This window comes from Yersinia sp. Marseille-Q3913, assembly GCF_963892745.1.
GTDB lineage: Bacteria > Pseudomonadota > Gammaproteobacteria > Enterobacterales > Enterobacteriaceae > Yersinia > Yersinia bercovieri.
Map to the genome: position 1 here is coordinate 115,343 of NZ_CAWQAF010000088.1, position 56,341 is coordinate 171,683.

Sequence of the window (56,341 nt, forward strand, 5' to 3'; positions counted from 1 at the left end):
CAACGCTATGTAGAACGGGTCACCCTGTTAAATAAGGCCCCATGATTTTGACTATTGATAACGTGCTGGAGTTGCTATCTGTTGCACCTCCAGCACAGGGCATTACTCTGCCGCGACTCTTTCCGGCTGGCGGCGAATAAATATCATCACCAAGCCCAGCCAAATCAAGCCACTGATTAAATTGAATAAATTGAAGATGCCGCTGTTGCCCCACAGGTAAGCCAATTTGGCAAACTCAATGCCGAAGGTGAAGACCATCATACTGATCATCCCCATGGCCGCAGAGACCGTCCCTTTGCTGATATCACTGGCAAACAGTGTCAGCCGCACCAAACCAGCATTCGCCAGACCAATACCAAAGGCATACAGGCTCAACCCTGCGGTCATCCACAGATAAGCATGGGATGAGTAGAGTGTGGAACCGGCGGCAATCAGTAGCCCAACTATCATTGGGCCAGCGCCGTAGCGGATCAGCCGTGGAATGCTGGTTTTGCCGCTCAATCTCGCCAGTGTCAGGTTACCCACAATCAGCGCGCCAAAAATCGGCACCTGTAGCACACCATATCCGACTGTGGATAGCCGCTCACCGCTGATCAAAATAACCGGTGATTGCGCAATCCACGCCAGCAATGGCAGGCTGGCAAAGCCCAATGCCAGCGCCCCACACAGGAAACGGCGGTTGGCGAGCACTTGCTTATAGTCGCTCCACATCGCCGCGACTGACAATTTCTCGCCTTTTCGCGATGCGGTTTCCGGCATGGCACGCCACAAGCCAACAAATGAAATGGCGCCGAGTGCCGCGAACAGCACAAACATCCACTGCCATGGCGCGACGTGAATCAGCGCAGCACCAGCCAATGGGCCAAGCAGCGGGGCAATCAAGGCCACATTCGCCATCAGCGCAGTGATTTTGATACACACCGCCTCCTCGAATGACTCTTGGATCGTGGCGTAACCGACCGCACCAATAAAGCACAAACCGATCCCTTGCAGGAAGCGCATGGCGATAAACTGCTCAATAGTATTGACCAGCAAAATGGCAAGGCAGGTGACCACAAAGAACGCCACGCCGACCAACATCACCGGGCGACGCCCACGGCGGTCTGACAGCGGCCCCAGCAGCCATTGCAGGAACATCCCCCCCGCCAGATAGGCGGTCATGGAGGTCGGAACCCACTCAACACTGGCATTAAAATCGGCGACTACCGCCAGCATTCCGGGCTGAATCATATCGTTGGCGATATAAGCGGCAAATTCGAATAATACCAGGCACAGCGGAAATAAAAGCGCCCGTCGACCTAAACGCGTCGCGGGTGAAAATGAAGTTTGCATAGATTAAGCTATTAATAGTAAACATAAAAAAAGGGAAGCACTCAGGCAGAATGCCAGTCAGAGCGCGTCAGGTCGGCTATTTTGCCGTCAATATAACGTTATGGCAACAATTACCATCTCCTGTGTATATCCCCAAACTTACGTTATTATTCGTGAAGTAACTGTTTTCTGGCTTATATTAAGGCGATCGAGAGTATGCATGACCAATAAGATTGGCTGGATTGATAATCTGCGGGCCGTGGCCTGCATTATGGTGGTTATGATCCACGCCACCACCTATTACGTGACCAGTGGTGCGCAGGTGGGGGAAGTGAACTGGGATATTGCCAATCTGCTGAATTCAGCCTCCCGCGCCTGTGTGCCTTTGTTCTTTATGATCTCCGGTTACCTGTTTTTTGGTGAAAAAAGCGCCAAACAGAAACATTTTACCCGCATTGGGCTGTGCCTGCTGTTCTACAGCATAATTGCACTGATCTACATTTCGACCCTCACCCCCATTGATGGCTGGGCTTCGCTGAAGAATATCCTGCAAAAACCGGTGTTTTATCATCTGTGGTTTTTCTACGCTATTATCGTGGTTTACCTGTTTTCACCGCTGATAAACGTCAAACCGGTGTCGGGCCGCTATCTAGGGGTGATCATCCTGCTGCTCGCGGTGCTCGCCAACCCACAGGCCAGTAAATTGTCCATTGGCGGCTTCCATTTACTGCCCATCAACCTCTATATCTATGGCGATACTTTCTACTATTTGCTGTACGCGCTGCTGGGGCGGGCGATTGGGATGTTGGAAACTCAGGGGCGAATCATCAGTTGGAGCGCGGCTGCGCTGTTTATCCTGAGCGTGATATTTATTGTTATCTCAACGGAAAAGCAGACGCGAATTAATGGCAGTTTTGCCGATACTTTCTATATGTACTGTGGCCCGTTGGTCTTTGTGGCGGCGGTATCGATGCTGGTGTGGTTTAAAAACTGCCTCAATCAGCAAATTGGCTGGCTGAGCTGGCTGGCGGGTCATTCATTGGCGATTTATGGTTTTCACGCGCTGATTATCCATTTTATCCGCACCCATCATTACGATTTCACCGCTTATCCGGTGCTGGATATTTTCTATGTCTTTGCGCTGGCCCTCGCATTAAGCACTTTGCTGTCGATGGGGTTGCAGCGCATCGATCGGCGACGTTTGGTTAGCTAACCGCAGGTAATCCGCGCTGTTGCGCGCGCCGTAGCTGGCGACCGGAGGAGAATCCGGCGGCCAGCGCGGCTTGCTCCAGATTAAATCCCTCTTGCAAGCGCACTTCGGCGACCGCTACCCGCAGCTGCTCGTGGAATTCGCGCACGCTGACGCCGACATGTTCGCGGAACAAGCGGGTTAAATGGCGACTGCTCACGTGGGCTTTCTGCGCCACCTGTAGCAGCGACCACTCGGCTTGTGGCTCCGCCGACATCACATCTTGCGCGCGGTGAACGGCGGGGTGGAGATGATTGCGGTAACGTAACCAGGGCGAAAGTTGTGGGTCATCCCCTGAGCGGCGGAAATAAACCACCATCTCCCGCGCCACTTCCAGCGCAATTTGCGGGCTGCAATAGCGGCTGATCAGATGCAAAGAGAGATCAATCCCCGCCGTGATCCCGGCGCTGGTATACACCCCGCGATCTTCAACAAAAATGCGGTTTTCTTTGGTTTGTGCCGCCGGAGCCTGTTGGCGCAACCGCTCCAGCACATTGTGATGGGTGGTGCACTGATAACCGTCCAGTAACCCCGCTTGTGCCGCCAGCAATGCACCGGAGCAGACGCAGACCAAGATGATTTTTTGCTGCGCGATGGCTGTTTTCTGCTGCTGTAACCACTGGCGCGCCACTGCCGCCGTTTCGGTCGCAAAGTAGTGGCGTGAATCGCTGACACCCGGCACCACCAGTAAACTGCCTTCCGGTAAGTGCGCGGGCAGCGGCTGCAACTGGCCCAGCAGCATTTCGGTGGAGGAGATCACGGCCGGCAGCGGGCTGATATAGCAAAGATTAAATGACCCCGCCAGCCGTAAAGTTTCAGCAGGGCCAGTTAAATCCAGCGACAGCACGCCGGGCAGCAAGAGAAAATAGACATTTCGTTGCATGGTTAATCCACAGTTACCGTCAAATAACGGTTCATATAAGCCGGAATATCCGGAGTATGCTGTAGCAAAGTAGCAACAAAAGCGTCGCGCTCAAAGGCCATTACCTGCAAATCCCACACACAGAATGATTCATCCCGCGCCGCGCGCCAAATTCCCTGTTCCTGCACCCACACTTTCACGCGTAATTCGTTTTCGTTATCCCACCATCCGGCAATCAGGTAATTCAGTGTTTTTCCCTGATGCTCAATCACAAAACCGACACCAGGGCGATTGACGGTCTCTGCATCGCGCGGTAACCACTGCCCAACAAGTTGATAAGCGGGGGTGTAATCCGGTGTCGCACCCTGCGCCTGCGAGTAGCGGATCACATAGCGCTTTAACCGCCATTGATTAAGGATTTTGATGCCTGCTGGCGTGATGGCTCGTGGCAAATAGGGCTGCGGTTGCCAGCTTATCGTTTTGTCGGCGGCGGCGACAGGTTGTGAATCCAGCGCATCCAGTGTCTCTGCGACGGTACGGATAGCGGCAAATCGATCCGCTAACACGGTTTCAGTGCGCAGTTTCAATTCGGTGCTGCTCAACAGCACACCATTTGGCTGGGTCATCGGGAAGGTCAGTGTGGCCTCGGTGACAAAGGTGACCTGATAGCCCAGATCCGACGCCACGCGGGCCGTGGTCTCACAACACTGCTCGGTGCGCATACCCGCAATAATCAGGTGGCCGATATCTCTCTCTTTGAGCCATTGATCCAGCCCTGAATCGGTCAGCGCGTTATGTACTCGTTTTTGCACGGAAACATCGGCCTGATGGGAGACCAGCGACATTGGTTTAACATAGCCGGAAGCCAACGAGAATGGCCCCTCAGGCGAAACATGGAACACATCCACTAGTGCGACGTCACGTTGTTTACAACCGCTAATAAGTTGGTTCAGCGCGACTGAGAAAGCCGGCACATCTTGCTGCTGCCAAAAAGATTTATGCTCGAATGATTGCTGAACATCGATGATCAATAGTGCGCTGTTAGTCATTTTCGGCCCTCCGCCGTATGGGTATGAATTCATCATGCGCGGGTTTCAAGCCGGGTGGAATGCCAAATCAGGCCATCATAGGGGATAAAAGGGACCAGTTTTTAGTCGCTCCCTTTTATTGGGCTTCCTGTGCACTTTCGCTTTTATCTATTCAGCTAGCGGTAGTAATTGCTGATACAGTTTTTTAAAGATTATCCGACGTGCGGCGTAATCTTGATGGCGCTGCGCATCTGGCAAATGGGTCTGCTCCAGTGGCAGCGCGGGTAATAAATCAGCCAGCGGCCTCTGCGGATTTAGCGCGATTTGAGCCAACCGCGCCGCACCTAGCGCCGGGCCAACATCGCCGCCAGTGCGATACTCCAGTGTTTGGCCGCTGATATCCGCCAGCATCTGCCGCCAATAGGCGCTGCGTGCGCCACCGCCAATCAAGGTGACCGATTTTGGCTGTAACCCGCTGGCATGTAGAGCATTCATACCGTCGGCTAAAGCAAACCCTACCCCCTCCAACACGGCGCGGGCTAAATCGGCTCGGCGATGCTCGTGGGTAAAGCCCCAGAATGCCCCTTTGGCATTAGGATTATTATGGGGTGTGCGTTCGCCAGAGAGGTAGGGCAGGAACCATACGGGGGTCGTGGCGGCCGGCGAGTTTGCCACCTCATCGATCAGGGCGGGAACAGTGTCGGCACCGGTCAAATGGCAGGCCCAATCCAGACAGGAAGCGGCACTGAGCATCACTGACATCAAGTGCCAGGTGTTGGGGAGCGCATGACAAAAACTGTGAACTGCGCTGGCCGGATTGCTGAGAAAGCCGTCGCTAACCGCGAAGTAGACACCGGAGGTGCCCAGCGACAACATCGCCTGACCGGTCTGGTACAGGCCAACCCCTATCGCACCGGCGGCATTATCGCCCCCACCCGCGACCACGGGGATGGTGTTGATACCCCAGCGCTGTGCTATCTCCGCGCTGACATGGCCGGTTATCTGGCTACCTTCAAACAGTGCGGGCATCTGCTGGCGGGTCAAGTCACAGGCGGCCAGCATCTCATCGCTCCAGTCGCGTTTAGCCACATCCAGCCACATTGTTCCGGCGGCATCGGACATATCACTGGCGAAATCACCACTGATCAGAAAACGCAGATAATCTTTGGGTAGCAGCACCTTATCGATGCGGCTGAAAACCTCCGGCTCATATTCCGCCAGCCATTTCAGCTTAGGTGCGGTAAAGCCCGGCATCATCAGATTGCCGGTAATTTGGCGCGATGCAGGTACCGCCTGTTCCAGTGCCAGGCACTGAGCAAAACTGCGACCATCATTCCATAAAATGGCGGGGCGCAGCACCTGGTGCTGCTTATCCAGCAAGGTCGCGCCGTGCATTTGGCCCGTTAGTCCGAGGGCTTTTACCTGCTGTAAATCATGAGCTGCGGCCAGCGCTTGCATGGCCTGATCGGTTGCCTGCCACCAATCGGCTGGGTTTTGTTCTGACCATAAGGGGTGGCGGCGCGAGACAGATAATGCAGCACCTTGGCTGGCAATGACTTGCCCGTTTTCGGCCAGGAGAATGACTTTAACGCCGGAGGTGCCAAGATCGATACCAAGGTACATATAATCTCCTTCATTATTAGGCTATTTTATCGTGCGGAGCCTGACGGGGCGACTGCACCAATGGGCACTCCGACGGCTCACGCCACTTGTATTTTAAATAAATAGGGACCCATCCGGTACATTTCCCCGTCTATCAACCGCTGTTATTAGCCCAATGTTATTAGCCCAATGTTATTAACCAAAGATATAGCGGTTAACCTGGTTCTCCAGCAGCTCCTGATGGCCACTTTGGTGATGTGGGTTCAGATTGTGTTGACCTGCATAGCGCGCCAGATCTTCCAGCGACATTTTGCCTTTCAGGATCTGTTGGCCCAGTTCGGTATTCCAACCGGCATAGCGTTTAGCAACCCACTGATCCAACTGGCCCGCTTCAATCATTTTGGCGGCAATTTTCAGTGCCAATGCCATGGTGTCCATCGCCCCAATGTGACCATAAAACAGATCATATTTATCGGTGCTTTGGCGGCGCACTTTGGCATCAAAATTCAGGCCGCCAGTGGTAAAACCGCCCGCTTTAAGGATCTCAAACATCACCAATGCATTCTCCTCCACACTGTTCGGGAACTGATCGGTATCCCAACCCAGTTGCGGATCGCCACGGTTAGCATCCACGGAGCCAAAAATACCCAATGCAATGGCACTGGCAATTTCGTGATGGAAAGAGTGCCCAGCCAGTGTGGCGTGGTTGGCTTCAATGTTCACTTTTATCTCTTTTTCCAGCCCGAACTGCTTGAGGAAACCATAAACCGTCGCGACATCATAATCATACTGATGCTTGGTCGGCTCCTGCGGTTTTGGCTCAATGAGCAAGGTGCCCTGGAAGCCGATTTTATGTTTATGCTCCACCACCATCTGCATAAAGCGGCCAATTTGTTCGCGTTCCTGTCGTAAATCAGTATTTAGCAGTGTTTCGTAGCCTTCGCGCCCGCCCCATAACACATAGTTTTCGCCGCCCAGTTTTTGTGTCGCATTCATGGCAGTAAAGACTTGGGTTGCTGCCCAACTGAAAACTTCGGGGTCAGGATTGGTGGCCGCACCTGCACCATAACGCGGGTGGGTGAAGCAGTTCGCGGTGCCCCATAATAGTTTTACGCCGCTACTCTCTTGTTTCTCGGCCAAGATATCGGTCATGACCGCAAAATTATTCAGGTACTCTTTTAGCGACGCGCCCTCAGGGGAGACATCCACATCATGGAAGCAGTAGTAAGGCACATTCAGCTTATGGAAGAACTCAAAAGCGACATCGGCTTTGCGTTTTGCCAGTGCGAGGGCATCGCCAGAGTGCTGCCACGGGCGCTCAAAGGCATTGGCTCCGAACATATCGGCGCCGCCCCAGCAGAAGGTGTGCCAGTAGCAGGCGGCAAACCGCAGGTGATCGGCCATTCGCTTACCAAGGATAATTTCATCCGGATTGTAGTGATGAAACGCCAGCGGGTTAGCGCTTTGGCTGCCTTCGTAACGCACTTGTTCTAATTCATCAAAATAAGATTGCATGCAATACTCCTTGGAAGCTGGCCCGCATTATTGGGCGGGTGAGCTTTTATCTTCGGAGTTGTTTGCTATTCTCTCAATTACGTTATTTCACACTCAAATTCAGAGAATTATTAATTGTGCTGTAGATCTCATAAATAACCGATTAATTATAAAAAATCGCTAATATTTATCGTGCGGATAACATCTCGCTGTGGAATTATGCATTTTGCAGAGAAGAAAACATGATCGTTATCATAAAATTAACATTAAACCAAAAAACATAATTGGCGGACGAAAATCTGTAATTGCTGATGTGCAAATAAGCGTCAACAATCCCTATTGCAGTTGATGTTTACCGTTTCTCTTACCCTGCTTGCACAATAAGAAAGGTACCGAAAGATGAAATTTAAGAACATTTTACTCTCCGCATGTGCCGCACTGGTGATGTTTAGTCAGCCAGGATTCAGTAAAGAAATTAAAATTGGTATGGCGATAGACGATCTTCGTCTTGAGCGCTGGCAGAAAGATCGCGATATTTTTGTTAACAAGGCTGAATCTCTCGGCGCTAAAGTATTTGTTCAATCAGCAAACGGCAATGAAGAAACACAAATGTCGCAGATTGAGAATATGATTAACCGTGGTGTTGATGTGCTGGTTATTATTCCCTATAACGGCCAGGTATTAAGTAACGTGATCGCCGAAGCTAAACGGGAAGGAATAAAAGTATTGGCGTATGACCGCATGATAAATAATGCGGATATCGACTTTTATATCTCATTTGATAATGAAAAAGTGGGTGAATTACAAGCTAAAAGCCTGGTTGAGCGGGTGCCACAAGGTAACTACTTCTTGATGGGCGGCTCGCCGGTGGATAACAACGCCAAGTTGTTCCGTCAGGGGCAGATGACCGTGCTTAATCCACTGATAAAAGAGGGTAAAATCAAGATTGTTGGCGACCAGTGGGTTGATGCCTGGTTACCTGAAAATGCCTTGAAAATCATGGAAAACGCGCTGACGGCCAACAATAACAAGATTGATGCGGTGGTGGCGTCGAATGATGCCACCGCAGGCGGCGCTATTCAGGCATTAGCTGCGCAAGGTTTGGCGGGTAAAGTGGCTATTTCCGGGCAGGATGCTGATTTGGCAGCCATAAAACGTATTGTTGCAGGTACGCAAACCATGACGGTATATAAGCCAATCAGTAAATTAGCTAATGACGCCGCAGAAATTGCCGTGAGCTTGGGGAAAGGTGAACAACCCAAAGCAAATAGCCAATTAAATAATGGCATAAAAGATGTGCCCGCTTATTTATTAACGCCGATTCAAGTCGATAAAAATAATATTGATAGCACAATTATCGCCGATGGATTCCACAAAAAATCAGATATTTACTGATTAAGCTTATTTTGCGATGTTATTACTAATTTTAATGAGTGGTTAATTTTTCCAACTTATTAAAATTGCTGCTATTTCATATATAGCATAAACAATTAAAGTTGCAACTTTGTTAGCTGCAACTTTAATTAAAAAGGTATAGGAGGGAGCAATGGCCTACCTGCTAGAGATGAAAGAGATCACCAAGCAGTTTGGCGTCGTTAAGGCAGTCGATAATATCAGCCTGACACTGGAGGCTGGGCAAGTATTATCATTATGCGGCGAAAATGGCTCGGGAAAATCCACACTAATGAAAGTGTTATGTGGTATTTACCCCACAGGTTCCTATCAAGGGGAAATAATTTTTGCAGGTGAAACGCTTCAGGCCAAAAATATTCGTGAAACAGAGCAAAAGGGCGTGGCAATAATTCATCAGGAATTGGCATTGGTGAAACAAATGTCTGTGCTGGAGAACATGTTTCTCGGCTCAGAATGGGGCCGCTTCGGCATCATGGATTACGACGCCATGTATTTACGCTGTCAACGGATGCTGGCGCAGGTCAAGCTCGCGGTCGATCCCCATACACTGGTCGGTGAACTGGGCCTTGGGCAGCAACAATTGGTCGAAATCGCAAAAGCGCTGAATAAACAAGTGCGGCTGCTGGTGTTTGATGAGCCAACGGCTTCACTGACGGAGAGCGAAACGGCCATTTTGCTGGATATTATTCGTGACCTGCGAAATCACGGCATCGCCTGCATCTATATATCGCACAAATTGAATGAAGTGAAAGCCATCTCGGATCATATCTGTGTGATCCGCGATGGTCGTCATATTGGCACTCGCCCTGCGGCGACGATGAGTGAAGATGACATTATTGCCATGATGGTGGGCCGCGAACTGAAAGAGCTCTACCCTCACGAAGCGCACCATATCGGTGAGGAAATTTTGCGGGTAGAAAATCTCTGCGCCTGGCATCCGGTAAACCACCATATTCGTCGGGTAGATGGCGTCTCTTTCTCATTGAAACGGGGCGAGATTTTAGGGGTGGCCGGATTGGTCGGTTCGGGCCGCACAGAAACGGTGCAATGCCTGTTTGGTGTCTATCCGGGCCGCTGGCAGGGCGAGATTTTTATTGATGGCAAAGCCGTCACCATCAGCAATTGCCAGCAAGCCATGAAGCTGGGTATCGCGATGGTGCCGGAAGACCGCAAAAAAGATGGCATTGTGCCGGTGATGGGGGTTGGGGCCAATATTACCCTAGCGGCGCTGGATGATTTTACCGGTGCTTTTAGCGTGCTGGATGATGCTAAAGAGCAATCGACGATTGTGCACTCTCTGGCGCGATTGAAGGTGAAAACCTCCTCTTCAGAGTTGGCAATCGCCCGCCTCAGTGGCGGCAATCAGCAAAAAGCCATATTGGCTAAATGCCTGTTACTGAACCCACAGATTTTGATCCTCGACGAACCGACGCGCGGCATAGACATTGGCGCAAAATATGAAATTTATAAACTTATCAATCAATTGGTCCAACAGGGGATTGCGGTCATTGTGATTTCCTCTGAACTGCCGGAGGTCTTGGGATTAAGTGATCGGGTGCTGGTCATGCATCAGGGGCGCATCAAAGCCGATCTCATTAACCAGAACCTGACTCAAGAAAAGGTCATGGAAGCCGCACTCAGGAGTGAAACCCATGTCGCAAGCTAATCAATCAGAAGTCAATGCGCCGGAAAATGGCGCTAAAAAGCCGCTATTTCGGCTAAAATCAGTTAATTTGCAAGTTTTCGTCATGTTGGCGGCTATCGCCATTATTATGCTGTTTTTCACATTCACCACCGAAGGGGCCTATCTCAGCGCCAGAAATATCTCGAACCTGCTGCGCCAGACGGCTATCACCGGTATCCTCGCCGTCGGCATGGTATTTGTCATTATCTCAGCGGAAATTGACTTATCCGTCGGCTCAATGATGGGGTTGCTAGGCGGAATTGCGGCGATTTTTGACGTGTGGCTTGGCTGGCCGCTGCCCCTGACCATTGTGGTCACGCTGGGTTTAGGGCTGGTACTTGGGGCATGGAATGGTTGGTGGGTGGCATATCGCAAAGTGCCCTCATTTATTGTCACCCTAGCGGGAATGTTGGCTTTTCGCGGCATTTTGATTGGCATCACCAACGGCACGACGGTGTCGCCCACCAGTAACGCCATGTCGCAGATTGGTCAAAGTTATCTGCCCAATGGTCTTGGGTTCGGTATCGGCGCGATTGGGCTGATGCTGTTTGTCGCCTGGCAGTGGCATCGCCGCAGTCACCGAATCCGGCTCGGTTTGCCTGTCGCCGCGCCACAAGGGGATGTCACCCGCCAATCAATTACCGCCATTATTGTTCTTGGTGCAATATATTTACTGAATGATTATCGCGGTGTTCCTACTCCGGTATTGATTCTGACGGCGTTGATGTTGGCAGGGATATTTATGGCTACCCGCACGGCATTTGGCCGCCGGATCTATGCCATTGGCGGCAATATTGATGCCGCTCGTTTATCAGGGGTGAATGTCGAGCGCACTAAACTGGCAGTATTTGCGATCAATGGGTTGATGGTCGCTATCGCCGGTTTGATTCTCAGCTCACGTCTGGGGGCCGGTTCACCTTCGGCGGGTAATATTGCTGAACTGGATGCCATTGCCGCCTGTGTGATTGGTGGCACTAGTCTTGCCGGTGGGATCGGCAGTGTGGCCGGTGCGGTGATGGGCGCATTTATCATGGCTTCTCTCGACAATGGGATGAGTATGCTAGATGTCCCGACATTCTGGCAGTACATTGTCAAAGGCGCGATTTTGCTGCTGGCCGTGTGGATGGATTCCGCCACTAAACGCCGGGTTTAACCCTATCCCGCAGCAGAGAGTTCAGTGCCATACTGCATTGATCTCTCTGCGAATTCCGTTTTAATACCCCATCCATTTCAGGAGCCACTCCCATGTTTGAGAAACGCTACCGGATAACCTTGCTGTTTAACGCTAATAAAGTGTATGACCGGCAAGTAGTGGAAGGCGTCGGCGAGTATTTACAGGCTTCGCAGTGCGACTGGGATATTTTTATTGAAGAGGATTTTCGCTGCCGTATTGATAACATCCGTGATTGGCTGGGTGATGGCGTTATAGCTGATTTTGATGATCGGCAGATAGAGCAACTGCTGGTGAATGTCGATGTCCCTATCATCGGGGTCGGCGGCTCTTATCATCAACCGGAAGAGTATCCGCCGGTCGATTATATTGCGACCGATAACCGGGCCTTGGTCGAAGCCGCTTTTATGCATCTGAAAGAGAAGGGTTTAAACCGTTTCGCTTTCTACGGGCTACCGGCCAGCAGTGATAAGCGCTGGGCGCAGGAGCGGGAATATGCATTCCGCCAATTAGTGGCAGCGGAGCAATATCAAGGGGTGGTGTATCAAGGTATGGCCACCGCGCCGGCGAACTGGCAATACACCCAAAATAGGCTGGCGGATTGGGTACAAACCTTGCCGCACCAGACGGGGATTATCGCCGTGACGGATGCGCGAGCGCGCCATTTATTGCAAGTGTGCGAGCATCTGGATATTGCCGTACCAGAAAAACTGAGTGTTATTGGCATTGATAATGAAGAGTTAACCCGCTATTTATCGCGAGTGGCACTTTCATCTGTTGCGCAAGGGACGCGGCAAATGGGCTATCGGGCGGCTAAGTTGTTACATCAACGCCTTAACCAACGCCAGAAACAGCAAGAGGCCCCACCGTTGCAGCGCATTCTGGTTCCCCCAGTGAAAGTCATTGCCCGTCGTTCAACAGATTTTCGTTCGCTACGTGATCCGGCTGTCATTCAGGCAATGCACTACATTCGCCATCACGCCTGCAAGGGGATTAAGGTGGAGCAGGTGCTGGATGCGGTAGGGATGTCGCGTTCGAACTTGGAAAAGCGCTTTAAAGACGATATCGGGCAGACGATCCATGGCGTTATTCATGAAGAAAAACTCGATAGAGCGCGCAATTTACTGGCCGCTACCTCGCTGCCTATCAATGAAATATCACAAATGTGCGGTTACCCGTCGCTGCAATATTTCTATTCGGTATTCAAAAAAGGCTATTCCATCACCCCGAAAGAGCATCGCGATAAATATGGCGAAGTGAGCTATTAGCTCTTTCGAGCCGCGGTAAAGAAATAGCCACTGAGTGATCCCGTTAATACAGCAGAATCTGTCACCGCGATTCGGCTCTCTCAGATTTCATCCCAGCAGAAAAACGGTCTAGGGTGTCAGCTATCCGATCAAAGGAGTCGTTAAGGATGGGGAGTAGATTCTCACCTTCCGTTGTTAGCACTAATCCGCGTGAAATACGAATAAAGAGGCGACAGTTGAGGCGTTGTTCCAGCGCTTTGACCTGCTGGCTTATTGCTGCATGGGTAACATTTAATTCGATAGCAGCCTTAGTAAAACTTAACTGTCTGGCCGCAGCTTCGAAGGCACGAAGTGCATTTAACGGAATATAGCTGCGTACCATAGGCTTATCTGTTAGATTTTCTATTATTAAATGCCAAATATAATCGATTGTTATCGATAGTCAATCCTTGCAGAATTTGTGCCGCAGAAGGAGCCACACTGCGTGTCATTTACCAGTCTATGGAAGATCCCCAATGATGAAAAAGTCTATAATCACTACTTTGGTCTTAGCCGCTATCACAACCTCCCCACTTTGTACCTCAGCACAAACAATACTGACGGAACAACAGGTTGCAGCTATCGTTAATAACACCCTTACGCCATTGCTCAAAGAACAGGATATTCCCGGTATGGCCGTCGCTGTATTTTATGACGGCAAGCCGCAATTTTTTAACTATGGCGTCGCGGATATAAAAACAGGCCGCCGAGTAACAGAAAATACCCTGTTTGAGCTCGGTTCGGTGAGTAAGACCTTTACCGGAGTTGCCGGGGAGTATGCGGTGCAAACCGGAATGGTGAACCTTAATGATCCTGTGACGGAATACGCTTCTGAGCTAACAGGAAATCAGTGGAAAGAAGTGAAAATGTTGCATTTGGCGACTTACACTGCGGGCGGGCTTCCTCTTCAACTCCCCGATTCGGTGACCGACCAGCAATCATTATGGCAATATTATCAACAATGGCAGCCACAATGGACTCCAGGGGTAATGCGCAATTACTCCAATGCCAGCATTGGCTTATTTGGTGCGCTGGCGGTGAAAAAAAGTCAGTTAACATTTGAAAACTACATGATGAAAAATGTGTTCCAGCCATTAAAACTGAAACATACTTTTATCACTGTCCCTGAGTCGATGCAGTCAAACTATGCATGGGGATATAAGGATGGTCAGCCAGTACGTGTCACATTAGGCATGTTGGGTGAAGAAGCCTATGGCGTGAAATCCACCTCGCAAGATATGGTGAGATTTATGCAGGCCAATATGAGCCCAGACAGCTTGCCTGCTGAAAACGATAAGTTAAAGAGAGCGCTCATCGCGGCCCAGTCTCGCTATTTCCAAGTGGGAGAGATGTTCCAAGGGTTGGGGTGGGAAATGTATAACTGGCCTATCAATCCACAGGGAGTCATTGCCGACAGTGGCAATGATATTGCGTTGAAACCGCGTAAAGCTGAGGAATTGCAGCCACCACACCCTGCGATACGGGCATCTTGGGTGCATAAGACCGGTGCTACCAATGGTTTTGGGGCTTATATTGTCTTCATCCCAGAGGAGAATATTGGCATAGTGATGTTGGCTAACAAGAATTACCCTAATCCTGTCCGCGTACAAGCTGCCTATAATATTCTTCAGGCATTGCGTTGAGAGTCATATCGGCCTGACCCCTTTAGAGCTGGATATAAGTGCAGTCTGGTAACAGGCTGCACTTACCTGGCGACAGCACCACTGCTGACTGACTGCCGTTAATGCAATAGAACTACTTATTCACCATATCTATTGAATGGATAGTGCCATACAATAAACGCGCTATAATCACCGACTTAGATAATGCATATCTATGGAAGATCATCGTCCCCGGTGGGGCGGCTGGACTTCAAATCCAGATGGGGCCGCCAGCGGTCCTCGGCAGGTTCGACTCCTGTGATCTTCCGCCAAACAAAATAGTTTTCCAAACTCTCTGTGACTCAACATAATTTTTTATAATCGAATATTTAAAAAGGTAATGATCCATTTGGGTAGACTGCGTTCTACAGGTTTCTACCTATGTAGAGGCACAGTCGGGGGCATATATCCGAAGCAGATCATTAAAACATAATGAATGTTGATGATTATTTGGTGATATCGACGCTATGATGGCATTGAGATTGTCATGACTCTGCTTATGCTGGCATTGCGCCTCTCTTTCAATTTGTAATGAGATACTGATATGAGCAACATTACTATTTATCACAATCCAGACTGTGGTACATCCCGTAATACGTTAGAACTCATCCGCAATAGTGGAGTCGAACCAACAGTTATTTATTATCTCGAAACACCCCCGAGCCGCGATAAGCTGGTAAAGCTCATTGCTAATATGGGAATAAGTGTCAGGGCCTTATTGCGTAAGAATGTTGAGCCTTATGAACAGCTAAGGCTGGCAGAAAACCCGTTTACGGACGATCAGTTAATCGATTTTATGTTGCAATATCCTATTCTGATTAACCGCCCGATTGTTGTTACCCCACAGGGAACACGACTATGTCGCCCTTCAGAAATAGTGCTTGAAATATTGCCTGAACCACAAAAAGGTGTGTTTACCAAAGAAGATGGCGAAAGGGTTATTGATGCATTTGGCAAACAATATAAATAAGTGCTTAATAAATTGCCCTGAAAGCCAGGGCAATTTTGATACTAATCAAAAACGCCGTTAATGATTGCCGTTACGACGGCAGTGCTCAATGCGATAAGCACCAAATCATTACCCATCATCTTCCACTCATATCCTGGGTAATAAGGGAGCTGCCCCAGCATGGAAGCAGGAACACTTTTCTTTGCAATGCCTGGAGGAAGGGGTTTCCCGCGGGCCAAATTTTTCGCTATGCCTGGCGGCAATGATTGATAACCCGTCAGGCCGAAGTTAACTGCCAGATTGCGGGCTAAGTTATAGTTAATATCTGAGTCAACATGATCAGGTTTACCATAGTTTTTACGATGATCAGCTGACGGGGTATTTTTCTGGCTAGCGTTACCTTTTTGGCTATTCCCATGATTGCCGCTATTGCCATGGTTACCACCACTGTTGCCATTACCCGGATTTGCCAGTGCCGGTGTTGCAAACATGGAAAGAGAGATAATAGCTGCCAATACTGCGATTAAACCGCGACACTTAAACATGATGATTTCCTTTTACCAACTTATCTTTCACAATATTAGATTGAGTGTTAGCGACTAGCAATCTCACGGATTCTTATTTTTGAGCGCCCGGAAAGCACTCAAATTACCTTTGCGTTTTATGAATACATATTCACCTATGAACAAAACCTCCACTACCAGTTAAAACCAGCGGTCCGGCAAGGTAAGCGGGGAGATTGTGGCGATGAAAAATCATAAGAGTGCACCTCTAAATGTCAGGTTGTTATCCAACATTTGAGGTGCAACTTAATTTTTGGTATTAGAAATTTTTTGCGACGTGCTGAAATACGGTGAGAAGTTAATCGATATTTTGGATCTTAATAATTACAGTAAGTTAACTTTATGTAATTTATGGGTTTATTTTAATTATCTTATAATTTGGTACGCACTTTGGTACGCACCAAGATCAAGCATCCCTATAAATCAAGTTTAGTTTTTAAATTACTGATTACTTTAGACTCATAATCACCATAACTATCAAGATATTGTGTATCAACATGGAAAGAATTTTCTATGCGGTATGTAATTGGTTTACCTTGAGCATCTTTTCTTTTTCTATTGAAGCCGAAGAACTTCGCATACCTTTTTGGCGCGACACCTTCAAAGTTTTCAAACAAGACCTTATCAGGAGAGGGGGTTTGATCTGATTGACATATCGTATCATCATGTAGTTGTAAAGCGAGGCTCTTCTCGTATGGTTCTATATATACTACACGCCGCAACCCCGCTGCTACTATATGGCGAGCACAAACATGACAAGGATATGTAGTACAATATAATGTATTACCTGTTGTTCCCATATTCGTATTTCTAGCTAAAGAAACAATGGCATCCATTTCTGCATGCACAGCTCGCGAGTATTCTATTAAATACTTAGCTTTGGTTTCTTTCATTATCGCTTCAGCAACTTGATCGGGGTCTTGTAATTTAAATTTTTGTAATATGCTTTTTATTTCGTTCTTTAGAAGAGCTTTATGTTTGTCGTTATGACAGCCATTTTTATTAAAACATCTTCGATCTTTAACACTTTCAGAAGTATAAAGTCCGCCACCAAATTGTGGTACATCATTTCGCCCAGTAGCAATGATATTTCCAGAAACATCCATTATAGAGGCTCCTACTTGCCGAGATAGACATGCAGAGCCTAAAGACGCAGAGTAGGCAGAGTACATGCCGGACTCATCTTTAGATGGAGTGATGTTGCTGGCACTATGTATTAAATCTATAAACCGCTGAACTGATTTCTTCATGACTTCAGTATCAAGGTTTTTAATAAAGTAATCAGCTAGTTGTAATGTTTCTTCAACTTGTTGGCCATATTTATGTGATGATTTTCTATCTCTTTCGATAATTGTTTGAATATTATCTTCACGAATGCTTTCGTCTTTTAGGTTTTGAATGCGTTCTGCTACAGTTCGAAGTAATCCTACAAGGTAGAAGTTATTTTTATAAACTTGAGTGAATAGCTCAACTTCTGAAGGGTGTTTTATTTGATCAATTATATAAGCCGTCTTCTTCGTGTTTTTTGTTAGTTCAGGACTGTCTTTTCCGTACACTTCCTCACGAAGTTCTTGAATCCGAAGAATTGCCAATTCAGCACAAATGAAATTCTTATGCTGTTCTCTAAGGTTGTCACCTAAATCTTGAAGAGTTTTATAGCGGTCGAAATTGTTTAATGTAGAAGTGTTAACTTTGGAGAAAGTAGAAATTAAATCACTTATTCTAATATGTTCAACATGATAACCATTTTGTTGTAGGCAAACAATGGTTTGTTCTTTAAGTGTTTTAATTCCTGAGCCAATTGCTCCGCATAAACCTATAATAAGTTCTTGGGAACGTCGTCCCTTGATGTCATTAATACTGTCAGTGTTTTCTTTTTTTTCCCATACGACAGGAATGATGTTCTCGGCTGAATCTGCCATGTGTTTGCTCCAGATATAAATATAAAGTAAATTTTAATAATAATCTGGTGTAAAAATAATTATAGATATTTATCCAACTTAACTATTATGTCGGAATTTATTATTATTATATTCTTTATTACCAATTCAGTTTCGAAGAGGCTAATAAAACTTTTTCACGTGCTTTATTTTGTAATATTGACTTTCTGCGTTCAGTTAAACTTTCAACTTTATTTAAAGATGCATCATTATCCATGGAACTATTCTGCCCCACGTTTTTTTTCTGATTATCAACCATCTTTAATAAGTAAATCATTTTCTTTCCTTAACATTGCATAAAGCAAAGGCCGCACGATTATACTTAAAATCAATCTTTTATCAATGTACTCCTTTAATGTTTACGCCAAAAAAAAAGTTTTATCAAGGTTGTGCACTTAAATATTATTAACTCTCTATATTTAGTATTATGACTATGAATAGTTACCATATGTAGTGTTTTTAATGGTGACGCTGATTTTACAAAAACGTCTTTCTTAAAAAAGTCTCAAGTGGTTAGGCTATTGTTTGTCATACTGGTTTTACATACTAACGCTTTTCGTCATTACACCTCTGCGCGCAATGCTATCCCCGCCACGCCTGCGCGCTTTACAGGTCGCTTTTCATGCAGTTGCATGCAGACCATCAAACCGCGCCAACACTGGGGCTGCACAGGGTTTTAAGGGGGGTATTCTGCATGCAGATCCATGCACTCTAGGCATGCACCCCCCTTTTTAGTCTCGCCAGCCAGAAATAAAGCCTCAAACGGTGAGCGCCATCACTAAATTGCAGACAAAAAAAGCCCCGCACGAGGGCGGGGAAAGGTTGCCATGATTCTGTTATCCGTGTCTGAATGCGTCGCCATATCGTCCTAGGGTATGGCGTTTTACCGGTGGGGGGATCACTACCGGGGCAGGGATTTCCTGCGCCGGTGGCCGGGTAATAATTTTGTCGAGGCTTTCGACTGTCTTAAAGGTGCAGGAACAATCAAGGTTCTGGCACTGGTAATAAACTTCTTTGGTCTGTTCCGACAAATAGCGGCTGGAACGAGTATGAGAAGCGTGTCTGCATACCGGGCAACGCATCATGTTGACGGCTCCCCGGTTGGGTTCAGTTTTTCGCGTTTCTCTTTTACTTTATTGAATAATCGCGCACGTTTTATCGGACTATTGTTTAAGTCAGAGTCCACATAACCCGGTTGTGGTTGTTGCAGTGTGAGTTCGGCTAATATCGATTCTTTCTCCATATCAAACGAATAAAGCCCCGCTAATGAAAGAAGAGTCGCTGTCAGTGTACCCAGTGCCTTCGTCGATGATGAGTCAGTGTAGAGTTCGTTCGCAGTTACCATTATTTTCGCTGCCCGGATGAGTTCGGGTGATAGGGTTTTCATCGCAGCAGACATTTCCAGCCTCGCATATTCCATCAACGCTACTCTATGCGTGTCTTTATACGGTCTTGCAGAAGCACATAATTGCAGTGACGTGTAATCTTTATCCAACTCCAGCTCTTCAATCAGATGTCCGAATTCTTGTGCCAGCTCCCGCTGTGAAATCCGGCGGATATGTTCGGTTTGAAGCTCATCCGTCATTTCACCGCGCAGACTGCGAAACAATTTGCGCCAACTGCCGTCAGCCTGTTGGCTCTGGTTTTCGGCGTCGCGCTGCTTTTGCTGACTGCGGGCAATGGACGCAATAATGTCTTCGTAGGTTGCTTCATTCTTTAGGTGTTCGGCTTTCGCTGCTTTATAGCTGTTCAGTGCCGGGGTAATCGGGTGTTCTGCTGTCTGGCTCATGGTTGTGCTCCGTTCTCATCGGGATGTCGCCATTGTGCAAATCCACACACAACAGCTCAACCGATGCCCGTTGTCCCAGCGCTGACACAACAACACGCCGTTGTGCCATTCATCGATTACGACACAATAGCGACTCTGATTAACAGGAGAGAACCATGATTAATGTGACCGTTGGAGAGAAGTTTTTCACACTGGAACGCCATGAAGCACAATTCCTTTCGGACGCGCTACTGTCAGCCCTGAGCAACCCTACTGATAAGGCAATTGAGGGATTCAGTCAGCGGGCCGGAACCTTGCAGGTGACCGCTTCACCAGAAGAAGTGACGTTTACGGGAAATAAGCAGCATTTCACCCAACAGGTTCCCGCGATACGCACCCACACCTTGACGGACTGCTAACTGACCGGCCAGCCAGAAAGAAGCCCTGAACTGACCTGAATGAGAAACGGTGTATCCCTTTGGGGGTGTAACAGGTGTAACGGGTGTTACAGTATTGATATATCAGTATTTTTCTAAAATCATCAGGTGTAACACCCGGTGTAACGTGGTGTAACACTGTCGTTATCGTGCCGGTTTGTTACACCTGTTACACCGACAGAAGAAAAAGGTGTAACAGGCTTTTCTCAATGAAATCAGCGTTGTTACACCTGTTACCCTTGTTACACCTTAAAGATAAGACTCACGTAAAGGATTAGCCCACCACCTCGCTGTTAAAGACGTATATCCGTTTGGGATTCATCTCTGGCAGGCGGACGGTGGTTTGTGTCTTCCCGTCTTTCGATACCAGCAGATACCCCGCCGTGACACACAGTTGCGCGACTTTTTTGGCATCAAACCCCTTGCACACCTCTTTCCAGCCCGACGGCAACACATAGAACGTGGTGACGGCCTCACGGGTATTATTGCCCTTGTCCACCTTACGAAAGCCCACCATGTTCGAGGGCCGGTTACGCTCGTCATGCCAGTCGGCAAAACGGCTGTACTGATTGGCGGTGAAGAAACTGCGTATTTGCTCGAGGGCGGCGGCGTCTTCCTGATTGGCACTGTGACCGCGTTCCCCTATCCATGCCTGCAAACACACTCGGGTGGCCCGCAAGGCTTCCCCCTCCGGCCAGCCGGTCAGACCGCAACGGGTTGCCATCTCGCCCGCCATCGCAATCAGGGCAAAACGGTTAATGGCCCGGCCTACCTGATTCCCGGCCTCTACAGGCATCAGCTCACGGGTGTAAGTTTTCAGCAGGGCTTTCGCCTGTGTGGTCATGCCGTTCAGGTCTTCGGTCAGTGCCTTGAGCCATGCCCGGAACGGCGTACCGTAGAAACTGGCTGTTGCCCCCTCAAAATGTTCGGCCAGCTCTTTACCGCTACCAAAGCCGTGTAACGCTTCAAAGACGCCAAACTTGCCTGAGTCACTGGGGATTTGGATCATCCGCACTTCCATCCCGGCAAAGGTGCGCTCACCGGCGCGGGCGGCATGTTCGGTCAGTGACAATTCGCCGGTGGAGAAAAACAACATACGCCACTGTTTGCGGGCGCGCAGTTCGCCGTCAGTCCCGGCCCGGCCTTTGCCCTGTCCGTTTGCCAGCATATAGGCAATATTGCCTGCTTCACGGCCATCCACCTCGCGTATTTCATCGAGCATCATGGCGGCATCGTTGCGACGGCTGGCGGTGCCCTCCAGTGCGTTACCGGTTGAGCGCCATGTGTGCCAGTAATCCGGCCCGCCACACACGGAGGTGGCCGCTTTCATGGTGGTGGTCTTGCCGTCTGTGGATTCGCCTTTCAGGTGATAACCGCCGCCGTCCATCCCCACCAGACGCAACAGCGGAGCCGCAAACGCCAGACTGACCGCAAAGGCCACGCGGGAATTACCGATACAGTAGCGCCCGATATGCTCGCGCCACTCATCAAGGCTGCCCGCTACCCGAAAATCCCGTCCCTGTACGCTGGCCGTCTGCAATATCACCCCGTCGGCCCCCTCACCAATCACCTCGTCCTGCAACACATAGACCCCGCCATGCCAGCCGGTTTTGTTCACACAGGTGACTTTGCGCTCTGGTTTACACAGAGAAATGTATTCCATCAGCCGGGCGCGGGCCTCGCCGGTGGTGCTGATATACGACAGACCGTTGACCAGCAGCACCCGCCGCAGCTCTTCGCCGCTGCCGCTTAACATTTCCATCGGCATCGCCCATTTACGGCAAATCCCGTAAGTGTCCTCCCATTCCAGCAGGCGGCCAAAGTTCCCTCCGTCCGCGTCGCAGGTAATGGCCGACACCTTGAGCGGGTTACAGATTTTGATATTGCGGATTTCAGTATCGCCGTCTGATTTTTGTACCTGCTTATCGAACCACAAATATTCCTGCGTTAGCCGAAAGCCTTGTGGCAATTTGGCCTTGTCTTTCCCCAGTTGCACCAGTTCTTCCCGGAACGCTTCTCTGGCCCGTTCGGTGCCGTTATCCCGCAGATAGTCATTCCAGTCGGCTTTAAAACGGGTCGGGGGGAGCGTCACCCAACCGTCCACGGCTTTGGCTGCTTTCTCCGCCCACACTTTGCCGGTGTTGACCTTGCCATCATCAAAATCATTGTCTCCGGCCAGAATGATGCGCGCTTCTGGCCACTTCGCCCGGATAACCAACGCCACGTTCTGCAGGTTACTGGCCGCAATGCCTGCCATCACCACGCCGTCAGTGAGTTGTGCCACGGTCAGGGCGGTGGCATAGCCCTCGGTGATAATGACCTGTGGCGGGCTATCCAGCTCGGATTCAAGGGCAACAAATGCCCCTTTGAGCACCGTACCCGGCAACAGGCGCTTGTCTCCCAAGGGGGAAACCAGTTGCGCGCCGGTCACGGTGCCACTGATATCGGTCAGCGGCAGTACCAGTGAGCCGGGCGGGAAATCAATCCCACCGCTTTTCTTCAATTGCGTGGTCAGGCGGTGAGGATGTTCCAACAACCCTTTACCGGTCAGATAGTCACTTTCACCCCGCACACAGCCTGCCAGCAAGGCCGCAACAGTCTCGGCTACCGGTTGTATGGGTTTGGCTGCTTCTTTTCTGGCGGGCGGCTGTTGGCTTTGGGGTAATTGCAGCGCCTGTGCCACCTCATGGGCCGCTTTACCGGCCGTCAACCCGTTGACCAGTTTGACCAAATCTAGCCCGTCACCGGCCCCGCACTGGTTACAAATCCATGTCCCGCGCCCGTCCCGATCATCAAAACGAAAACGGTCTGAACCGCCACAGTGCGGACAAGCGCCGTGTTGACCATGGGCCGGAACGACAATACCCAGCAAGGGCAGGACAACCGGCCAGCGCGTATGGGCGGCGGCGGTAATATCCGATACAAAATTCTGTGCCATCGTGTCCCCCTCAGTGCAGTGTGACCGGCATATTGGCCGTTTTGATGTACGCCCGGCACAGCTCATCCATCATGGTTTCCCCCAACAGCGTCAGGCGCGGAGCCACATTCAGAATGTCCGGCAGCACCATGTCTTCCAGCATGCAGCAGGCAGCTTCCATCCCGCTCTCAGGGCCGTGGCGTGTCATAAAATAGACTTCCACGTTTTCGGCTATCACCATTTGCAGCTCATCAATATTCATGGTGAGTGCGACGCCGTAGGACACACAGGTATCCAGATAGGCTTGCGCCACGGCACGGCGATAAAGCGCGGTGCGCACTTCAAGGGGAATACAGGAGGTGTTATTCAGATTCATGATTGCACCCCGCTAGACAGTAATGCACAGCTTTGGGTGACGGCTATCAGGTCTTCATACAGATAATCGACCATTGCGGAGACTTCTTTCACTGGCAACATGCCGGGAAAGGCAGATGAATCAAAATGGTTCGCCAGTAGGGCGGCTAATAATGCGCTGGCATTTTTGGCGCGGGTTAATTTAAAGAAATCATCTTCCGGTATTCCGTAGGCCAGATGATTATTCAAAACCTGAGTTTCAGATAAAGGGCGGCCCTGAGCAGCGTTATGCTCATATTGTTGCATTGTCATAATAGAGTCCGTTTTAGAAAGTGAGAATTCGTTACCGTTATTTATGCCGGTTAGAGAAAGTGTGAATAATGTTCCTCGCTCTTTTCCGCCGGACGGCGTTCTGAATAAGGCTTTTTCGGGTAAATATATTTAACGGACTTGTGCAGCAATAATCCTTTACTGATATTGAGTGTTGTTATCGGGTCACGTTCCGGCGCATCAGCTATTTTGCTGTATACCTTGGCGAACCACGTTAACGGCATGGAGGAATATTGCGTAGTGAGGTCATAGTTAAAAACGACTTCATAACGAAATTCAGGGTTTTGGCGCTGGGTCTGCTCGGAAGCCAGTTTCAGGTTCACGATACGCACCGTCCAGCCCTCTTTGTGGCGATAACATTCGCCGTATTCAGGGAGTTCAGTCATGGGAGCCTGCTCTTACCGGCAAACGACCAGCAAACAGTAAGATATAGTCACCGGCCAACTGGCGGCGGGCGGTAGTCTCATTACAGGCGGTGATCCGCAGCATGAGCGGGCGTATTTTCCGTTGTGTGCGGTTGATTGCCGCAAAGATGTAGGTACACTTTGATGTAGCCATGGCGTTGCTCTCTGTTTCGTTAATGGTTAAGCCTCAATTGGTACTGCGAATACTGATTGAGGCTGCTTTTTTTTTAGGGGACATCATGGTAAGGTGGCCACCTAACGAGTTAACAGTAATCCAATAGGTGGCCACTTGTCAACAGTTACAACGAGAGATAGAAGCCCTAAAGGGGGCGGTCAATCTCCACAGTTCAAAATGCGAATTACGCCTGAGCTTAAAGAACAATTAGAAGCTGAGGCAGGTAAAGATAATGTTAGTCTCGCCAATTGGATAAAAGATCTCGCAAGGCAAGAATTAAAGCGGCGAGGCATCGAACCAAAAGGCTAAATATTATTATTTAGATTTTATTTGTATATTATATTGGCGATCTACTTGGTCGCCTTTATTACATTATTAATGATGTTGTTGTGATTCAATCCATTCCCAAATTTCATCTACTTTCCATGCCGTAATTCTGGTTGATATCTTTACTGGTTTAGGGAATGTACCCGCTGATACCCGTCTCCATAATGTTGCAGGGGAAAACGGTAAGCAGGGCATCAATGCCTTTTGCCGGACAAACCCTGCTGCGGGTAAAGAGCCATGTGTTGTATTTTCATGTCTCATCAATCTTGTAACTCCTTGATGGGTAAGCGATGAGGTGAGATTACCTGACACAATCTTAGTTTTCCATCAAGAATGGAATTCCATTAAATTGATACATTTTCCATTGAAATGTTCACAATTCCATTAAAAAAGCACAAATGGGTTGTTTTTTAATTTATTGAAATATATGAATTAATTATTTTTAGTACGAATTAGTGAGGTGGGATACAAGTGAATATTAGTGAATGGCAACTGATGGCAATTAAAGGCAATTAAAGGCAACTTTATGATGGATTTTTATGTATCAGCCAAACCTTACTAGATGTTTAGCTGATACATAACTAGTTATATATGGCATTTAAGGCCGATTTAAGTTTTGCTCGAAGAGAGGATGCTCGTAGGCCATTGGTTGAGATATCATTTTCTTGAATATACAGATCAATCATTTCTTTGATATGTTCAACGCAAATAACATCTCCTTTCTTAATCCATTTTGCATTGTTTTGCTCATATTTTTCTTTGGCTAATAAAGTTAATGTTATCCCAAGTAATTTATTTACATTAAATAGCTCCTCATCTTTTTTATATGCACCTCTGTTATTTTTTATTATTTGGAGGCCGAGTTTTTCCGCTTCACCACCAATAAAAGAAAGTAACTTATTGTTTTTATTTATTATTGCAATATTTTGCACAGCCATACTGCATCTTTCAATTATAGCCTCAGGGGTTTCATCGGCATCAAGACAATTATATCCAATTGAGAAAATAAGATCTGATGAAATCTTTTCACTGTCATCTACGGGGTGCGGAGAAGCTATATAATCAGTATATTTTGTTATTCTCTCGATGTTATTAGCTTTGAATACTTCCTCTAAGGTTCTTTTAAGTCTCATTTTTATATGAGAAATAACTTCTAGTTTTTCTGTATCTATATCTCTTTTTAATAAGGTCGGAGATAGCCCAACCAAGCACTTAGCTATTTCATCGATAGTGATTGAGGGGAGAGTTGCAACCCTTTCAAACTCATTCATTTTTTGGAAGCTTTTCATTTGCTATCTCGTTCCTCCGATTCTAATTTCACTAATTTATCTGCCCATAAAGTTAAGGCTTTTCTACGTTCGTCCAAATACTGATGTCTATTATAAATCCCTTCCACCCCTTTAATTCTATGATTTAAACATCTTTCTGCAACGATAGGATCAACGCCTAAAGATGCCAGATGAGTCCGGGCTGTTCGTCGGAAGTCATGAACAGTAAAATTCTCTACACCCTGCATCTGTGTTTTTACTTTGGCTAAGGCTACAGGCAACGTGCTCTCTGCTATGTGGGGAATCATGCGGTTTTGCATTTTTCGGGCAGGCAGAACCCACTCACTACTAAATGACATGTCTTTAAGCTGTTGGAACCATGTTATGGCCACTGGAGGGAGTGGAATATCGATAGCGTCGCCGTTCTTGGTGCCAGTTAGGTGCCATATGGCATTTTCTAAATCAATATCTTCCCACCTAGCTGCACATAGCTCCATCTTCCGGCAGCAGAGTAATAAGAGTAATTTCATTGTTAGCTCATTTTGGATACTGAAACCTTTTGCTAGCCTCATTGCAGCAAATAGCTGCTCTAGCTCACCAGTATCTAAATAGCGCTCTCTGGCCTTTTCCTGCCCGCCAGCATCGGATATATCAAAGGCAGTTGTGGGGTTCACTTCAAGGATGTGGCGCTTAATACCATAGTTAAATATTCGTCGCGTCCAGCGTAGTACATCGTTGGCCACTGTTGGTGCACCTCTGGCGAGGATGTTTTGCAGCATATCGTCAATATGGCGGGGTTTTACTTCATCGGCTTTTAAGTGGCCAATGTTCGGATTAATGTCTTTATCAATCCGACGGCGGAGGATATCAGGGTGTTTCCATCGGCCTAATATCTGGCGTTCAAAGTATTCCGTAGCTAAATGAGAAACCAACAACGCATTCTTATCAGACTCGATCTTTGCTAGTGCATCAGCCTTACGCTCTTTCTTTTCTCCAGCCACGTCGTAACCCAAAGAAACACGAGCCGACAGTAACTTAATTGTTTCACGCGCTTTGGCCAGTGATAGCTCGGCATAAGAACCGATCCACATAGCCCGTGCTTTACCTGCGAAACGGTAGCGGAAACGCCATTTAGGTGAGGCGAAACTCTCTCGGTAGCAAAGATATAGTCCATTGCCGTCTGAGCGGCCCTCAAAGCGTTCTCCAGCCTTTAACCATGCTTTAATTTGTAAATCTGTTAACTTTCCCATGTATCCACGCTGAGCCTTTCCTGTGTACCAAATGTAGATGTACCAAAGAGTGAAATGGTACATAGCTTGGTACATGGATTTAGTGAAATTTCATGGAATGATATGTGATGTGTTGAGATAAAGAAAGCCCGTAAGTTACGGGCTTTAAAGGCATTTTGCGACGTACTGAAATGCGGTGAGAAGTTACTCGATGTTCTGAATCTGTTCGCGCATTTGCTCAATAAGCACTTTCAGCTCAATGGCTGAGTTAGTGACCTCGGCATTGATAGATTTTGATGCTAGCGTATTCGACTCGCGGTTGAATTCTTGCATCATAAAATCAAGGCGGCGGCCAACGGCTTCTTTCTTCTTCAAAATATTGTGCGTTTCTTTGACGTGCGCTTCGAGACGATCCAGCTCTTCGGCGACATCGACACGTTGTGCCATCAGCACTAGCTCTTGTTCCAGGCGGGTATTTTCCAGCTGGACCTGCGCTTCTTCCAGTTTGTTTAGCAGCCGCTCACGTTGCCACTGCAAAATGTTGGGCATGTGTGCACGGACTTTAATCACTTCCGCACTCACGCCATCAAGGCGCTGTTCGATCAGTGTTTTTAATGCCGCACCTTCGGTCTCGCGGGAGATGATAAAGTCATCAAGGGTCACATCCAGCGCCTGCATCAGTTCAGTGCTGATGGCATCCAGATCCTGCTCTTCTGCCGACATCACGCCCGGCCAGCGCAAAACATCAAGCGGGTTGACCTCGCCTTCATCACTTTGCATTTTGACCCAGTTCGCCGCTTCAACCAGCTGTTTCGCCAGTTTTTCGTTCAGGATCAGCGAACTTTGTGCCGTGGCGTCCAGTTCAAAGCGCAGGTTGCACTCAATTTTGCCGCGAGTCAGGCGGCTGCGGATACGTTCGCGAATGACCGGTTCCAGGCTGCGGAACTGTTCTGGTAAGCGAATATAAGTTTCTAAATAGCGTTGGTTAACGGAACGCAGCTCCCAAGCTGCGCTGCCCCATTCACCCTTAATGTCACGCCGGGCGTAGGCGGTCATGCTGCGGATCATTGTGCGTACCCGTTTTAATAAAGAAAAGATGCAGGGATTATAGCCTCCGAGGCGCGGGCAGGATAGGCATTACATCACTAAGGCCGTATAATGCGCGACCAATATCGATTTAAAGCCGGAGAAAGCCCATGCGTCCAGCAGACCGAGCAGCACAACAAGTCCGCCCATTAACCCTGACCCGTAATTACACGAAACACGCTGAAGGTTCAGTGTTGGTTGAGTTTGGCGATACCAAAGTATTGTGCACCGCCACGGTTGAAGAGGGTGTCCCGCGCTTTCTAAAAGGGCAGGGCCAGGGCTGGATTACCGCCGAATATGGCATGTTGCCACGCTCCACCCATAGCCGTAATGCCCGCGAAGCTGCGAAAGGCAAGCAAGGCGGCCGTACGTTGGAGATCCAGCGCCTGATCGCCCGCTCTTTGCGTGCGGCAGTGGATCTGAAGAAGTTGGGCGAGTTCACCATTACTTTAGACTGCGATGTTTTGCAGGCTGATGGCGGCACCCGTACAGCTTCAATCAGTGGGGCTTGTGTGGCGCTGGCTGATGCGCTGAATAAGTTGGTTGCCAGCGGCAAATTAAAAGCTAACCCGATGAAAGGGCTGGTTGCTGCGGTTTCTGTCGGTATCGTGAAGGGAGAGGCCCTTTGTGATCTGGAGTATGTAGAGGACTCTGCGGCAGAAACTGATATGAATGTCGTCATGATGGAAGATGGCCGGATGATTGAGGTGCAGGGCACCGCTGAAGGCGAGCCGTTTAGTCACGAAGAGTTATTGGCGTTGCTGGCTTTGGCCCGAGGGGGAATAGAGACTATCTTCCAGGCGCAGAAGGCGGCGTTAGCGCAGTAATTGATTTAGGCGACTCGGTAGTCGCCTTTTTTTTGCCTGCAATTTGAGGCACCTAATGAATAATCTAAGTGATTAACGAAAGCAGTCACAATCTGGAGAGGAGAGGTCCCCATGAAAGCCTATCAGCGCGAGTTTATTGAGTTTGCGCTTAACAAGCAGGTGTTGAAGTTCGGCGAGTTTACCCTGAAGTCTGGGCGAATCAGCCCCTATTTCTTTAATGCAGGGTTGTTTAATACCGGGCTTGATCTGGCAAAACTCGGGCGTTTCTACGCGGCTGCATTAATGGATTGTGGCGTGGAGTTCGATCTTTTATTCGGGCCAGCCTATAAAGGTATTCCGATCGCAACCACCACCGCCGTTGCTTTGGCAGAACATCATGAGCGGGATGTGCCTTACTGCTTTAACCGCAAAGAAGCGAAAAACCACGGTGAAGGCGGCAGTCTGGTGGGCAGCCCGTTACAAGGGCGAGTCATGCTGGTTGATGATGTGATAACCGCCGGTACTGCAATTCGTGAATCAATGGAGATTATTAATGCGCAAGGCGCGACACTGGCAGGTGTGATGATTTCATTGGATCGTCAGGAGCGTGGCCGTGGTGAAATCTCAGCGATTCAAGAAGTTGAGCGTGATTATCATTGCAAAGTGATCTCTATTGTTACCCTGAGTGATGTGGTCAGTTATCTGGAAGAGCAGCCGGAAATGGCTGATCATCTGGCGGCTGTGCATCGCTATCGCGAACAGTATGGCATCACCCTCGGTTGTTAATTACCCGCTGCAATGTCTGAGCATCATGCCGTGCTTTTCCTTTGGGGCTGTGCGGCACGATTTTCGCCTTTTTGATTTTTTGTCTCCCATCCCAAATGCGAGCCACTTCTATTATTGATTGCAGAAATTGTGCAGCAAAACCCTCAGCGTTTTCCCGCTCACCCTGTTAATTGCCGCTTTTTTATTCATTATCACTATTAATCATTCTTAGTTAATTGTCTGGTTGATCTCACTGTATTTCTCTTGTTGCGTTCGCTTGAAGCGTTTCAGTTCTTAATTTCGAGCGAAGGGTGCAATCCAGTGCAACTAATAATTTCCATATTGTTATGGGGGTGTTATTTTCCGCGCAAGCACGGATAAAAAAGAAGTGTCACTCAATCATCACTGAGAACAAAGCTACAGGCTGCCGTGTATTTCTTCAAAAGGACATAGTTATGAAAGCATCAATATTTAAAAGTCTTTATTTTCAGGTGTTAACGGCGATTACACTAGGCGTCTTGTTAGGTCACTTTTACCCTGACCTCGGCGCTCAGATGAAACCATTGGGTGATGGATTTGTTAAACTAATTAAAATGATTATCGCACCCGTGATTTTTTGTACCGTCGTGACGGGCATCGCGGGTATGGAAAGTATGAAGGCCGTTGGCCGTACCGGCGCGATCGCCTTGCTCTATTTTGAGATTGTCAGCACCATTGCGCTACTAATTGGGTTGGTGATTGTGAATGTGGTGCAACCCGGTGCAGGTATGAATATCGACCCGGCGACACTGGATGCCAAAGCGGTTGCACTTTATGCCGAGCAAGCCTCGCAGCAAGGGATTGTGCCGTTCTTACTTGATATCATTCCCGGCAGTGTGGTGGGGGCTTTTGCCAGCGGCAATATTCTGCAAGTGCTGCTGTTTGCTGTGTTATTTGGTTTTGCCCTGCACCGTCTGGGTGAAAAAGGCCAAATCATCTTCAATGTTATTGAGAGTTTCTCCCGCGTTATCTTCGGTATTATCAATATGATCATGCGCTTAGCACCAATCGGGGCTTTCGGTGCCATGGCCTTTACTATCGGTAAATATGGCGTGGGCAGCCTGGTGCAACTGGGTCAGTTGATCATCTGCTTCTACGCCACCTGTATCCTGTTTGTGGTGGTCGTGCTTGGCTCGATTGCAAAATTCAACGGCTTCAATATCTTCAAGTTTATCCGCTATATCAAAGAAGAGTTGCTGATCGTGTTGGGGACTTCATCATCTGAATCCGTGTTACCGCGGATGCTGGATAAGATGGAAAAGGCGGGCTGTAAGAAGTCCGTGGTCGGTTTGGTTATCCCGACCGGCTACTCTTTTAACCTTGATGGCACCTCTATTTACCTGACTATGGCGGCGGTATTTATCGCGCAAGCCACGAACACCCATATGGATGTGATTCATCAGGTAACATTATTAGTGGTGCTGCTGCTCTCTTCGAAAGGGGCGGCAGGGGTGACCGGCAGTGGCTTTATTGTGTTAGCCGCCACCATTTCTGCGGTAGGGCACTTGCCTCTGGCTGGGTTGGCACTGATTCTGGGTATCGACCGCTTTATGTCAGAAGCCCGTGCGCTGACTAACTTGGTGGGTAATGGTGTTGCAACCATCGTGGTTGCCAAATGGTGCAACCAGCTGGATAACGATCAGTTGCAAGCCGTGCTATCCAATAAAACTCCCCCGAATAGTGAGATGAAGGGCACTGTCTCTTCTTCTTAATCGGCGGGTAATCGAGTTTCAGATAATTCACATAAAAACCGCCAGTGGCTCGCTGTCACTGGCGGTACTTCCGTAAAATGAGTCCCCCATCCCTGTTTTCTGGTATTAATTACTCTTTAGAGACTATTTTTTACTCTGATGAGTGACATCCGCAAAAGCACGCGGTCTAACAGAATGGTACACTCCCACCTCCAGTTTTCACGGTGGCGATGACCGTTGATTTTTAGCCCAAAAATGCCGGCATAGCGACCTGTTTTTGCAAGCTGGATGGTTTATGCATCTCTTTATAGCTGCGATATATGGCGTTGGTCGCTGATATGCTAAGCATTGGCCGTTCACGTGAAACAGTGACTTACGTAAAATTGTATTGTTTATACCCAAGGTAATTGGCGTTGCAGGTAGGCCGTCAGCGATGCACTGACCCATGTCAAGGAGGGCCGCTAACACTACTGTGGCTTCGAGTAAGAAGGGTTAAAATTGGATAGATTATTAAGTAGGGGTTCACATGCAGGGCACCAGAATTCGTCTCATAGTTGGTGGATTATTGTTGGCCGCCGCCAGCAGTAATGTGCAGGCTGAAGCACTACAACCCGATCCTGCCTGGCAGCAGGGGAAGCTAGAAAACGGGTTTTCATGGCAGCTGTTGGCAACGCCACAGCGCCCAAGCGATCGGATCGAGTTACGTCTGGTCGTCAATACTGGCTCATTATCAGAAAGTGCGCAGCAAGTTGGCTTTGCCCATCTGTTGCCACGTCTGGCATTAATGAGCAGCGTGAGCTTTACGCCCGCCCAACTTCAGTCGTTGTGGCAGCAAGGGGTCGATAACGAGCGCCCGTTGCCACCGGCCATTACATCTTATGATTTCACCTTATATAGCCTTAGCCTACCCAATAACCGCCCTGACCTGATGAAGGAAGCGCTGGCCTGGTTATCTGATACCAGTGGCAAACTGGCTGTAAATGAGCAAACCGTTAATGCCGCACTCAATAGCGCGAGCGATCCGATTGCCACTTTCCCGCAAAATATTCAGGAACCTTGGTGGCGTTATCGGCTGAAAGGCTCTTCGTTGATTGGGCATGATCCGGGTCAGCCCGTGGTGCAACCGGTCGATGTCGAGAAGCTAAAACAGTTTTATCAGCAGTGGTATACCCCGGACGCCATGACGCTATACGTGGTGGGGAATGTGGATAGCCGCAGTATCGCCGCCCAAATCAGCAAAACCTTCTCGGAGCTGAAAGGGAAGCGCACGACACCCGCGCCAGTGGCAATGTTAGCGCCACTGCCGCCAGAACCTGTGAGCTTGATGGGTGAACAGGCAACGCAAGATACCTTATCACTGATGTGGGATACCCCATGGCACCCGATTCAGGACTCCGTCGCATTGAGCCGCTACTGGCGCAGCGATTTGGCGCGTGAGGCGTTGTTCTGGCACATCCAACAAGTATTGAATAAGAGCGATCAGAAGAACCTGAAGCTGGGCTTTGATTGTCGGGTGCAGTATCAGCGCGCTCAATGTGCTATTCACTTGAATACGCCGACCGAGAATCTGACGCCGGGTATGAGTTTTGTTGCCCGCGAACTGGCTGGATTACGCACCAATGGCCTGAGTCAGGCGGAGTTTGATGCATTGATGGCGCAGAAAAATGATCAGCTCAGCAAGCTGTTTGCCACCTATGCCCGAACCGATACCGACATTCTGATGAGCCAACGGCTGCGTTCACAACAGAGTGGCGTGGTTGATATCGCGCCAGAGCAGTATCAGAAGCTTCGGCAGGCATTCTTGTCGGGCTTGACTCTGGCAGCACTTAATCAGGAGTTGAAGCAGCAGCTATCGCAAGATACCACGCTGATTCTGACGCAACCGAAAGGCGAGCCGGAAGTGAATGTGAAGGGGTTGCAGGAGGCGTATAACGCGATTATGACGCCGCATACCGTGGTGCCTGAGGATGCCGTGCCGGTGGTGAGTGCCGCGGAGACGGCACCGCCGACACCCACTACGGCACAGTAATTAAGTCGCCCGGACGCGGTATGCTCCGGGTTGATTGATGGCTATTGCTGAACGAAGGGGAAGCGTGCCGTTGGGGTCGTAGCGGTGTAAACCGCCGGAGTGCCCCGAGGTGCGTTAGCCCCCTCGAACTTGATGCTGAGCTAATCAGACCGCCGGCATGGCCGCCAATGGGATGATGGCACCACGATATTGAATTACTGTGCTGGCGGTTAAATGGCCACGCACTGCTGCGTCGTGGGCGCTGCCACCAGTCAGGCGAACAGCCAGATAACCGGCACTGAAGGAGTCCCCGGCTGCCGTCGTATCGACGATTCTCTCTTTCGGCAGTTTGACCGCAGGAACATCATATTGCTGAGCTTCAAAGCCCTCTTTGACCCAAACGATGCAAGAATCCGCGCCCCGCTTGATAATAATCTCACTCACGCCTAATGCTTGAGTGCGATCTATCACCTGCTCCAATGGCTTCTCGCCCCACAGCATATCTTCATCATCCAGTGTCAGGAAGGCGATATCAGTACAAGCCAGCATGTCGCGATAGGCTTCCTGTGTCTCCTCCTTGCTCTGCCACAGACGTGGGCGGTAGTTGTTATCAAAGATAACTTTGCCACCATTAGCACGGCAGGCGCGCAGCAACGTTAGTAAACGCTGACGTGAAGCGCTGTCCAGGATAGCCAGACTGATACCGCTGAGATACAGATAATCAAATTTTTCCAGACGTTGACAGATGTCGTCTGCCGCCGGGCTGGTCAGCCAGAAGCGGGCGGCGGCATCATTTCGCCAGTAATAGAAGGTGCGCTCACCGGTGCTGTCGGTTTCGATGAAATAGAGCCCCGGTAACTTATTATCCATACGCTGAATAAGGTCGGTGTGGATCTTCTCCTGCTGCCAGGCGGTCAGCATCTCTTGGCTGAAGCTGTCAGTGCCCAGTGCGGTCACGTAATGCACATTCAGGGCCTGCTCAGAAACCTGACGTGCAACATACACCGCTGTATTCAGCGTATCACCGCCAAAGCCCCGGCTAAGGTCGGAACCTTTTTGTGATAGTTCAATCATGCATTCGCCGATAACGGCAATATTTTTGCTGGTCATGGAAAGCTGGCCTATTCCTGAATGTGTGTCAGTGATGGGAGTGGTTTAGGCTAGTCTCACTGCTGGCTTAGTCAGAGTCAATAGTATTAAAACGACGTTTTAAATTTTTTATGATGTAGGTTGGGAAACTGACAAGTTTCCCACTGTTCCAAACCGAATTATGACGATTTTCGTAGGTCGGTGACACTCTGACCACCAATGCCCCAGTTATCGGTCTCCACTTCATCAATCACCACCACGGTTGTCGCTGGGTTTTTGCCCAAAGTATCGACTAACAGTTGCGTGACGCCCGCGATCAGCTGTTTTTTTTGTTCCGCCGTCGCCCCTTCGCGGGTAATTTTAATATTTACATAAGGCATATTCATCTCCATTAAGAGTAATGGCATTATTGAGTTAAGTAATATAGATGGCTTAAATGTGTCGCGCCAGCTCATCCGCCTGGGGTCATAATCTATCTGGAAATAAGAATCTGTCATGCCGCAATATAAAGTTATGGTCACACGAGTCGATAACATCTCCAGAAGGAATCACCTTTACCACCGGATGTCTTCGGACTGGCAGCAATACACACTGCCATTACTGTCTGATGTCCCGAAACATGGCGATTAAACTGATGATGACTAATAAAGTATCAGGTTTACTTGCGCCATCCTTTGCTGCCATTGATCGTAATAAAGGACAGAGCTTCTGGCGGCAATGTCAGCGTCGGTACACTTTTCAACCTATCTATCGCACATCCGGGGCGTTGCTGGCGATTGAGTTGCTCACGGCTGTTTTTCACCCTTCATCACCAGACACCCGTCTGAACCCTGAAGATTACTTCAGTTCCATCAGTATCCGCGACCGTTTGGATGTGGTGCTGGAGCAACTGAACATGATTAAGCAGTGGCACGCGATATTCGTTCATCACTCGGTGCTGGTTTCGATCAATATTGATGGTCAGGCGCTGATGGCAATGCAGGATGACCGGCAAGCCAAGGTGCTCATCGACGCTATGCCCTACATTCGCTTTGAATTGCTTGAGCATGTTGATACCTCCCTTGATACTCCCTTTGCGCGCATTGCTGAAGCAGACCGACTGTGGTTGGATGATTTTGGTAGTGGGCTGGCGAATTTCACTTCATTCATTAGTTGGCGCTATGAATACATCAAAGTTGCCAGAGATCTGTTTATCGTGTTGCAAGAGAGTGATGCCGGGAACCAACTGTTCTTCACGCTGGTCACCTTAATGGACCGCTACAGCAAAGGAGTTATTGTCGAAGGCGTCGAAACCTCACAGGAGTGGGCCATGGTGCAACGCTCTGACGCGGCAGCGGCGCAAGGTTATTATCTCTCCCGTCCAACCTCATTTGATCGATTGCAGGCGCTACCTATGCTGTTTTGTGGCTAATACTTTCTGAACAATATCCTATTGTTTCACCACGATTAGGTTCCCCGTGTTGCCTTCCTTCGCGTCACCGCTTTGGGCTGTCCAAATAATGGACTCTACCCCATCATCGACTATGGTTAGTGTAGTCTTCTGAATCCGCATTATTAATCGTTTAACGATTTCCTGACTGATTTTTCGACTAAAATACCGCAAATCGACGTGCGTTCGAGCACCTCCTGGCGATGGATTTAGCGTTATTTATCAGATTATTGGCATGGAGCTATTATGACCAAAACCGGAAAAGTGCTCACAGGCGTTAGTGGCCTGATTCTGCTGCTATTGGCAGCAACGATTGTGCTTATTATGACCTTCGACTGGAACCGCCTCAAGCCGACGATTAACGAAAAAGTCTCTGCCGAGTTGCAACGGCCTTTTGCTATCCGAGGCAATTTGGCTGTCGATTGGTCACGAAAAAGCGATGAGCCGGGTTGGCGCGGTTGGGTCCCCTGGCCGAATATCCATGCTGAAGATCTGGTTCTGGGCAACCCGCCGGAACTGGTCAGTGATAAAACGGCAGACGATAAAATCGCTTCCACGGCCTTTCCTGCTGGCGAGATGGTCACCCTAAAACGGGTCGATGCCAGTATCGCCCCCTTAGCCTTACTGGCGAAAGAGGTCTGGATACCCCGCATCTGGCTGACACAGCCGGATGCCAATCTACTACGGCTGGCGAATGGTAAGAATAACTGGACATTCAATCTGGCCAATAGCCCGAAGGAGGGTGAGCAGCCCTCCTCTTGGTCGGTCAATATCGACGATATCGTCTTTGATCGTGGCGAGATAAGTCTAAACGATGCCATGCTGAAAGCAGATCTACATGCCGTGATTGATCCTCTGGGAAAGCCCTTGCCCTTTGCTGAGGTGACGGGGGCAAGCACTGAGAAAAAGGGTCAATCGCCTGCGGATAGTGCACAAAGCAACACGGCAGATTATGTTTTTGGCTGGAAGATTGACGGCAAGTATCAGGGGCAGTCACTGACTGGCAGCGGTAAGATGGGTGGCATGTTGTCGATGAGTGATGCGAGTCGGCCATTCCCATTGCAGGCTGATCTGCGCTCTGGATCTACTCGCGTGGCGGTGGCGGGCACCTTAACTGACCCCGGTAATCTGGCGGGGCTGGATCTGCAATTGAAATTCTCAGGCGCCAGTCTGGACAACCTCTACCCGCTGATCGGCGTGCTACTGCCCGCCACTCCGCCTTACAACACCGATGGCCGCTTAGTGGCGAGTCTCAAGCAAGCCGATGGCGCGGTTTATCGCTATGAAAACTTTAACGGTAAAATTGGCGACAGTGATATTCACGGTAATCTGACCTATACCGCCAGTCAGCCACGGCCAAAATTAACCGGCAACATGTCGTCAGAAAAATTGCGCTTTGCTGATTTAGCGCCATTGATTGGGGCGGATTCCAATCAGGAAAAAGCCAAGCGTGGCGAGCGAAACCGGCAACCCGCGAATAAGGTCTTGCCGACTGAACAGTTTGATACCAAAAGCTGGGGGGTGATGGATGCCAATGTTACCTATGCCGCGAAACGTATCGAACGCGATAAATCATTACCCCTAAATGATCTGTCGACCCACGTGGAGCTGAATAATGGCGAGTTATTGCTTGATCCACTGCGTTTCGGCATGGCGGGAGGAAACCTGAATGCCACATTACGGCTGAATGGCAATAAAGATCCCATGCAGGGCAAAGTGGATTTACATGCCCGTCGGCTGCAATTGAAGGCGCTATTACCACAGGTAAAAGCAATGCGTAATAGCTTGGGGCAATTGAATGGCGATGCATCCTTTACTGCGACCGGCAACTCGGTGGCCGCGCTACTGGCAACCAGTAATGGCAGTTTGCGCTTGCTGTTGAATCAAGGGCTGATCAGCCGCAGCTTGATGGAGTTGCTTGGCCTGAATGTGGGTAACTATCTGGTGGCGAAGTTGTTTGGTGACGATGAGGTGAAGATTAACTGCGCGGTGGCTGATATTCAGCTGCGCAATGGGTTAGCCACCCCACGCCTGTTTGTGGTTGATACCGAAAACGCAATGATCAGCATTACCGGTAATATTAACTTCGCGACCGAACGGCTGGATCTAACCATCAATCCAGAAAGCAAAGGGCTACGTATTCTGACCCTACGCTCCCCGCTCTATGTGAAAGGCACATTTAAGCAGCCGGACGCGGGCGTAAAAGCTGGGCCATTAATCGCCCGAGGTGCTATTGCCGCCGTGTTAGGGGTGGCGCTAACCCCTGCCGCCGCATTGCTGGCGCTGATCTCCCCCAGTGAAGCAGAGGCTAATCAGTGCACGCCATTGCTGCAAAAAATAAAGCAGAAAAAGTAGTCAGTTAGTGTATTGGTGGTGGGGGGAGCAGTTGGCACTGGTGATCCTGCAACTCCTCCACTGATGCACGATGCAACTTTGTCAGGTCCGCTTGACTGGCTAACAGCAAAAACTCCCCGTTTGGCAATGCGGTCATGGCTAAACCATAACTGCCCATATGACTTTTTGCCCCGGCAACTTCATCGGCGAGTAGGCGAAATGCGCCGAGATGCTGTAATTCAGTATCTGTGGTGCGCCGCGCCAGATAATCATGCCCTAGCAGCCCGCCGGGTAAGGGCTGCCATTGTGGGCTGAAATCAGCCTCATGTGCGGCCAGCGCCGCTTTTACCTGAGGTTTCAGGCAAGAGATATGAATATGTAATTGATTTTGAGAGCGACCATATTTTGAATTAATGGTGAGCGAGATATTCGCATCATCAATGGGTGCGCCATATTTATCGGCCATAAAGTGGCGGGCTTGCCAGGCATCAACAAAATAGTTCGGGCTGTTGGCGGCTAATATTTGCGGGCTTTCTATGCCGCTGATTTTCGCTGTAGGCATGAGTAAATATTGCAATGGCCCGTGTATATCCTTATACACCACAAACCCGCCCTGCGTATTGACCTCAATACAGGGCTGCGGGTCTTGATTGGCTTCCATATTGGGCACACATTGTTGGCTAACAATTTTCCACAATGCGTCGGCATGGCTGGAGCGTGATTGCCACGCCACGATCACCGCGATTACCACCAGCAGCCCCAATATTATCCATCTAAACCCAGCTTTTTTTATATAGCGTGACATCTGTGATCCTTCACTTCCGATGATGGAGCATCAGTGTAATGACAAATCAGCAGTCAGGGCAAACCCCCATAACCCTTATTTATCATTATGGGGTGTTCACCTGATTCGGATGCAGATAGATTTGGCGGGTTACCCTGTTTTTCCGCCTGGATTTTGCGGTAAGGTTTCGTCCTCCGCATAGTGGGCGGTGGCTATCCAGGCGGCGCAGAAGAGGGTCAGGCGAGCGAAGAAGTAGAAAAAGGCCATCAAACCAATCACCGAACCAAAGGCCGCGCCGGAAGGCGAACTGGCAAGGCGTGGCAGCATCATGGTCATGACAAACTTGATGATCTCAAAGCCGATGGCGGCAATTAGGGTGCCGCGTAGCAGGGCTTTTTTCTTCGGCTTATGCCGTGGCAGAATCCAAAATATCCACAAAAATAGCAGATAGTTAGCCGCGATAGAGATCGACATTGCAATCAGTGTCATGGCGGGCCGCAGCCACTCAATTCCCCCCAGACCTAAGGCGTTGACGATGGCAGACTGCGCCGCGCCGGCGATCGAGGTCAGTGACAGAGTGATAATTAGCGCGACAACTAACCCGATGAGCGAGATAAAATCACGGGCATAGCGGTAGTAGAACTTCTCCTGATCCTGCGGATTGCGCTCCCACACATCCCGTGACTGGGCACGAATGGCTTCGCGCAGATTACCCATCCAGCTAATACCGGAGTAAAGGGCAATCGCTAAACCGGTCAGCCCAACAGTCGTGCGCTGCTGAATGGCGGTATTCACAGTATTTTTAAGTGTGGCGGCTAATGCTGGGTCGCTGATGGTATTAACAATTTTGTTAATTAATTCAGCTAATAAGTCCGGATTTGAGGCCAGAACAAAACCGACGGCGGCAAAAGAGACCATCAAAATAGGGATCAGCGATAAAAATGAAAAATAGGTAATGGCTGCCCCGAACTGGCTGCCCAAGCGGTCATTAAAACGATCTGTGGCGCGGATAATATGGGCGATTGGCGGATAAGCTTTCACTCGGTTACTCATTCGCGTCATCGAGGAGATAGCTCTCTTTCCGGTTTCAATCCCCGTTGCCAGTGGCGCTGAGCTGTTTTTCGGTGCGTTCGGCATAATTCTCCTTAATTGCATTAATTCATGCCTTATGCAGATGATTCTTCTACAAAATGTGACATAAAATCGCGAGTAATCTGTTGATAATAGCAGAGTCGATGGCTATCACAACAGTCGTGGGTAAGTTCTAACGACAGTAATAGTAAGATTAACCCTCAATTTCCCGATTAAAAATAGCCTTAACGTCTTGATTAAGATCTGAATTTATATTTTGTAGGAAGTGTCCTACGGATCAAGTTATGCGGTCTTATGTTCAATGTATTTTTGTCGGCCTATATTAGGTGATGGTTAAATTTAATTACTATTCAATAATTAAATTTGGCAGGAAATAAAAATAAACAAAATAATAATTTAATTTTCTTGTTTTTTTTCAAGATTCCAGGTGATTCATATGCTAATAAATAAAATAGCGCCATCAGCTCGTTTTCGTAAAACGTTATTGGCCGGTCTGTTGTTCTCTTTTTTTACCCCTCTCTATAGCTGGGCAGCACAGACTATTAGTGTCACCGATGGTAGCTCCGTTTCTATCTCTGGCGATTACGGTACAGATAGCGGCTACCAACCGACTGTGGTGGTGAAAGGCCATGGCAGCACGGTTAGTGGAGATTCCGACCTCAGCATTCATACCACTGGGCTGATGGGTAATGGTGTTGAAGTATCTAATGGCGGCGCACTCAATTTGAGTGGGTCCATCATCAAGACCGAAGGCGAGGTTGCCTATGGTATCCGTAATAATAGCGGTACGGTGAATTTGCAGGGTGGGACAATAATTACCTCAGGTTCAAGCGGTAATGGTATTTACACCTCTGGTGCAGGAAATCGTGCTGATATTAATGGCACAGTGTTTAATATTCTAGGCGGGCTTGCTAACGCGGTGTCCGGTTATGATGGCAGCGAATTAACGGTGAATAATTCAACGATAAATATCAGTGGTGGGTATGGTATTTATTTGAGCGGTTCCGGGAGTTCATTAACTGGCGAAAATAACGTCATTAATAATACTAGCTCTTATAGCGGCACGGGTATTTATATTACTAATGGCAGTTTAAATTCCACATTGAATAACACGACACTTAATATGACCAATGCTTATGCGGGGGTCGGTGTGGATAAAGATTCGGCCATTACGCTGAATGGTCTGACCGCCACGGGCAATATCAATAACGTATTCGATATCAATGGCAGCGCCAATATCAGCAACGCCAATATTGATTTAGCGTCTGGCTCGGTATTGCGGGCCATGGGCAATAGCCTGACCAACAAGGCCGTCATCGTGTTAAATAACGTCAATGCCCTCTCTCGTAGTGGCAATTCCGCGTTGGTTAACGTGAATATGAACGCCGATGTCACCATTAATGGCGGCTCTTACCACTCCCAAGGCACATATGCCATGGGGATTTGGGTGCCGGATAACAGCTCGTCGGTGAGAGTCAATAACGCCACGGTGATGACCGATGGGAACAATGCGATCGCCATCGAGAACCGGGGAACGGCGATTGTTGACCATACCACGGTGAAAACTACCGGGGATAACTCGCACGGTATTTACTCTCAATCAATTTTTAATGCCACCAATATGGCTATTTCTACAGCGGGTGTTGGCAGTGTGGGTGCTACCGCGGCCAGAGGTGGCAACCTGAATCTTGATGGGGCGACTATTGAGACTACCGGTGCTTCCGGTATGGTGCTGGGCACTTTCATTGGCTCATCAATCAGTGCGAAAAATGTGGCCGGCACCTCTACTGGTGCCAGCGCCTATGCGCTGTGGACGCAAACCAGCAGCTCTATTTTGCTGCAAGACAGCCGCATCATCACAACCGGTATGAATGCTGGCGCTATTTACGCCGCAGGCGCTGACACCATTTATAGCCAGGTGACGTTGGATAACACTCAGATTATCAGTCAACAGGGGGCGGGTGTTCGAGCTTATGGCGCCAATATAAATATTGATGTGAAAAATGGTTCGCAGCTCAGTGGTGGCAACGGCTTACTGGTAAATGCCAGTACTAATGTTGGCACTACTTCCGCGCCACTGGATATTATCAGTAACGTCAATTTGAGTGCCGACAACCACTCTATTCTGGTGGGTGATATTCAGGCCGATGCCAATAACAGTGTCAGTCTGGCGCTGAAAAACAGCTCGGTCTGGACTGGTGCTGCGCGTAATGCCCAAAATATCGATATCGACAGCAGCAGTATCTGGAACTTGACCAACAATACAGATGTCGGCTCACTGAACGTGCTGGGTCAGATAAACTTTATTCCAGCGGTCAGTAGTCTCCCTGGTACTAGTATTCCGGGCGGCAATTTCAGGACCTTAACGGTGAATGGCGACTTAACCGGCAACGGCAGTTTTGTCTTTAATGCGCAATTAGACGATGACAATTCACCGGCTGATAGGTTGCATGTGACGGGCAGTGCGACGGGTGAACACTACGTGAAAGTGGTGAATCAAGGCGGGCTGGGTGCATTAACCACGGGTTCAGGGATCAATCTGATTAGGGTTGATGGCGATGCCCTCTACAGCCAGTTTTTGATGAGTGACATGGTTACCGCTGGTGCCTACCAGTATTACTTATATCAGGTTGATGGGCATAACTGGAATTTGCAATCCTATCTGGCTCCGGTTGGCCCCACCGATCCGGGTAAACCGACAGTTGTTGACCCAAACCGCCCTAATCGCCCGGTGATCGCTTATCGAGATGAAGTGCCGGGCTACATTGCTGCGCCTTGGCTCAATGCCTTTTACGGCTTCAGCACACTGGGCCGCTTACACGAGCGCCGTGGTTCGGCCGCTGGGGCTAGCAACGGCTTTAATCAAGACTCTTGGGGTCGGATCAGCGGGCAGCGAAATACCTTCGAAGCAGGGCGTTTTAGTTATGACTCCGATATCTGGTTCGCTCAGTTGGGCCATGATTTTTATCAGGGCGAAAATGCGGCCGGAACGCAGGCCACGGCGGGGGGGATGATAACACTCGGTAAGCAGGAGACTGATACGCAGGATAAGGCGCGCGCGGTGCGTGCGGGTTTATCAATCAATACCGGCAAAATCAAAACTGATGCCTATGGTTTGGGTGGTTATTACACGTTGATGACACGGCAGGGGGGATATATCGATCTCGTCGGTCAGGGGACGCTATACCGCAACAGCTATCAAAGCCAGCATGATGCCAGACAGAATGGTTATGGTGTGGCGATGTCAGCCGAAGTTGGTCAAGCATACCCTGTTGTTGGTAACTGGAAAGTGGAACCCCAGGGGCAGTTGCAATATCAATATCTGAATTTGGATAGCTTTACTGATGACATTTCTGGGGTCAATGGCACCTCCTATTCTGTCGGGCAAGCCCGCGCGGGTGTACGAGTATTCAGTGAGGCGACTAAACAGCAGACGATTAAGCCCTACTTATCTACGGATGTGATCTATCAGCTCGGTGATAACCCAGAAGTGACCATTGATACCGCGAGCCTCCGCCCTGAATTCAGTAAAACCTATTGGCAAGGTGGCGCGGGTATTAATGCTAAAGTGAATAACAACGTTGATATCTATGCGGATGTTAAATACCAAAGAGCTTTTGATGGCAAGATGGACGGTTACGCCGGTAACTTGGGTATTAACGTCAGTTTCTAAGTGATAAGAGTGAGTTAGCTATTGATTTTCAGGCCACTGTCACGCGGTGGCCTTCGCGCTTTAAGACAATAAAAAAGGCTACAAACCTTGGGTTTATAGCCTTTAACGATCTTTTGTCAGTCTGCTTAGCGCATTGTGACAAACTCTTCGGCGGCCGTTGGGTGGATGGCGACAGTGTTGTCGAAATCTTTCTTGGTTGCGCCCATCTTCACTGCCACGGCAAAGCCTTGCAGGATCTCATCCATACCGAAGCCGATACCATGGATGCCGACAATCTTCTCTTGCGCACCAACGCAGACTAACTTCATCCGGCAGGGTTGGCGGTGCTGAGTGACAGCGCTGTACATCGCGGTGAATGACGATGTGTACACTTTCACTTGGTCGTCGCCAAACTTCTCGCGCGCTTGTGGTTCAGTCAGACCAATAGTGCCGATAGGGGGGTGGCTGAATACCACAGTCGGGATATTGCTGTAATCCAGATGCTCATCCGGCTTGTTATTGAACAGGCGCTCAGACAGACGGCGGCCCGCCGCCACGGCCACCGGTGTCAGTTCAACCGCCCCGGTATTATCACCGACGGCATAGACCCCTGGGACGTTAGTATTTTGGAACTTATCAACCTCAATGTAGCCTTTTTCATTGGTTTTGACGCCGCTGGCGGCCAGATTCAGGTTGTCGGTTGCAGGTTCACGGCCAATCGCCCAAATCAGGTGATCAACAGTCACCGCAGTGCCGTTTTCCAGTTGTAGTGTCAGGCTGCCATCTGCATTTTTGATAACCGCTTTTGGCACCGCTTCGGTATGGAGCTTCGGCCCTTCGCTGTTCATCACTTCCAGCAGGGTTTCCACAATCAGCGGATCAAAAGTCCGCAGTGGCGCATGTTTGCGCACAAACAGATGCGTCTCTGTACCTAACCCATTGAGCACGCCCGCGATCTCTACCGCGATATAGCCCGCGCCTACCACGGCAACGCGTTTTGGCATTTCGTCCAATTCAAAGAAACCATCGGAATCAATACCGTATTCAGCGCCTGGAATATCTGGGTGACTCGGGCGACCACCGGTGGCGATCAGAATGTGGTCAGCGGTGATTTTCTCACCGTTAACTTCCACGGTATGTGCATCAACAAAACGCGCATACCCATGAATCACATCAACTTTATTATTACCTAAACCACGCTCATAAGATTGATGGATACGATCGATGTAAGCAGTACGATTGGCAATCAGCTTTTTCCAATCGAAATGATTCACTGTGGTGTCGAAACCGTAGTCTGGGCCATACAAATGAATCGCTTCCGCAATTTGCGCGGCATGCCACATCACTTTTTTCGGCACACAACCGACATTCACACAGGTGCCACCGAGCTGTTTAGCTTCGATCAGCGCACATTTTTTGCCGTACATGGCAGCCCGGTTGATCGACGCGATCCCGCCACTGCCACCGCCAATTGCTAGATAGTCGTAATGTTTGGTCATCAGGGTCGTTTCCAAGTCGTTTAAAAATGGCCTAAGAGTTTAACCTTTGCCAGCGTTTTGTCGCAAAGGTTGGATCAATGGCTCCGATAGGCAATTGGTATTATTCCGGCACTACCCATTTCACCAGCGTATGACCATGGCCTGATGGCACGAGTGCTTTGTGCAGCCATGGCAACAGTGTGTTCATTTGTTGTTCCAGTTTCCACGGTGGATTAATCACAATCATGCCAGAAGCCGTCATGCCGTGCTGGTCGCTGTCTGGGCGAACTGCCAGTTCAATTTGCAAGATACGGCGGATACCCGTGGCTTCCAGATCCCGTAACATGCGCTTGATTTGCTGACGTAAAACCACCGGATACCATAATGCATAGGTGCCGGTTGCAAAGCGCTTATAACCTTCCTGAATGCCTTTCACCACGTCCTGATAATCGGTTTTCATTTCATAGGGTGGGTCAATCAGAATGAAACCACGGCGAGATGCGGGAGGGAGCTGTGACTTAAGCTGTTGATAACCATCAGCTCGCTGGACTTTAGCCCGCTCATCTTTGGCGAATTCATTGCGCAGCAGCGGGTAATCGCTAGGGTGCAGTTCGGTCAGATGGATTTTGTCATCTTCACGCAATAAATGACGCGCGATCAACGGCGAACCAGGGTAGTAACGCAACTTCTCGGCACGGTTAAAGTAGTGGATAGCACTCATGTATGGGGCTAAATCGTCAGGTAAATCATCGCGTTGCCACAGTTTCCCGATACCTTCAAGGTATTCACCTGTGCGCTCGGCATGTTCGCCACTTAACTGGTAGCGACCGGCACCGGCGTGGGTATCCAGATACAGGAAGGGTTTCTCTTTCTCTTTCAGCGACTCAATAATCAAGCTCTGAACAGTGTGTTTAAGGACGTCGGCATGGTTGCCGGCGTGAAAACTATGGCGATAACTTAACATTTTATATTAACCAATTGATATTTATGATGAATATTTGTTTCATCGAAAATATATGCTGTACATTGTGGCAGTGCTTTTTGCGGCTTATCTTTGTGGATGCAACAAAACATCGCAGTCAGAAAACGCAGCCAGCACATTATGGCAACTAGTATAAACTGTCTGGTGGATAAAAAGTGAAATCAAAAGGATTAAGGTCGCCTGCCATTGATTTTCATGCCGGCAGACCTCATGTTAATTATTCATTCATCACTTATTCTCCGCCGCTGGACAGGTTCTGGCGCTGGAATTCAAAATCATAATCAGGACTGCCCTATGACAAATCCGCTGTTGACCCCGTTCTCCCTGCCGCCATTTTCTGCTATTCGCCCTGAAGATATCGTGCCTGCGGTAAAATCCGCGCTGGATGAATGCCGTCAAGCGGTGGAGCGGGTCGTTGCCCAGCCGGGGCCTTTCACCTGGGATAATCTGTGCCAACCGCTAGCTGAATCGGATGACCGCTTATCACGTATTTGGTCACCGGTCGGGCATTTAAACTCGGTGAAGAACAGCCCGGAATTACGCACCGCTTACGAGCAAAGCCTGCCATTGCTGTCGGAATATGGCACCTGGGTCGGGCAGCACAAGGGCTTGTATCAGGCCTATGTCAGCTTAAAAGAGGGGCCGGGTTTTGCGGCATTGACCGCCCCACAGCGCAAAGCGGTAGAAAATGCTCTGCGTGATTTCCAGTTATCCGGTATTGGTCTGGCGCCTGAGCAGCAAAAACGCTATGGCGAAATCGTGGCCCGCCTGTCAGAACTGGGTTCGACTTACAGCAATAACGTGCTTGATGCCACTATGGGCTGGAGCAAGTTGATTACTGATGTCGAACAGCTAAAAGGGCTGCCGGAAAGCGCATTGGCGGCAGCTAAAGCCATGGCGGAAGCCAAAGAGCAAGATGGCTGGCTGCTGACACTGGATATGCCAAGTTACCTGCCCGTGCTGACCTATGCTGATAGCGCCGAATTGCGCGAAGAGATGTACCGCGCCTTTGCGACCCGCGCTTCTGATCAGGGGCCGAATGCGGGCAAGTGGGATAACAGCGAAATCATGGCTGAGATCCTCACGTTACGTCATGAACTGGCGCAGTTACTGGGCTTTAACAGCTATGCGGATAAGTCGCTGGCGACCAAGATGGCTGAAAGCCCACAGCAGGTGTTGGGCTTCTTAAATGATCTGGCCAAACGCGCGCGTCCACAGGCGGAACAGGAGCTGGCGCAGCTACGTGCATTTGCGGAAAAACATTATGGTGTCAATGAATTAGCCGCTTGGGACATCACCTACTACTCCGAGAAACAGAAGCAGCACCTGTTCTCTATCAGTGATGAACAGTTGCGCCCCTACTTCCCTGAACAGCGTGTCGTCGAAGGGCTGTTTGAAGTGGTGAAACGCATTTACGGTATCACCGCCAAAGAGCGCCACGATGTGGATACCTGGCATCCGGATGTGCGTTTCTTCGAACTTTATGATGCCAGTGGTGAACTGCGCGGCAGCTTCTACCTTGACCTGTATGCCCGTGAACATAAGCGCGGCGGGGCCTGGATGGATGATTGTGTCGGCAGCCTGCGCTTGGCGAACGGCCAACTGCAAAAACCGGTGGCATACCTCACTTGCAACTTTAACGGCCCAGTTGGCGGCAAACCTGCACTATTTACCCATAACGAAGTGACCACTTTGTTCCATGAATTCGGCCATGGTTTGCATCATATGCTGACCAAAATTGATACTGCGGGCGTCTCAGGTATTAATGGTGTGCCGTGGGATGCGGTCGAATTGCCGAGTCAGTTTATGGAAAACTGGTGCTGGGAGCCGGAGGCGCTGGCGTTTATTTCCGGCCATTACCAAACCAATGAGCCGCTACCGCAAGAGATGCTGGATAAGCTGCTGGCGGCGAAAAACTATCAGGCCGCGCTGTTTATTTTGCGCCAACTGGAGTTCGGGCTGTTTGATTTCCGTATGCATTATGAGTTCGATCCGCTGACCGGTGCGCAGATCCTGCCGATCCTGTATGAGGTGAAAAAACAGGTTGCAGTGGTTCCGTCACCGACATGGGGCCGCTTCCCACATGCCTTTAGCCATATCTTTGCCGGTGGTTATGCGGCGGGTTACTACAGTTATCTGTGGGCGGAAGTGCTCTCTGCTGATGCCTTCTCGCGCTTTGAGGAGGAGGGGATTTTCAATGCGGCAACCGGTCAATCCTTCCTCGACAATATTCTGTCCCGTGGCGGTTCAGAAGAGCCAATGACGTTGTTTAAGCGCTTCCGTGGTCGTGAGCCGCAGTTGGATGCTATGCTGCGCCATTACGGTATTAAGGGCTAGAATGTGTCACAGGTAAGTATTTGTTTATTGTCTGAAGCAGGCGCCGATCCCGGCGCCTTATCTATTCTGGCGGAGCGCTGGGGATTGGTGTCTGACGAGCAGGCCATTATGGCGCTGGTGCTGACCCCTGAGCGCCTTGAGTTGCGCAAGCGAGATGAACCAAAACTCGGCGGCATTTATGTTGATTTCGTCTCCGGCACACTGGCCCATCGCCGCAAATTTGGTGGCGGGCGGGGTGAAGCGGTCGCCAAAGCGGTCGGCATCAAAAAAGGTTATATTCCGCGTGTGGTTGATGCTACCGCAGGTTTGGGGCGCGATGCTTTTGTACTGGCGGCGCTAGGCTGCCAGGTGCAAATGCTGGAACGTAATCCGGTGGTGGCGGCCTTGCTAGATGATGGTTTGCGCCGTGGGTATCAGGATGCTGAAATTGGCCCTTGGTTGCGTGAGCGTTTGACGCTGCTACATGCCTCCAGTCTAACGGCGTTGGCGACAATTGAGCCGCGGCCGGAAGTAGTGTATCTCGACCCAATGTACCCGCATCGGCAGAAAAGTGCGCTGGTCAAAAAGGAGATGCGGGTATTTCAATCGCTGGTGGGCGCTGATGAAGATGCCGATGGCTTACTGGCACCCGCCCGTGCGCTGGCGACCAGGCGGGTGGTGGTTAAGCGCCCGGACTATGCCGAGCCGCTGGCAGGAATAGCTGCGCAGGCGGCGGTCACCACCAAGAGCCACCGTTTTGATCTCTATTTACCTTAGGGTTTTCCTTGGAATAACAGGCTGTGACACCTGCGCATCAACAGCCTGCTATATAGGGTCAGGCTATTAGCTGTGGTGCGCAAATAAAATCATGAGTGGACAGTTGATGCTTACCCGCTACTTTGATCACCATATCCGTCTTATCGGTATAATCAAAATTAATCATTAAGTAAGTGATATCACTCACCGAACCATAAAATTGCGCAATTTCCGTACGATAATGGCGATTAGTTGTCGATCTAAATGATTCAACCAGCATAATGTCACCATTCGCCAGATTTGATAAATCGATTTTATCGAGACCAGACTCGAAATCATATATTGTATCCGCAGCATTTAGAGTCGAATCATTTATGTCACGATAGCTAAATATATCTCGCCCTTTTCCGCCCCATAGATGATCTGCACCTACGCCACCAGACAGAGTATTATCAGCATCGTTGCCAATTAATGTGTCATTGCCACTACCGCCGATAGCATTCTCTATTACCACATCGGCAGCAATAGAGATATTCGCCGTTAAGCCACCGACATCAGAAAAACTGAGTTCATCAAGATTAATATTTTGATCTTCGGTATAACCGGAGAAGTCAAAGGTATCTTTTCCACCGGCATCCCAAACACAGAATATTAACTTATCTGCGGAAGTCTTGGCCGTAAGAAAATCTCTATCGCTATTGGAGTTAAAACCATAAACGGTATTATCTGTGCGGGTGCTTAAATTCGGCCCATAAAGATGTTGGGCAGCGCTAATATCATATAATTGCGGTGCGGACAGATAGTTATCACTATAATTAGCACCTGATGCTTGCTCTGATTGGTAGCTCATGACGCTAACCTGCTGTGTGTATTGCTGATTTTCAGGCGAATTTTCTAAGTCGTGGGTGTGTTTTAGGCCAAGAACATGACCGACCTCGTGAATGAGCACATGAGCACCAAAATTGAATTTTCCTGGTGCTCTATTATAACTGTCAATATAATTTGTTTTTATTAAGCTAATTTTACCGGAGTTGGGATATTGACCGTAACCAGTGCCGATATTATTGCGATTGAAATTTAAGAATATAACATTGCCACCAAGACCTCTTGGTGCCTCAGAGAATGAGATGTCAGCCACATCAGACCAAGCCTGCATTGCTTTTTTTGCCTGAGAAATCTGTGATTGATTAAATAAAAATACATCGCCAAAAAACTCATTATCAATAAGGCCTGATGTGATGGCGGGAGTGAATGAATAACTTAAATGAAGGTTGGAGTTATATCCCAGTGCATTATTCCAAGTGTACTCTGTGACTATCTTTTGTGATATATCTTTCTTTATTTTATTCTTGTGTTGCATGTGTAATTTCTTATTAATTATATTGTTATGTCTATTGCGGGAATACATGATAACCACCTTATAAATAATATGGAAATGCATTACTATATACATTGACTTTGATTGCTATATTAGCAATAGGCGATAATTTTAAAATAAGGATAATCTTAAATTAATAGCGTAATTATTATATGTAAAATTAAAAATAATAATGCAGATGAATACCCCATACTCTTTATTTATGTCGTTATAAAGAGTATGGGGGGAGTGATATCTTATTTACAGCACGCCTTGGGCCAACATGGCATCCGCTACTTTGACAAAACCAGCAATGTTCGCGCCATGTACATAGTGGGTTTGCTTGCCGTCGCCGCCATATTCAACACAGGAGTGATGAATATCCAGCATGATGTGATGCAACCGAACGTCTACTTTTTCTGATTTCCAGCTTAAGCGTGCCGCATTTTGCGCCATCTCCAAACCAGATGTGGCAACACCCCCCGCATTGGCGGCTTTGCCCGGTGCGAAGAGGACACCAGCTTCCAGGAAAGCATCGGTGGCCTGAATAGTTGTCGGCATATTCGCGCCTTCGGCCACAGCTTTCACGCCATTAGCAATCAGCTGACGTGCAGCCGGCAGGTCCAGTTCATTCTGTGTCGCACAAGGTAAGGCGATATCAACCGGTATACTCCATGGCTGTTGATCCGCCAGATAAACCAGATTACGTTCGCGGGCATAGTCTTCAATTCGGCCATAACGTTTGTTTTTAATTTCAGCCAAATGAGCCAGTTTTTCCGGTGTGAAGCCCGCTTCATCAACCACTGTGCCGCCTGAATCAGAGGCCGTAATGACTCTGGCACCTAGCTCCATGGCTTTTTCAATGGTGTATTGCGCCACGTTTCCGGCACCGGAAACTGACACTCTTCGACCTTCAAAACCTAAACCGTGGCGTTTTAACATGGCGTCGGTGAAATAGACCAAACCATAGCCGGTCGCTTCCGGGCGAATCAGGCTACCGCCGAAGGACAACCCTTTACCGGTGAAGACACAAGCGGTGTTATTCGACAGCTTTTTCATCATACCGGACATAAACGCCACTTCACGGCCACCGACGCCAATATCACCTGCCGGAACATCTGTATCCGGGCCAAGGTGGCGATACAGCTCAGTCATCAGCGCCTGACAAAAACGCATGACTTCTGCCTGACTTTTCCCTTTCGGATTAAAATCAGAGCCGCCTTTACCGCCACCCATGGGCAAGGTTGTCAGGGCATTTTTGAAGGTTTGCTCAAAACCAAGGAATTTAAGAATTGATAAGTTGACTGATGGGTGAAAGCGCATTCCACCCTTATAAGGACCAATCGCTGAGCTAAACTGAACACGCCAGGCACGGTTAACTTGTACCTTACCCTGATCGTCACTCCAGGCCACTCGGAATTGAATCACCCGTTCTGGCTCGACTAAACGCTCTAGTAGGCTTTGTTCACGGTAATGTGGGTTTTGCTCCAGAAAGGGCCAAAGCGAGGTGAAGACTTCACGCACGGCTTGGAGATATTCTGGTTGGTTAGCATCTCGTTTTTGTAACGACTCTAAAAATGACTCCAGAGAGATTAAATCATTCATTACTAATCATTCCTTGTACCAATTAAGACTCTCCCGACAATTATTTCTAACTATTATTTTTATAAAAATAGTAGGGAGACGATGTTGTGCATCATCGACTATATCATTGGTTTATATTCATACAGCAAGGGATTTTGAGAAAAAGTTAGCAGGGTTATCAATGAGTGACGATGGGGGTGATACCATCAAGAGCACAATAAAAAACGCCCGCGAAAGGCGGGCGTTAGTGGTGACAACGTTAAGCTAGATTGAATGAACGCTTAATCATCTTCGCCATTTTCGTCATCGCGCAGAGGCACGATTAGCATATCGACATGCACGGTGTTGATCAGTTGACGCGCTGAAGACATTAACTTACTCCAGAAGTCCTGATGATGGCCGCATAATACCAAGTCCATATCATATTTCTTAATGGCATCAACCAGTACTTGACCCAAGTCGCCGCTACCACTCAGGGTTTGCTCAATCGGGTAGCCCGCATTCTGCGAAAGTTCAGTTAGTGCATTGTGTGTTTCTTCCGAGATGCGCTTTTGCATATCGCCAAGATTAACGTCGATCAGACCGGTATAGAGATCTGAGTAGTTAACATCGACATGGATCAGGGAAACTTTGGCATTGTACGGTTTGGCCATAGAGACCGCTTTTTCCACCAACACCTTGCTTTCCGGAGATAGGTCAACCGCAATCAGAATGTGTTTGTAAGCCATAAGTAAACTCCTTCCATAATGTTAATTAATGGGTAAGCAAACATTCAACCTGTTGAACGGGTGCTAACGCGATATCGACATAGTAGCATTATGACCCCTAACTGAAGTGTTTCACGGATCACAACACACTGTTTTGACGATGATCACTAAAGTAACCCTATGTCGTTTTACATCTATTTGTGCCGAGGTGTAACTCAATTCTGCCGTTTATAGCCTAGGTACATTATCCAGTCACTCGAATTTAAAGCAGATCATTATCTTAAGTATAGCGCTGATAAAACATCCCAATGAACGGAATTTCATATTTGTGATGCAAATATAATTGAGCAAAAGCAGCAGTCAAGTTTATTTAATTCAGTTAAGTGAGATTAATGTTTGAGCGGTTTTTGTATGAATTTAACGCGCTTACCAGCAAGTAAGATTCGCCTTAAGTTAATGCTAATCGATACTTAATAAAGGCCAAAGCGGCATAATTTAGAGATTATCAGGCTATTTTCCATTTCGTTTCCTACACTCATAAAGGGAGTCCTACACGTTCGGATGTTGTGTCGAGCGAATAACAGGTCGAACCACCATGAGAAAGCGAACGATAGGGGGTGGTTTTTTAGGCCCTGGGGGTGTTTGTATCGGCTAGAGTGAGCGATGACGCAAAGGTTCAGGTCACTGATCCAATGTGTGAGATATCGCTGGGAGGATGGTTATGATCAGTACCGTCGCGCTTTTTTGGGCTTTGTGTGTGGTATGTGTGATTAATATGGCACGTTATTATTCATCACTGCGTGCTTTGTTGGTGGTATTACGTGGCTGCGACCCGTTGCTGTATCAATATGTTGATGGCGGTGGATTTTTTACCTCCCACGGCCAGCCGAGCAAGCAGATTAGATTAGTAGGTTACATTTTTACTCAACGCTATCTTGATCATCATGATCCAGAGTTTATCCGCCGCTGCGAGCGGTTACGTGGGCAATTTATACTGACCAGTGCATTGTGTGGTTTAGTCGTGGTGAGTTTGATGGGGTTAATCTTGTGGTATTAGTATCAATAATGGGCAGAGCACTATTTAAAAAGGCGACCTGTGAAGGCCGCCTTTTCGTTTATTGCCACCGTTCAGTACACTGTACCGCCCGGCATTATCATCGTGCAGCACGTAGACACACGGTGATAGTAAAACGTTTCGCTGGGTTAAATAAACTTCAATGCGACCCAGTACAACCCGCCGGAAAGAAGAATAGAGATGGGCAGGGTTAATACCCATGCCAACATAATGTTCTTAACCGTCTTACTCTGCACACCTCCGCCATCGACCAACATGGTCCCGGCAACCGCTGAAGAGAGCACTTGAGTTGTCGATACTGGCATACCGGTATAACTTGCAATCCCGATGGAAACCGCCGCAGTCATCTGGGCAGAAACCCCTTGCGCGTAGGTCATGCCTTTCTTACCGATTTTTTCACCGATGGTCACAGCAACACGTTTCCAGCCAATCATGGTCCCCAAAGAGAGGGCCAGAGCGACGGCAACGATAATCCAGGTCGGTGCGTATTCCACAGTTTCCAACAAATCAGTACGTAGATTGTTGAGGAAACGGCGGTCTTCGGCACTGGTTTCTGGCAGCTTGGCAACAGTCCCTGCGGTTTCTGCAACACACATCAGCAAGCGACGCATATGGCTACGTTGATCAACCGTCAGGTCGTCATAGCTTTGCAGATTAGCCAGCAGCACCTGTGCATGATCAATGGCTATCATGGCGCGTGAGCTATCACAGTGGAACTGTGCAGGTGTATTCGGCAAGGTCTCTGGTGTCGGCACCAGTGGTTTCAGCGCGACGGCATGAGGCAATACCTCAACATGTTGCTGATAATATTGTTGCAGATGAGTCACTGCATCGCGGGTGCGGGCAATATCATAACCGGTTGCATTCATATTCACGACAAAGCCAGCCGGAGCCACACCGATTAATACCAGCATGATCAAGCCAATCCCTTTCTGACCATCGTTAGCGCCATGAGAGAAACTCACGCCGATAGCCGATATTATCAGTGCAGTACGAGTCCAGAATGGCGGTTTACGTTTACCGTCTTTCTTTTCACGTTCAGCGGGTGTCAGGTGAATACGTTGTTGCTTCTTGGTTCCGTTCCAATAACGACGTAGCAGGAACACCATCAAGCCGGCAATAACCAAACCCACAATTGGGGATAAGATTAATGACAGGAAGATTTGAATCATCTTAGGAACGTTCAGCGCATCGACAATGGATGTACTGGTCATTAATGCATTGGTTAAACCAATACCGATGATCGCACCAATCAGCGTATGAGAACTGGAGGCTGGGATACCGAAGTACCAGGTGCCCAAATTCCAGATAATCGCCGCCAGTAGCATGGAGAAGACCATAGCCAACCCATGTGCCGAACTGACGTTTAACAGCAGATCAGTAGGCAATAAGTGAACAATGGCGTAAGCCACGCTCAAACCGCCCAGCATCACGCCGAGGAAGTTAAACACCCCTGCCATCACAACAGCAACCTGTGAACGCATGGCACGGGTATAGATTACGGTCGCAACCGCATTGGCTGTATCATGAAAACCATTAATGGCTTCGTAAAACAGCACGAACATCAAAGCAAGAACTAACATTAGGCCGGTATGGAAATCCAGGCCAGCGAAAAGATGTAGCATAAGCGTTACGCCAGTTTGTGGACATGAACGCGGCGCATTATCAGTGACAATGGGGGGTGGGGAAAAGGAAAATATGACCTTTTTTTGACATGACCGCAGACGAACTGCTCTTTTTGGACAACATATGTATGTTATATCAGCAGGTTACTTAATTTTACCGTATGAGACATTTTCTTACTATAGCGATCTTTCGGTGAGCGACTTACAATCCCCCGCCGCTAATTTGTCGGTTGAATGCCCTAAATAAGATAATAAGCAGGTAAA

Annotated in this window: 48 protein-coding genes, 1 tRNA gene and 1 pseudogene; 20 read left to right on the plus strand and 30 right to left on the minus strand. The window is 48.8% G+C overall.

From position 1 onward, the window contains the following. Nucleotides 1-102: 102 nt before the first annotated feature. Entirely contained in the window at nucleotides 103-1,332 is a 1,230-nt protein-coding gene (locus AACW11_RS19685) for an MFS transporter (RefSeq protein WP_057648030.1), read from the minus strand. A 199-nt stretch (nucleotides 1,333-1,531) separates the two neighbouring features. Here AACW11_RS19685 and AACW11_RS19690 point away from each other — a divergent pair, with 199 nt between their 5' ends. Further along, a complete protein-coding gene (locus AACW11_RS19690; protein ID WP_212585268.1) occupies nucleotides 1,532-2,524 on the plus strand; it encodes an acyltransferase in 993 nt (330 codons plus the stop codon). Here AACW11_RS19690 and AACW11_RS19695 read toward each other — a convergent pair. From AACW11_RS19695 to xylA, 4 genes are all read right to left on the minus strand, one after another. Beyond that, nucleotides 2,517-3,443 (minus strand): GlxA family transcriptional regulator, encoded by a 927-nt coding sequence (locus AACW11_RS19695; RefSeq protein WP_212585269.1) that lies wholly within the window; start codon nucleotides 3,441-3,443, stop codon nucleotides 2,517-2,519. The genes AACW11_RS19690 and AACW11_RS19695 overlap by 8 nt on opposite strands. Nucleotides 3,444-3,445: 2 nt before the next feature. Beyond that, nucleotides 3,446-4,471, minus strand: a complete 1,026-nt coding sequence (locus AACW11_RS19700; protein ID WP_212585270.1) for an isochorismatase family protein — start codon at nucleotides 4,469-4,471, stop codon at nucleotides 3,446-3,448. A 147-nt stretch (nucleotides 4,472-4,618) separates the two neighbouring features. Next, the gene (gene xylB / locus AACW11_RS19705) at nucleotides 4,619-6,073 is read right to left on the minus strand and encodes a xylulokinase (RefSeq protein WP_212585271.1); all 1,455 of its coding nucleotides are present in this window, start codon (nucleotides 6,071-6,073) and stop codon (nucleotides 4,619-4,621) included. A gap of 174 nt (nucleotides 6,074-6,247) precedes the next feature. After that, on the minus strand, nucleotides 6,248-7,567 hold the full coding sequence (gene xylA, locus AACW11_RS19710; protein ID WP_212585272.1) for a xylose isomerase: 1,320 nt from the start codon (nucleotides 7,565-7,567) through the stop codon (nucleotides 6,248-6,250). 378 nt (nucleotides 7,568-7,945) lie between these two features. Here xylA and xylF point away from each other — a divergent pair, with 378 nt between their 5' ends. The 4 genes from xylF to xylR all read left to right on the plus strand — a co-directional run bounded on the left by xylF (nucleotide 7,946) and on the right by xylR (nucleotide 13,082). Next, complete coding sequence (gene xylF / locus AACW11_RS19715) at nucleotides 7,946-8,941, plus strand: D-xylose ABC transporter substrate-binding protein (RefSeq protein ID WP_004874977.1); 996 nt, start codon at nucleotides 7,946-7,948, stop codon at nucleotides 8,939-8,941. A 151-nt stretch (nucleotides 8,942-9,092) separates the two neighbouring features. After that, nucleotides 9,093-10,625 carry a xylose ABC transporter ATP-binding protein gene (locus AACW11_RS19720; RefSeq protein ID WP_212585273.1) on the plus strand — a complete coding sequence of 511 codons (1,533 nt, stop codon included), beginning with the start codon at nucleotides 9,093-9,095 and terminating at the stop codon, nucleotides 10,623-10,625. Further along, on the plus strand, nucleotides 10,612-11,796 hold the full coding sequence (gene xylH, locus AACW11_RS19725) for a xylose ABC transporter permease XylH (protein ID WP_212585274.1): 1,185 nt from the start codon (nucleotides 10,612-10,614) through the stop codon (nucleotides 11,794-11,796). The genes AACW11_RS19720 and xylH overlap by 14 nt, the downstream gene beginning before the upstream one ends. A gap of 92 nt (nucleotides 11,797-11,888) precedes the next feature. After that, entirely contained in the window at nucleotides 11,889-13,082 is a 1,194-nt protein-coding gene (gene xylR, locus AACW11_RS19730) for a D-xylose utilization transcriptional activator XylR (protein ID WP_212585275.1), read from the plus strand. 76 nt (nucleotides 13,083-13,158) lie between these two features. Here the strand turns inward: xylR and ampR are convergent. After that, nucleotides 13,159-13,443: pseudogene (gene ampR / locus AACW11_RS19735) on the minus strand (LysR family transcriptional regulator AmpR); the annotation flags it as partial. A gap of 133 nt (nucleotides 13,444-13,576) precedes the next feature. On the opposite strand from ampR, the gene ampC reads away from it, so the two are divergent. From ampC to arsC, 3 genes are all read left to right on the plus strand, one after another. Beyond that, nucleotides 13,577-14,743 carry a class C beta-lactamase gene (gene ampC, locus AACW11_RS19740; RefSeq protein ID WP_212585276.1) on the plus strand — a complete coding sequence of 389 codons (1,167 nt, stop codon included), beginning with the start codon at nucleotides 13,577-13,579 and terminating at the stop codon, nucleotides 14,741-14,743. Nucleotides 14,744-14,938: 195 nt separating this feature from the next. Further along, a tRNA-Sec gene (locus AACW11_RS19745) sits at nucleotides 14,939-15,033 on the plus strand. Nucleotides 15,034-15,305: 272 nt separating this feature from the next. Next, nucleotides 15,306-15,731 (plus strand): glutaredoxin-dependent arsenate reductase, encoded by a 426-nt coding sequence (gene arsC / locus AACW11_RS19750; protein ID WP_005273462.1) that lies wholly within the window; start codon nucleotides 15,306-15,308, stop codon nucleotides 15,729-15,731. Nucleotides 15,732-15,772: 41 nt separating this feature from the next. On the opposite strand, the gene AACW11_RS19755 is transcribed toward arsC, so the two are convergent. From AACW11_RS19755 to AACW11_RS19775, 5 genes are all read right to left on the minus strand, one after another. Continuing rightward, nucleotides 15,773-16,255: an anti-virulence regulator CigR family protein gene (locus AACW11_RS19755; RefSeq protein WP_212585277.1), complete on the minus strand. Its 483-nt coding sequence runs from the start codon at nucleotides 16,253-16,255 to the stop codon at nucleotides 15,773-15,775. A gap of 434 nt (nucleotides 16,256-16,689) precedes the next feature. Beyond that, nucleotides 16,690-18,195, minus strand: a complete 1,506-nt coding sequence (locus tag AACW11_RS19760; RefSeq protein WP_212585278.1) for an anti-phage dCTP deaminase — start codon at nucleotides 18,193-18,195, stop codon at nucleotides 16,690-16,692. A gap of 118 nt (nucleotides 18,196-18,313) precedes the next feature. Next, nucleotides 18,314-18,490, minus strand: coding sequence for a hypothetical protein (locus AACW11_RS19765; protein ID WP_212585279.1), 177 nt, complete (start codon nucleotides 18,488-18,490; stop codon nucleotides 18,314-18,316). Nucleotides 18,491-19,049: 559 nt separating this feature from the next. Further along, nucleotides 19,050-19,298: an ogr/Delta-like zinc finger family protein gene (locus AACW11_RS19770; protein ID WP_072189332.1), complete on the minus strand. Its 249-nt coding sequence runs from the start codon at nucleotides 19,296-19,298 to the stop codon at nucleotides 19,050-19,052. Further along, nucleotides 19,295-20,002 carry a hypothetical protein gene (locus AACW11_RS19775; protein WP_049610056.1) on the minus strand — a complete coding sequence of 236 codons (708 nt, stop codon included), beginning with the start codon at nucleotides 20,000-20,002 and terminating at the stop codon, nucleotides 19,295-19,297. Before AACW11_RS19775 ends, AACW11_RS19770 begins: the two co-directional genes overlap by 4 nt. A gap of 155 nt (nucleotides 20,003-20,157) precedes the next feature. Between AACW11_RS19775 and AACW11_RS19780 the strand changes: the two genes are divergently transcribed. Next, nucleotides 20,158-20,400, plus strand: a complete 243-nt coding sequence (locus AACW11_RS19780) for a hypothetical protein (RefSeq protein ID WP_212585280.1) — start codon at nucleotides 20,158-20,160, stop codon at nucleotides 20,398-20,400. A 292-nt stretch (nucleotides 20,401-20,692) separates the two neighbouring features. Here AACW11_RS19780 and AACW11_RS19785 read toward each other — a convergent pair whose 3' ends face one another. The 5 genes from AACW11_RS19785 to AACW11_RS19805 are packed head-to-tail and all read right to left on the minus strand — an operon-like array spanning nucleotide 20,693 to nucleotide 24,577. Then, nucleotides 20,693-23,356 carry a TOPRIM and DUF927 domain-containing protein gene (locus AACW11_RS19785; RefSeq protein WP_212585281.1) on the minus strand — a complete coding sequence of 888 codons (2,664 nt, stop codon included), beginning with the start codon at nucleotides 23,354-23,356 and terminating at the stop codon, nucleotides 20,693-20,695. A 10-nt stretch (nucleotides 23,357-23,366) separates the two neighbouring features. After that, nucleotides 23,367-23,711 (minus strand): DUF5375 family protein, encoded by a 345-nt coding sequence (locus tag AACW11_RS19790; protein ID WP_025380027.1) that lies wholly within the window; start codon nucleotides 23,709-23,711, stop codon nucleotides 23,367-23,369. Continuing rightward, nucleotides 23,708-24,001, minus strand: coding sequence for a hypothetical protein (locus AACW11_RS19795; RefSeq protein WP_025380026.1), 294 nt, complete (start codon nucleotides 23,999-24,001; stop codon nucleotides 23,708-23,710). Before AACW11_RS19795 ends, AACW11_RS19790 begins: the two co-directional genes overlap by 4 nt. A 50-nt stretch (nucleotides 24,002-24,051) precedes the next feature. Continuing rightward, on the minus strand, nucleotides 24,052-24,405 hold the full coding sequence (locus tag AACW11_RS19800) for a hypothetical protein (protein WP_212585282.1): 354 nt from the start codon (nucleotides 24,403-24,405) through the stop codon (nucleotides 24,052-24,054). After that, on the minus strand, nucleotides 24,398-24,577 hold the full coding sequence (locus AACW11_RS19805) for a host cell division inhibitor Icd-like protein (protein ID WP_049610073.1): 180 nt from the start codon (nucleotides 24,575-24,577) through the stop codon (nucleotides 24,398-24,400). The genes AACW11_RS19800 and AACW11_RS19805 overlap by 8 nt, the downstream gene beginning before the upstream one ends. 135 nt (nucleotides 24,578-24,712) lie before the next feature. Here AACW11_RS19805 and AACW11_RS19810 point away from each other — a divergent pair, with 135 nt between their 5' ends. Continuing rightward, nucleotides 24,713-24,907 carry a toxin-antitoxin system HicB family antitoxin gene (locus tag AACW11_RS19810; RefSeq protein ID WP_025380023.1) on the plus strand — a complete coding sequence of 65 codons (195 nt, stop codon included), beginning with the start codon at nucleotides 24,713-24,715 and terminating at the stop codon, nucleotides 24,905-24,907. Between the two features lie 66 nt (nucleotides 24,908-24,973). Here AACW11_RS19810 and AACW11_RS19815 read toward each other — a convergent pair whose 3' ends face one another. The 4 genes from AACW11_RS19815 to AACW11_RS19830 all read right to left on the minus strand — a co-directional run bounded on the left by AACW11_RS19815 (nucleotide 24,974) and on the right by AACW11_RS19830 (nucleotide 28,490). After that, complete coding sequence (locus tag AACW11_RS19815; RefSeq protein ID WP_050879328.1) at nucleotides 24,974-25,186, minus strand: helix-turn-helix transcriptional regulator; 213 nt, start codon at nucleotides 25,184-25,186, stop codon at nucleotides 24,974-24,976. A 320-nt stretch (nucleotides 25,187-25,506) separates the two neighbouring features. Beyond that, entirely contained in the window at nucleotides 25,507-26,214 is a 708-nt protein-coding gene (locus AACW11_RS19820) for a hypothetical protein (protein ID WP_049610086.1), read from the minus strand. Continuing rightward, complete coding sequence (locus AACW11_RS19825; RefSeq protein WP_049610195.1) at nucleotides 26,211-27,443, minus strand: tyrosine-type recombinase/integrase; 1,233 nt, start codon at nucleotides 27,441-27,443, stop codon at nucleotides 26,211-26,213. The genes AACW11_RS19820 and AACW11_RS19825 overlap by 4 nt, the downstream gene beginning before the upstream one ends. 183 nt (nucleotides 27,444-27,626) lie before the next feature. Then, the gene (locus tag AACW11_RS19830) at nucleotides 27,627-28,490 is read right to left on the minus strand and encodes a YicC/YloC family endoribonuclease (protein WP_212585283.1); all 864 of its coding nucleotides are present in this window, start codon (nucleotides 28,488-28,490) and stop codon (nucleotides 27,627-27,629) included. A 128-nt stretch (nucleotides 28,491-28,618) separates the two neighbouring features. On the opposite strand from AACW11_RS19830, the gene rph reads away from it, so the two are divergent. From rph to AACW11_RS19850, 4 genes are all read left to right on the plus strand, one after another. Beyond that, nucleotides 28,619-29,335, plus strand: coding sequence for a ribonuclease PH (gene rph, locus AACW11_RS19835; protein ID WP_004705100.1), 717 nt, complete (start codon nucleotides 28,619-28,621; stop codon nucleotides 29,333-29,335). A gap of 111 nt (nucleotides 29,336-29,446) precedes the next feature. Then, on the plus strand, nucleotides 29,447-30,100 hold the full coding sequence (pyrE, locus tag AACW11_RS19840) for an orotate phosphoribosyltransferase (RefSeq protein WP_212585284.1): 654 nt from the start codon (nucleotides 29,447-29,449) through the stop codon (nucleotides 30,098-30,100). Between the two features lie 434 nt (nucleotides 30,101-30,534). Continuing rightward, the gene (locus AACW11_RS19845; protein ID WP_212585285.1) at nucleotides 30,535-31,830 is read left to right on the plus strand and encodes a dicarboxylate/amino acid:cation symporter; all 1,296 of its coding nucleotides are present in this window, start codon (nucleotides 30,535-30,537) and stop codon (nucleotides 31,828-31,830) included. Nucleotides 31,831-32,335: 505 nt separating this feature from the next. Next, nucleotides 32,336-33,838, plus strand: a complete 1,503-nt coding sequence (locus AACW11_RS19850; protein ID WP_212585286.1) for a M16 family metallopeptidase — start codon at nucleotides 32,336-32,338, stop codon at nucleotides 33,836-33,838. 144 nt (nucleotides 33,839-33,982) lie between these two features. Here AACW11_RS19850 and AACW11_RS19855 read toward each other — a convergent pair whose 3' ends face one another. Together AACW11_RS19855 and AACW11_RS19860 are read right to left on the minus strand one after the other, a co-directional pair. Continuing rightward, nucleotides 33,983-34,927 (minus strand): sugar kinase, encoded by a 945-nt coding sequence (locus AACW11_RS19855; RefSeq protein WP_212585287.1) that lies wholly within the window; start codon nucleotides 34,925-34,927, stop codon nucleotides 33,983-33,985. Nucleotides 34,928-35,085: 158 nt separating this feature from the next. Beyond that, the gene (locus tag AACW11_RS19860) at nucleotides 35,086-35,286 is read right to left on the minus strand and encodes a 2-hydroxymuconate tautomerase family protein (protein WP_032897557.1); all 201 of its coding nucleotides are present in this window, start codon (nucleotides 35,284-35,286) and stop codon (nucleotides 35,086-35,088) included. A gap of 239 nt (nucleotides 35,287-35,525) precedes the next feature. Here AACW11_RS19860 and pdeH point away from each other — a divergent pair, with 239 nt between their 5' ends. Together pdeH and AACW11_RS19870 are read left to right on the plus strand one after the other, a co-directional pair. After that, nucleotides 35,526-36,317 (plus strand): cyclic-guanylate-specific phosphodiesterase, encoded by a 792-nt coding sequence (gene pdeH, locus AACW11_RS19865; protein ID WP_212585288.1) that lies wholly within the window; start codon nucleotides 35,526-35,528, stop codon nucleotides 36,315-36,317. Between the two features lie 264 nt (nucleotides 36,318-36,581). Continuing rightward, the gene (locus AACW11_RS19870; RefSeq protein WP_212585289.1) at nucleotides 36,582-38,690 is read left to right on the plus strand and encodes an AsmA family protein; all 2,109 of its coding nucleotides are present in this window, start codon (nucleotides 36,582-36,584) and stop codon (nucleotides 38,688-38,690) included. A 4-nt stretch (nucleotides 38,691-38,694) separates the two neighbouring features. Here AACW11_RS19870 and AACW11_RS19875 read toward each other — a convergent pair whose 3' ends face one another. Both AACW11_RS19875 and yhjD read right to left on the minus strand, forming a co-directional pair. Continuing rightward, complete coding sequence (locus AACW11_RS19875) at nucleotides 38,695-39,474, minus strand: CDP-diacylglycerol diphosphatase (protein WP_212585290.1); 780 nt, start codon at nucleotides 39,472-39,474, stop codon at nucleotides 38,695-38,697. 129 nt (nucleotides 39,475-39,603) lie between these two features. Continuing rightward, nucleotides 39,604-40,590, minus strand: a complete 987-nt coding sequence (gene yhjD, locus AACW11_RS19880; protein WP_212585291.1) for an inner membrane protein YhjD — start codon at nucleotides 40,588-40,590, stop codon at nucleotides 39,604-39,606. A gap of 391 nt (nucleotides 40,591-40,981) precedes the next feature. Here yhjD and AACW11_RS19885 point away from each other — a divergent pair, with 391 nt between their 5' ends. After that, on the plus strand, nucleotides 40,982-44,218 hold the full coding sequence (locus AACW11_RS19885; protein WP_212585292.1) for an autotransporter outer membrane beta-barrel domain-containing protein: 3,237 nt from the start codon (nucleotides 40,982-40,984) through the stop codon (nucleotides 44,216-44,218). 125 nt (nucleotides 44,219-44,343) lie between these two features. Here the strand turns inward: AACW11_RS19885 and gorA are convergent, their stop codons facing one another. Then, a complete protein-coding gene (gorA, locus tag AACW11_RS19890; protein WP_212585293.1) occupies nucleotides 44,344-45,696 on the minus strand; it encodes a glutathione-disulfide reductase in 1,353 nt (450 codons plus the stop codon). A 100-nt stretch (nucleotides 45,697-45,796) separates the two neighbouring features. Further along, nucleotides 45,797-46,639, minus strand: coding sequence for a 23S rRNA (adenine(2030)-N(6))-methyltransferase RlmJ (locus AACW11_RS19895; protein ID WP_032897562.1), 843 nt, complete (start codon nucleotides 46,637-46,639; stop codon nucleotides 45,797-45,799). 312 nt (nucleotides 46,640-46,951) lie between these two features. Between AACW11_RS19895 and prlC the strand changes: the two genes are divergently transcribed. Next, complete coding sequence (gene prlC, locus AACW11_RS19900) at nucleotides 46,952-48,994, plus strand: oligopeptidase A (protein WP_212585294.1); 2,043 nt, start codon at nucleotides 46,952-46,954, stop codon at nucleotides 48,992-48,994. A gap of 3 nt (nucleotides 48,995-48,997) precedes the next feature. Then, nucleotides 48,998-49,750, plus strand: coding sequence for a 16S rRNA (guanine(1516)-N(2))-methyltransferase RsmJ (gene rsmJ / locus AACW11_RS19905; protein ID WP_212585295.1), 753 nt, complete (start codon nucleotides 48,998-49,000; stop codon nucleotides 49,748-49,750). A 58-nt stretch (nucleotides 49,751-49,808) separates the two neighbouring features. On the opposite strand, the gene AACW11_RS19910 is transcribed toward rsmJ, so the two are convergent. The 3 genes from AACW11_RS19910 to uspA all read right to left on the minus strand — a co-directional run bounded on the left by AACW11_RS19910 (nucleotide 49,809) and on the right by uspA (nucleotide 53,398). Then, the gene (locus tag AACW11_RS19910) at nucleotides 49,809-51,146 is read right to left on the minus strand and encodes a M10 family metallopeptidase C-terminal domain-containing protein (protein ID WP_212585303.1); all 1,338 of its coding nucleotides are present in this window, start codon (nucleotides 51,144-51,146) and stop codon (nucleotides 49,809-49,811) included. 201 nt (nucleotides 51,147-51,347) lie between these two features. Next, entirely contained in the window at nucleotides 51,348-52,691 is a 1,344-nt protein-coding gene (gene gdhA / locus AACW11_RS19915; protein ID WP_212585296.1) for an NADP-specific glutamate dehydrogenase, read from the minus strand. 260 nt (nucleotides 52,692-52,951) lie between these two features. Beyond that, complete coding sequence (uspA, locus tag AACW11_RS19920) at nucleotides 52,952-53,398, minus strand: universal stress protein UspA (RefSeq protein WP_004874931.1); 447 nt, start codon at nucleotides 53,396-53,398, stop codon at nucleotides 52,952-52,954. Nucleotides 53,399-54,098: 700 nt separating this feature from the next. On the opposite strand from uspA, the gene uspB reads away from it, so the two are divergent. Then, nucleotides 54,099-54,434, plus strand: a complete 336-nt coding sequence (gene uspB, locus AACW11_RS19925; RefSeq protein ID WP_005273532.1) for a universal stress protein UspB — start codon at nucleotides 54,099-54,101, stop codon at nucleotides 54,432-54,434. Nucleotides 54,435-54,580: 146 nt separating this feature from the next. Here uspB and pitA read toward each other — a convergent pair whose 3' ends face one another. After that, nucleotides 54,581-56,077, minus strand: a complete 1,497-nt coding sequence (gene pitA, locus AACW11_RS19930) for an inorganic phosphate transporter PitA (protein WP_212585297.1) — start codon at nucleotides 56,075-56,077, stop codon at nucleotides 54,581-54,583. Nucleotides 56,078-56,341 lie beyond the last annotated feature (264 nt).

Coding starts and splice junctions, on each gene's coding strand:
- xylF (WP_004874977.1), top strand. CDS start 7,946: ATGAAATTTAAGAACATTTTACTCTCCGCATGTGCCGCACTGGTGATG.
- yhjD (WP_212585291.1), bottom strand. CDS start 40,590: ATGCCGAACGCACCGAAAAACAGCTCAGCGCCACTGGCAACGGGGATT.
- AACW11_RS19820 (WP_049610086.1), bottom strand. CDS start 26,214: ATGAAAAGCTTCCAAAAAATGAATGAGTTTGAAAGGGTTGCAACTCTC.
- AACW11_RS19755 (WP_212585277.1), bottom strand. CDS start 16,255: ATGTTTAAGTGTCGCGGTTTAATCGCAGTATTGGCAGCTATTATCTCT.
- pdeH (WP_212585288.1), top strand. CDS start 35,526: ATGGCGATTAAACTGATGATGACTAATAAAGTATCAGGTTTACTTGCG.
- AACW11_RS19720 (WP_212585273.1), top strand. CDS start 9,093: ATGGCCTACCTGCTAGAGATGAAAGAGATCACCAAGCAGTTTGGCGTC.
- AACW11_RS19875 (WP_212585290.1), bottom strand. CDS start 39,474: ATGTCACGCTATATAAAAAAAGCTGGGTTTAGATGGATAATATTGGGG.
- AACW11_RS19885 (WP_212585292.1), top strand. CDS start 40,982: ATGCTAATAAATAAAATAGCGCCATCAGCTCGTTTTCGTAAAACGTTA.
- AACW11_RS19775 (WP_049610056.1), bottom strand. CDS start 20,002: ATGAGCCAGACAGCAGAACACCCGATTACCCCGGCACTGAACAGCTAT.
- AACW11_RS19860 (WP_032897557.1), bottom strand. CDS start 35,286: ATGCCTTATGTAAATATTAAAATTACCCGCGAAGGGGCGACGGCGGAA.
- AACW11_RS19830 (WP_212585283.1), bottom strand. CDS start 28,490: ATGATCCGCAGCATGACCGCCTACGCCCGGCGTGACATTAAGGGTGAA.
- AACW11_RS19815 (WP_050879328.1), bottom strand. CDS start 25,186: ATGAGACATGAAAATACAACACATGGCTCTTTACCCGCAGCAGGGTTT.
- AACW11_RS19800 (WP_212585282.1), bottom strand. CDS start 24,405: ATGACTGAACTCCCTGAATACGGCGAATGTTATCGCCACAAAGAGGGC.
- xylB (WP_212585271.1), bottom strand. CDS start 6,073: ATGTACCTTGGTATCGATCTTGGCACCTCCGGCGTTAAAGTCATTCTC.
- AACW11_RS19760 (WP_212585278.1), bottom strand. CDS start 18,195: ATGGCAGATTCAGCCGAGAACATCATTCCTGTCGTATGGGAAAAAAAA.
- uspB (WP_005273532.1), top strand. CDS start 54,099: ATGATCAGTACCGTCGCGCTTTTTTGGGCTTTGTGTGTGGTATGTGTG.
- AACW11_RS19690 (WP_212585268.1), top strand. CDS start 1,532: ATGACCAATAAGATTGGCTGGATTGATAATCTGCGGGCCGTGGCCTGC.
- AACW11_RS19765 (WP_212585279.1), bottom strand. CDS start 18,490: ATGATTTACTTATTAAAGATGGTTGATAATCAGAAAAAAAACGTGGGG.
- xylH (WP_212585274.1), top strand. CDS start 10,612: ATGTCGCAAGCTAATCAATCAGAAGTCAATGCGCCGGAAAATGGCGCT.
- AACW11_RS19805 (WP_049610073.1), bottom strand. CDS start 24,577: ATGGCTACATCAAAGTGTACCTACATCTTTGCGGCAATCAACCGCACA.
- arsC (WP_005273462.1), top strand. CDS start 15,306: ATGAGCAACATTACTATTTATCACAATCCAGACTGTGGTACATCCCGT.
- prlC (WP_212585294.1), top strand. CDS start 46,952: ATGACAAATCCGCTGTTGACCCCGTTCTCCCTGCCGCCATTTTCTGCT.
- AACW11_RS19700 (WP_212585270.1), bottom strand. CDS start 4,471: ATGACTAACAGCGCACTATTGATCATCGATGTTCAGCAATCATTCGAG.
- xylR (WP_212585275.1), top strand. CDS start 11,889: ATGTTTGAGAAACGCTACCGGATAACCTTGCTGTTTAACGCTAATAAA.
- AACW11_RS19785 (WP_212585281.1), bottom strand. CDS start 23,356: ATGGCACAGAATTTTGTATCGGATATTACCGCCGCCGCCCATACGCGC.
- AACW11_RS19685 (WP_057648030.1), bottom strand. CDS start 1,332: ATGCAAACTTCATTTTCACCCGCGACGCGTTTAGGTCGACGGGCGCTT.
- rph (WP_004705100.1), top strand. CDS start 28,619: ATGCGTCCAGCAGACCGAGCAGCACAACAAGTCCGCCCATTAACCCTG.
- AACW11_RS19845 (WP_212585285.1), top strand. CDS start 30,535: ATGAAAGCATCAATATTTAAAAGTCTTTATTTTCAGGTGTTAACGGCG.
- AACW11_RS19870 (WP_212585289.1), top strand. CDS start 36,582: ATGACCAAAACCGGAAAAGTGCTCACAGGCGTTAGTGGCCTGATTCTG.
- AACW11_RS19780 (WP_212585280.1), top strand. CDS start 20,158: ATGATTAATGTGACCGTTGGAGAGAAGTTTTTCACACTGGAACGCCAT.
- AACW11_RS19855 (WP_212585287.1), bottom strand. CDS start 34,927: ATGACCAGCAAAAATATTGCCGTTATCGGCGAATGCATGATTGAACTA.
- AACW11_RS19895 (WP_032897562.1), bottom strand. CDS start 46,639: ATGTTAAGTTATCGCCATAGTTTTCACGCCGGCAACCATGCCGACGTC.
- AACW11_RS19825 (WP_049610195.1), bottom strand. CDS start 27,443: ATGGGAAAGTTAACAGATTTACAAATTAAAGCATGGTTAAAGGCTGGA.
- gorA (WP_212585293.1), bottom strand. CDS start 45,696: ATGACCAAACATTACGACTATCTAGCAATTGGCGGTGGCAGTGGCGGG.
- uspA (WP_004874931.1), bottom strand. CDS start 53,398: ATGGCTTACAAACACATTCTGATTGCGGTTGACCTATCTCCGGAAAGC.
- AACW11_RS19790 (WP_025380027.1), bottom strand. CDS start 23,711: ATGAATCTGAATAACACCTCCTGTATTCCCCTTGAAGTGCGCACCGCG.
- xylA (WP_212585272.1), bottom strand. CDS start 7,567: ATGCAATCTTATTTTGATGAATTAGAACAAGTGCGTTACGAAGGCAGC.
- AACW11_RS19695 (WP_212585269.1), bottom strand. CDS start 3,443: ATGCAACGAAATGTCTATTTTCTCTTGCTGCCCGGCGTGCTGTCGCTG.
- ampC (WP_212585276.1), top strand. CDS start 13,577: ATGATGAAAAAGTCTATAATCACTACTTTGGTCTTAGCCGCTATCACA.
- AACW11_RS19795 (WP_025380026.1), bottom strand. CDS start 24,001: ATGACAATGCAACAATATGAGCATAACGCTGCTCAGGGCCGCCCTTTA.
- AACW11_RS19850 (WP_212585286.1), top strand. CDS start 32,336: ATGCAGGGCACCAGAATTCGTCTCATAGTTGGTGGATTATTGTTGGCC.
- pitA (WP_212585297.1), bottom strand. CDS start 56,077: ATGCTACATCTTTTCGCTGGCCTGGATTTCCATACCGGCCTAATGTTA.
- gdhA (WP_212585296.1), bottom strand. CDS start 52,691: ATGAATGATTTAATCTCTCTGGAGTCATTTTTAGAGTCGTTACAAAAA.
- AACW11_RS19770 (WP_072189332.1), bottom strand. CDS start 19,298: ATGATGCGTTGCCCGGTATGCAGACACGCTTCTCATACTCGTTCCAGC.
- pyrE (WP_212585284.1), top strand. CDS start 29,447: ATGAAAGCCTATCAGCGCGAGTTTATTGAGTTTGCGCTTAACAAGCAG.